Genomic DNA, 56,242 nt, shown 5'->3' with positions numbered 1-56,242 from the left:
GACGGCCGGGCGCTCGACGACGATCTCGCCCTTGAGGACGGACGCCGTCCACAGCAGCGACTGCTCCAGGAAGTCCGCGCCCTCGAACAGGGCGTCGGCGATGCCCAGTTCGTAGACCTGAGCACCCCTCAGCTGCTTGTTCTGGCTGAGGCTGTTCTCGATGATGACCGAGACGGCCTTGTCGGCGCCGATCAGGTTCGGCAGCAGGGTGCAGCCGCCCCAGCCGGGGACCAGGCCGAGGAAGACCTCGGGGAGCGAGAAGGCGGGCAGGGCCGCGGACACCGTGCGGTACTTGCAGTGCAGACCGACCTCGACGCCGCCGCCCATCGCGGCGCCGTTGTAGTAGGCGAAGGTCGGGACCGCGAGGCCGCCGAGGCGCTTGAAGACCTCGTGGCCGCCCTTGCCGATGGCGAGCGCGTGGTCGTACTCCTTGAGGATCTCCACGCCCTTGAGGTCGGCGCCGACCGCGAAGATGAACGGCTTGCCGGTGATGCCGACACCGACGATCTCGCCGGCCGCGGCCTCCTTCTCGACCTGGTCGATGGCGGTGTCGAGGTTCGCCAGCGAGGCCGGGCCGAAGGTGGTCGGCTTGGTGTGGTCGAGGCCGTTGTCCAGCGTGATGAGCGCGAAGCGCCCGGCGCCGAACGGCAGGTCGAGGTGGCGTACGTGCGCCGACGTCACGACCTCGTCGGGGAACAGCTCGGAGGCCTGCTTCAGAAGCTCGGCGGTGGTGCTCACTTGTCCCCCTCGAAGTGCGGGTTCTCCCAGATGACCGTCGCGCCCATGCCGAAGCCGACGCACATGGTGGTCAGGCCGTAGCGGACGTTCGGCTGCTCCTCGAACTGGCGGGCCAGCTGCGTCATCAGGCGGACGCCGGAGGAGGCCAGCGGGTGACCGAAGGCGATCGCGCCGCCGTACTGGTTGACGCGCTCGTCGTCGTCCGCGATGCCGTAGTGGTCGAGGAAGGCCAGGACCTGGACGGCGAAGGCCTCGTTGATCTCGAAGAGGTTGATGTCCTCGATCGACAGGCCGGCCTTGGCGAGGGCCTTCTCGGTCGCCGGGATCGGGCCGTAGCCCATGACCTCGGGCTCGACGCCCGCGAAGGCGTAGGAGACCAGGCGCATCTTGACCGGGAGGTCGTTCTCGCGGGCGAAGTCCTCGGAGGCGATGATCGAGGCGGTGGCGCCGTCGTTGAGACCGGCCGCGTTGCCCGCGGTGACCCGGCCGTGGACGCGGAACGGCGTCTTGAGGTTCGCCAGGTTCTCCAGGGTGGTGCCCGGGCGCATCGGCTCGTCGGCGGTGACCAGGCCCCAGCCGGTCTCGCCGGCCTCCGGGTTGGTGCGACGGACGGAGATCGGCACCAGGTCGGCCTGGATCTTGCCGTTGGCGTACGCCTTGGCGGCCTTCTCCTGGGAGCGCACGGCGTACTCGTCGGCGCGCAGCTTGGTGATGTGCGGGTAGCGGTCGTGCAGGTTCTCGGCGGTCATGCCCATGAACAGCGCCGACTCGTCGACCAGCTTCTCGCTGACGAACCGCGGGTTCGGGTCGACGCCCTCGCCCATCGGGTGGCGGCCCATGTGCTCGACACCACCGGCGATGACGGCGTCGTAGGCGCCGAAGGCGATGGAGCCGGCGGTCGTGGTGACGGCCGTGAGCGCACCGGCGCACATGCGGTCGATCGAGTAGCCGGGCACGGACTGCGGCAGGCCCGCGAGGATGCCCGCCGTGCGGCCCAGGGTGAGGCCCTGGTCGCCGATCTGCGTGGTCGCGGCGATGGCGACCTCGTCGATCTTCTTCGGGTCGAGACCGGGGTTGCGGCGCAGCAGCTCCCGGATCGCCTTCACGACGAGGTCGTCGGCGCGGGTCTCGTGGTAGATGCCCTTCGGGCCCGCCTTGCCGAACGGGGTACGGACGCCGTCGACGAAGACGACGTCCCTGACGGTACGAGGCACGATGGCTCTCCTCCAGATGCGGGATCTGCACTGCTGCGGCCGCGCTGAGCGCGCGCTCAGTCCCATGCTACTTATGAGTAACGTAGCTGCACAGTCCTGGGGGCGACAGCGGCGAAGGTCACACCTTCTCCGGTGATCACCCCGATCAGCGTACGGGCCGCGTCCGCGCCGAAGCCGTACACGACATGGCTCATGGCGGACACGGTCGGATGCGTGAGCCGGCACAGCTGCGAGTCGTCCCACGCCGGCAGCGACACGTCGTCCGGCACCCTGAGTCCCATCTCCGCCGCCACCGAGAGACCCGCCACCGGGACCGGGTGGCCCGTGCCCCCGCCTCGCCGGAGTAGTCGGTGGTCACCTGCCAGCTCCAGAACCCGCGCCGCGCCGTCGAACGCGGCCGTCCGCATCGCCGTGTGCCCCAGTGCCGCCGCGCCCCCCACCCCCCAGTCGCTCGACCGCGGCCACCCCCGGGTCGTCCAGCCGGAAGTCGACCAGGATCGCCCCGCCGATCTGCCGCCCCCGCCACCACGTCTCCTGCAGTCCCGCCTCCTCCTCCACGGTCCGCACCAGCCGCAGCAGCAGCGAGCACGACCGCTCGGTCAGCACGCTCTAGATCCCGCCGCCAGCGCGACGGTCCTGAAGCCGATCCGGCGACGCCACACGTCCAGCGCATCGTTGCCCGCGAGGAGCGTCAACTCGACGTCGTACAGCGGCTGTTCGCCGTACCCCCGGGGCCACCAGAGCCGCGCGTCCGGCACCTCGAGCCGTACGGCGCCCGAGGTGCCCGCGACCTCGACTAGTCCCAGCCGAAGGAGCAGGCCCTTCCTTTCTATGCCGTCGCAGGATCTTGGCGTGATCTCGACGTCCCTGTTCCGCTTCAAGGGCCCCTTCGGAGCCCACTGGGAGACGATCTCGGCGGGCGCGATCCTGGTCATCCTCCCCACCCTGGTCGTCTTCCTGTGCCTGCAGCGGTACGTCTACAACGGCTCCACCCGGGGCGCGACCAGGTGAGGAGCCCCCGCCGTGCTAGGCGGACAGCGCGGCGACCAGGACCGGTGTCACCAGCTCGACCTGCCAGGCCCGTGCGCCGTAGCCCGCGAGCGCGGCTCCCACGGCGTCCGCGTCCACCACCTTCGGCGGTTCCCAGCACACCCGCCGCACCGTGTCCGGCGTGATCAGGTTCTCCTGCGGCATGGTGAGGGACTCCGCCAGCGCGGACACCGCGGCCCGCGCCGCCGAGAGCCGCGCGGCCGCCGCGGGATCCTTGTCGGCCCAGGCGCGCGGCGGCGGCGGCCCGGTCACCGGCTGCCCGGGTGCCGGCAGCTGGGTCTCGGCCAGCGCCCTCGCCCGGTCCACCGCCGCCTGCCACTGCTCCAGCTGCCGGCGCCCCATGCGATGCCCGAACCCGTTCAGCGCGGCCAGCGCGTGCACGGTGACCGGCAGCGCGAGCGCCGCCTCCACGATCGCCGCGTCGCTGAGCACCTTCCCCGGCGACACGTCCCGCCGCTGCGCGATCCGGTCCCGCGTCTCCCACAGCTCCCGCACCACGGCCAGCTGCCGACGCCGCCGCACCTTGTGCATCCCGGACGTCCGGCGCCAGGGATCCTTGCGCGGCTCGGCCGGTGGCGCGGCCGCGATCGCCGCGAACTCCTGGCGCGCCCACTCCAGCTTCCCCTGCCGGTCCAGCTCCTTCTCCAGCGCGTCGCGCAGATCGACCAGCAGCTCCACGTCGAGCGCCGCGTACCGCAGCCACGGCTCGGGCAGCGGCCGGGTCGACCAGTCGACCGCGGAGTGTCCCTTCTCGAGGACGAAGCCGAGGACGCTCTCGACCATCGCGCCGAGGCCGACCCTGGGGAACCCGGCGAGCCGACCCGCGAGCTCGGTGTCGAACAGGCGCGTCGGCACCATGCCTATCTCGCGCAGACACGGCAGGTCCTGGGTGGCGGCGTGCAGCACCCACTCGACGTCCGACAGCGCCGCGCCGAGCCCGGACAGATCAGGACAGGCCACGGGGTCGATCAGCGCGGTCCCCGCTCCCTCGCGACGCAGCTGCACCAGATAGGCGCGCTGGCCGTAGCGGTAGCCGGACGCCCGCTCGGCGTCGACGGCCACGGGACCGGATCCGGCCGCGAACGCGGCGATCGTCGCGGCGAGCGACTCGTCGTCGGCGACGACCGGCGGGATGCCCTCGCGCGGCTCCAGCAAAGGGATCGGCGCCCCGGTGTCAGAAGATCCGCCGTCGTCCGGAGGGGCGCCTCCGGTGGTTCGCAGTGAAGTGTCTGCTGCGGTTTCTTGGGCGTCGGTCACCTGTCAAGGGTATCTGTGGATGGATGGCGCCCGCCGACGTAACGTTCCGTCGGCGGCCGCCCGAGGGTCGTAAACCAGTCAGCTCGGGGGACGCCCTGGTTCACGTACGTGAACAAAGAGAGGGGTGGAGGTGCGCCCCCGTGGTCAGTGGATGATGCCGGTGCGCAGCGCCACCGCGACCATCCCGGCGCGGTCGCCCGTGCCGAGCTTGCGGGCGATGCGGGCGAGGTGGCTCTTGACGGTGAGCGCGGACAGGCCCATGGAGACGCCGATCGCCTTGTTCGACTGGCCCTCCGCGACCAGTCGCAGCACCTCGACCTCGCGGCCGGACAGTTCGCGGTAGCCGCCCGGGTGGCTCGGGGCGCCCGGGGGGCGGCGGTGCATACGGGCGGCGGCGGATCCGATGGGCGCGGCACCGGGCCGGGTGGGGAGCCCGAGGTTGGTGCGGGTGCCGGTGACGACGTAGCCCTTGACGCCGCCCGCGAGGGCGTTGCGTACGGCGCCGATGTCATCGGCGGCGGAGAGGGCCAGCCCGTTGGGCCAGCCCGCGGCACGGGTCTCCGAGAGGATGGTCAGGCCCGAACCGTCGGGCAGGTGGACGTCGGCGACGCAGATGTCGCGGGGGTTGCCGATGCGGGGACGAGCCTCGGCGATGGACGAGGCCTCGATGACGTCGCGCACACCGAGCGCCCACAGGTGGCGGGTGACGGTGGAGCGGACGCGCGGGTCGGCCACGACCACCATGGCGGTCGGCTTGTTCGGGCGGTAGGCGACCAGGCTTGCGGGCTGCTCGAGAAGAACTGACACCAGGCCTCCTGGGGTGCGGGACGGCTTTCAAGGTCACAGTCGTCTTCGGCACCAAACCCGCGGTCCTTTAGAGAAAGATCACGATTTAGTGAGAAACAATCAGCTTAATTCGGACATGCTGTCGATCGTTCGGTGAACGAATCGGTTCGTTCGAGGGGTCATTCCTGATTGAAAGTGGCCGTATCGACAAAGTGATGCTGACAAAGACGCGCCGGGTGCTACCGGGATCAGCGTGACTGGGGTCCGCGCCGCTGTGGCAGCGTCACGATCGAGGCGTCGCCCGGCCCGGCCGGCGGCAGACCCCCGACCTGGGCCAGCAGATCGCACCAGGCGCCCAGATGGGCCCCCGTGTCCGGCACCCCGCCCAGGCCCTCGCGGGGCGTCCAGGAGGCGCGGATCTCGATCTGCGAGGCGGCGGGGCGCTCCGCAAGCCCGCCGAAGTAGTGCGAGCTTGCCCGGGTGACGGTGCCGCTCGGTTCGCCGTACGACAGCCCGCGCGCGGTCAGCGCGCCGGTCAGCCAGGACCAGCACACCTCCGGCAGCAGCGGATCCGCCGCCATCTCCGGCTCCAGCTCCGCGCGCACCAGCGTCACCAGCCGGAAGGTGCCCCGCCAGGCGTCGTGCCCGGCCGGGTCGTGCAGCAGCACCAGACGGCCGTCGGCCAGGTCCTGGTCACCGTCGACGACGGTCGCCTCCAGCGCGTAGGCGAAGGGGGCGAGCCGCTGCGGGGCGGGTGTCGGCTCCACCTCGATCTGCGGCCTCAGCCGACTCCCGCGCAGTGCCTGCACCGCGGCCCGGAAGGCCGGCGGAGCCGTCCCGTCCTCATCCCGGTCCCCCTCCTTGGAGTCGTCCATTCCGTCAGCGCCGTCCGACAGTCGTTCCTGAGCCGCAGCCATGCGGGAAGATTAAGGGGAACTCAGGTCCGGTGCGGGCCTAGACACCCGGGATTCGGCGTACGTGGCGGCAACGCCCCTGCGCGACCGGAGCCCCGTCGGCCTCGTGTCAGACTTGCCCCGTGAGCGCGAACGAGAACCCGCAGCCGTCCCCGGCGTACGACTCCGCCTTCCTCAAGGCCTGCCGGCGCGAACCCGTCCCCCACACCCCCGTGTGGTTCATGCGACAGGCCGGGCGCTCGCTCCCGGAGTACCGCAAGGTCCGCGAGGGCGTCCCGATGCTGGAGTCCTGCACGCGCCCGGACCTGATCACGGAGATCACCCTCCAGCCGGTCCGCCGGCACGGCGTCGACGCGGCGATCTACTTCAGCGACATCGTCGTCCCGCTCAAGGCCATCGGTATCGACCTCGACATCAAGCCCGGCGTGGGCCCCGTAGTCGCCCACCCGATCCGCACCCGTGCGGACCTCGCCCAGCTCCGCGAGCTGACCGCCGAGGACGTCTGGTACGTCACCGAGGCGATCGGCCTGCTCACCCGCGAACTCGGGGCGACCCCGCTCATCGGTTTCGCCGGCGCGCCTTTCACCCTCGCGAGCTACCTCGTCGAGGGTGGCCCCTCGCGCACGTACGAGAACGCCAAGGCGATGATGTACGGCGACCCCGAGCTGTGGGCCGACCTGCTCGACCGTCTCGCCGACATCACGACCGCCTTCCTGAAGGTGCAGATCGAGGCCGGCGCCTCGGCCGTCCAGCTCTTCGACTCCTGGGCCGGCGCGCTCGCCCCCGCCGACTACCGGCACTCGGTGATGCCGGCCTCCGCGAAGGTCTTCGACGCCGTCGCCTCGTACGGCGTCCCCCGCATCCACTTCGGCGTCGGCACCGGCGAGCTGCTGCGGCTCATGGGCGAGGCCGGAGCGGACGTCGTCGGCGTCGACTGGCGCGTCCCGCTGGACGAGGCCGCCCGCCGCGTCGGCCCCGGAAAGGCGCTGCAGGGCAACCTCGACCCGACGATCCTGTTCACCACCCGGAAGGCCGTCGAGGAGAAGGCCCGCGAGGTCCTCGACGCGGCCGCGGGCCTTGAGGGCCACGTCTTCAACCTGGGCCACGGCGTCATGCCGTCCACCGACCCCGACGCGCTGACCCGGCTCGTGGAGTACGTCCACACGCAGACCGCGCGCTGACCGCCCCGGCGCTCACCACGTGTGCCGGGGCCGCGCCCGCCTGCCGAACAGCAGGCCGCGCGGTTCCGGTGGCGGGGGCGTGCCCGGCTTGAGCGGCCAGGCCAGCAGCATGCCGGCGATGAAACCCACGACGTGCGCCGCGTACGCCACCGTGCCCGCCGAGGACACGCCCGCGCCGGCCGAGTAGAACGCCTGCAGCACGAACCAGAAGCCCAGCACCAGCCAGGCGGGCAGCCGCAACGGCAGGAAGATCAGGAACGGTACGAGGACCCACACCCTGGCCCTCGGATACAGCACCAGATACGCGCCCAGCACACCCGCGATGGCTCCGGAGGCGCCGATCAGGGGGTCGCCCGAGTCGGAGTTCACCAGGGCGAAGCCGTAGCCCGCCGCATAGCCGCAGACGACGTAGAACAGCGCGAAGCGAATGTGGCCCATGCGGTCCTCGACGTTGTTGCCGAAGATCAGCAGGAACAGCATGTTGCCCAGCAGGTGCAGCCAGCTGCCGTGCAGGAACATCGCCGTGAACACGGACAGCGGGGGCGACTTGGCGTAGCCCGGCGGAGCCACCACGCAGCCCGGACCGTGCGTGCCGACGCCGACGTCACCCGTCGGGACAAGCCTCGGCAGCTGATGATGGATCAGCTCCCTGGGCACCGCCGCGTAGTGGTCCAGGAACGCCTGCAGATGACACGTCTGCGACAGGTCGCTGCCGCCCGCCACGGAGCCGGCGATGCCGGGCGTGGACAGGAACACGTAGACGTTCGCGGCGATCAGCGCGTACGTCACCCAAGGGGTGCGGCGCACCGGGTTGACGTCATGAACGGGGATGACCACAGGGAATTAGTGCCCCCGATGAGCGGCGCGAATCGGTGAACGTCCGCACGCGCGTGTGCGTATGACTCGGCAACCGCCCGCGGCGCGGGGAAGGCGGGTCGCGGGGACGACGTGAGGAACAGGCGATGAACGACCGAGTTACTCCTCTGATGCACGCTCTCCCCGACGGTGAGGCCGAGATCTCCCTGGTGGTGAGGCTGCCCTGGGAGGACGTGGCCAGGCTGGGCCAGGAGGCGGGGCGGCTCGCCTCCCAGATGCAGCGGCCGGTGACGCTGGACGAGGCGGTGAGCCATCGGCTGCGGACCACGCGGCCGGCGGCGGCGCACGCGAAGCCGGCGGGGGAGCAGCCTGCCATGACGTCCACGGCCTCGGTGTCCTCGCTGCCGGCGCGGCCTCCTGCGGAGCAGGCGCGGCAGGCGATCGAGCGGATCAACGGGAGCGCGTGAGGGATCAGGACCGGCGTTGCTGCACTGCCTTTGATGCCTTGCGGGCAGCCACCAGCACCGGGTCCCAGACGGGGCTGAAGGGTGGGGCGTAGCCCAGGTCCAGGGACGTCATCTGTTCTACCGTCATTCCGGCAGTGAGGGCGACGGCGGCGATGTCGACCCGTTTGGCCGCGCCCTCCCTGCCCACGATCTGTACGCCCAGCAGACGTCCGGTCCGTTGCTCGGCGAGCATCTTGACCGTCATGGGGGAGGCGCCGGGGTAGTAGCCCGCTCGGCTCGTCGATTCGATGGTGACCGTTTCGAATCGCAGGCCCGCCCTGCGCGCGTCCTTCTCGCGCAGGCCCGTGCGGGCGATCTCCAGGTCGCAGACCTTGCTGACCGCGGTGCCGACCACGCCCGGGAAGGTGGCGTAGCCGCCGCCGACGTTGGTGCCGATGACCTGGCCGTGCTTGTTGGCGTGGGTGCCGAGGGCGATGTGGCGTTCCTGGCCGGAGACCAGGTCCAGGACCTCCACGCAGTCGCCGCCGGCCCAGATGTTCTCGTGGCCGCGCACCCGCATCGCGAGGTCGGTGAGGAGGCCGCGGTGGGCGCCGAGGGGGAGGCCGGCCGCCTCGGCGAGGGTCGTCTCCGGGTGCACGCCGATACCCAGGACCACCACGTCCGCCGGGTACTCGGCGTCCTCGGTGGCGACCGCGCGGACCCGGCCGTCCTCGCCGGTGAGGATCTTGGTGACGGCCGCGTCGTTGACCATGGTGATGCCGAGACCCTCCATCGCCTCGTGCACCAGGCGGCCCATGTCCGGGTCGAGGGTCGACATGGGCTCGCTGCCGCGGTTGACGACCGTGACCCGGTAGTCGCGGTTGATGAGGGCCTCGGCCATCTCCACGCCGATGTAGCCCGCGCCGATGACCACCGCGCCACGGCCGCGCGTGCGCGTGAGCGAGTCGAGGAGGGCCTGGCCGTCGTCCAGGGCCTGCACCCCGTGGACGCCGGGGGCGTCGGCGCCCGGCATGTCCGGGCGGATCGGGCGGGCGCCGGTCGCGATCACGAGTTTGTCGTACGACGTCCAGGACTCGGCGCCGGAATCGAGGTCACGCGCGCGTACCCGGCCGGCCGTCACGTCGATCTCCGTGACCTCCGTCCGCACGCGCAGGTCGATGTCCCGCGCGCGGTGCTCCTCGGGGGTGCGGGCGATCAGCTGGTCGCGCCCGGCGACGTCGCCGCCGACCCAGTACGGGATGCCGCACGCCGAGTACGAGGTGAAGTGGCCGCGCTCGAACGCCACGATCTCCAGCTCGTCCGGGCCCCTCAGCCGGCGTGCCTGCGACGCCGCGGACATTCCCGCGGCGTCGCCCCCGATGACGACCAGTCGTTCCCGCGCAGCGCTCATGCTCATGCGAACACGCTACGGGGGCAGGGCATTTCAGTCCCGCTCGCCCTCCTCGCCCGCGCCCGTCGCCGCCGCGGCCGGGCGGCGCGGCAGCCGGGGCCGCAGCAGCCGCAGCCACACCAGGACGAGCAGGGCCGCCGTCGCGGCGAACGGCAGCACCGCGCCGAGGGCCACCGCCAGCCACCGCAGCATCGCCAGGAAGGCGTGCCAGCCGCCCGCCAGCGCGTCCACGAAGCCGGGGTGGTCATGCTTCGCGGCCGCCTTCGCCGGTGTCTGGGACAGGGACAGCGTGATGGAGGCCATGCTCGTACGGTCCTTCAGGGACGCCTGCTGGGCCAGCAGGGACTCCAGGTCGGCCTCCCGGTTGCTCAGCTCGCCCTCCAGCTCGACGACGTCGCTGAGCTTGGTGGCCCGGTCCATCAGCGCGCGGACCCGCGCCACGCTCGCCTGCTGCGACTTCACCCGGCTGTCGACGTCGACGACCTGGTCGGTGACGTCCTCGGCCTTCGCCGTCCGGTCGATCAGCCTGCCCGCGCCCTGAAGGCCGGCGAGCACCTGGTCGTAGCGGTTCACGGGCACGCGCAGCACCACGCGCGTGTGCTCGTGGCCCTCCGTGTCCCGGCTGGTGGTCTCGTCGCCGACGTAGCCGCCGGCGTCCTCGGTGGTGGTACGGGCGTCGGCGAGGGCCTTCGGCACGTCCTTCACCTGCACGGTGAGGGAGGCCGTACGGATGATGCTGCTCCCGGTGAGGCGCGGCGTCCGCGTCGGGCCGGCGCCGCTCGCGTCCTTGGCGCCGCTCGCGGCCCGCGCGCCGCCGGGGGCCACCGCCTTCGCGCCGCTCTGTGCGGCCGCGCCACTGTCGGAGGTGGAACGGCCGGCTTCCTTGGCGGAGCCGCAGCCGGTCAGCGCGAGCGCCGCGGCCAGCAGGAGCCCGGCCAGGGCCGGGACGGGTCGTACGGAACGTCGTGCGTGCATGTGGGCGTACCCCCGGGGTGGTGACGACTGACGGTCCTTCGACGCCGGGAGGGTGCGGGAGGTTTGGACCGGGCGGTTCCGATGAGGTCACGGTCGGGACTCGTGAAGGACACCGGGCCGCGGGCGGGTTGTCAGAGGGGTCTGAGAGGCTGGGGGCATGCGTGAAGTGGAGAGTTCTGCGGGTACCGGCGGCGCCGGTCACGTGATCGTCGTCGGAGCCGGGGTCGCGGGGCTCGCCGCCGCCCACCGGCTGCTACGGCGGGGCGCGCGGGTGACGGTGCTGGAGGCCTCGGACCGCGTCGGCGGCAAGCTGCTGCCCGGCGAGATCGCCGGCGCGCGCGTCGACCTCGGCGCCGAGTCGATGCTCGCCCGCCGGCCGGAAGCGGTCGCCCTGGCCCGCGAGGTGGGCCTCACGGACCGCCTCCAGCCGCCGGCCACCGCGACGGCCTCCCTGTGGACCCGTGGCGCCCTGCGCCCCATGCCCAAGGGCCACGTCATGGGCGTGCCCGGCACCGCGGCCGCCCTCTCCGGCGTCCTGAGCGACGAGGGCCTGGCCCGTGTCGAGCGCGACGCAGACCTGCCGCGCACGGAGGTCGGCGACGACGTCGCGGTGGGGGAGTTCGTCGCGGCCCGCCTCGGCCGTGAGGTCGTCGACCGCCTCGTGGAGCCCCTGCTGGGCGGTGTCTACGCGGGCGACGCGTACCGCATCTCGATGCGCTCGGCCGTCCCGCAGCTCTTCCAGGTCGCGCGGACGCATACCTCGCTGACGGAGGGCGTCCGCGAGATCCAGGCGAGGATGGCGGCCGGCCGGCAGACGGGCCCGGTGTTCATGGGCATCGAGGGCGGCATCGGCACCCTCCCGCTCGCGCTCGCCGATTCGGTGCGCGCGGCGGGCGGCGTCGTCCTGACCGGGACGCCCGTGCGCGAACTGCGCCGCGTGACGACGGACGGCCCCGACGGCGCGGGAGCCGGACCGGAGACCTGGCGGGTCGTCGCCGGGGACCGGGTGCTGCACGGCGACGCCGTCGTCCTCGCGGTTCCCGCACCGGCCGCCGCCGCTCTGCTGCGCGCCGACGCCCCGGCGGCCGCCGCGGAGCTCGCCGCCGTCGAGTACGCCTCGATGGCCCTGGTCACCCTGGCCTACCGCCGCTCCGACACCGCCCTGCCGGAGGGCAGCAGCGGCTTCCTGGTGCCGCCGGTCGACGGCCGCACCATCAAGGCGTCCACCTTCGCCTCCCAGAAATGGGGCTGGGTCGCCGAGGAGAACCCGGACGTCCTCGTCCTACGCACCTCCGTCGGCCGGTACGGCGAGACGGAGATCCTCGAGCGTGACGACGCCGGCCTGGTGGACGTCTCCCGCCACGACCTGAGGGCGGCCACCGGCCTGGACGCCACTCCGCTCGAAACCCGCGTCACCCGCTGGACCGACGGTCTGCCCCAGTACCCCGTCGGCCACCACGCGCGCGTGGCCCGCATCCGCGAGCACGTCGCCAAGCTGCCCGGCCTCGCCGTGTGCGGCGCCCCGTACGACGGCGTGGGCATCCCGGCCTGCATCGCGAGCGCGTACGCGGCGGTGGACCAGATCCACGGCGATCTGAGCGGTGTGCAGGAGCTCACCGCCCACCCGGTGCAGAGCCTGCACGGCGGAGCGGGAGAATAGCCGCATGAGTGACGACGCCCCCACCACCGAGGCAGCCAGGATCCCGAACAAGGGCAAGCTGGCCAAGGACCTCAACGAGGTCATCCGCTACACCCTGTGGTCCGTCTTCAAGCTGAAGGACGTGCTCCCCGAGGACCGCGCGGGCTACGCCGACGAGGTCCAGGAGCTGTTCGACCAGCTCGCCGCCAAGGACGTGACCATCCGCGGCACCTACGACGTCTCCGGCCTGCGCGCGGACGCCGACCTCATGATCTGGTGGCACGCGGAGACCAGCGACCAGCTCCAGGAGGCGTACAACCTCTTCCGCCGCACCAAGCTGGGCCGCGCGCTCACGCCGGTCTGGTCGAACATGGCGCTGCACCGCCCCGCCGAGTTCAACCGCTCGCACATCCCGGCGTTCCTCGCCGACGAGACGCCTCGCAACTACGTCAGCGTCTACCCCTTCGTGCGCTCCTACGACTGGTACCTGCTGCCCGACGAGGACCGCCGCCGCATGCTCGCCGACCACGGCAAGATGGCCCGCGGCTACCCCGACGTCCGCGCCAACACGGTCGCGTCCTTCTCCCTCGGCGACTACGAGTGGATCCTCGCCTTCGAGGCCGACGAACTGCACCGCATCGTCGACCTCATGCGCCACCTGCGCGGCTCCGAAGCCCGTCGGCACGTCCGCGAGGAGGTCCCGTTCTACACCGGCCGCCGCAAGGACGTCGCCGAGCTGATCGCGGGCCTCGCCTGATCAACTGCCGACCTGCCTGGTCGGCTCGGGTGCCGCGTGCGGGGCGCAGGCCGCGTGCCGCACCGGCAGGCGGCCCGCCAGCAGGTAGGCGTCCAGGTAGCCGTTGACGCACGGGTTCGGCCCCTCGGCGATCCCGTGCGACCCCGCGTCCCGCTCGGTCACCAGCACCGCGCCGGACAACCGCCGCTGCAGCTCGAGCGCCCCCTGGTAGGGCGCGGCGGCGTCCCGTTCGGCCGCCAGGATCAGCGTCGGCGGCAGCTCACCGGGCCCCGTCCGCACGTCGAGCGCCCGCTGCCGCGGCGCGGGCCAGTACGCGCAGGGCAGGTTCGTCCAGGCGTTGTCCCAGGTCTCGAACGGCGCCACCCGCGCGAGCCGCGTGTTGTCCCGGTCCCAGACCCGCCAGTTCGTCGGCCAGGGCGTGTCGTTGCACTCGACGGCGGTGTACACCGCGTCGCTGTTCTCCACCTCGGCCGCCGCGTCCCGCACCGGCGCCGCCTGCTCGACCAGCGGCTTCGGATCGCCCCGCAGATACGCGGACAGGGCCTCGGCCCGCTGCGGCCAGTAGTCGTCGTAGTACCCCGCCGTCAGGAACGCCCCCCGCAGCTGCCCCGGCCCCACCTCGCCGCCCGCCGGCTCGGCCGCCAGCCGCGCGCTCGCCCGGTCGTAACTGTGCTGCACCGCCTCCGCCGTGCTCCCCAGCCCGTACACGTCGTCGTGCGCCGCGATCCACTCCCGGAAGTCCGCCCAGCGTCCCTCGAACGCGGCCGACTGGTCGAGGTTGTTGCGGTACCAGACCTGTTCCGGGTCCGGGTTCACCGCGGCGTCGAACACCATCCGCCGCACATGGGTGGGGAACAGGGTGGCGTACAGGGCTCCCACGTAGGTGCCGTACGACGCCCCCATGAACGTCAGCCGGTCCTCCCCGAGCGCGGCCCGCAGGACGTCCAGGTCGCGGGCGTTGTTGAGCGAGTTGTAGTACCGCAGATCGCGGCCGGCCCGCTGGGCGCACCCGCGCGCGTAGCTCTCGGCCCGTGCGATGCGCTCCTTCTTGTACGACTCAGAAGGGTGCGCCGGGGCCGGCGAGGGGCCCTTGAACAGGTGCCGGGGGTCCTGGCAGGACAGCGGCGCCGAACGCCCCACCCCGCGCGGGGAGTAGCCGACGAGGTCGTACGCCGCGCCGAGGCGCTTCCACTGCGGCATCAGACCGACGAGCGGGAAGTACAGACCGTCGGCGCCGGGCCCGCCGGGGTTGTAGACCAGGGCGCCCTGCCGGGGCACCCGGCGCTTGCTGTTGCGCGGGTCCCGGTGCGTGGCCCGCACCCGGCTCACGGTGAGCCTGATCTGCCGGCCGCCGGGGGCCGCGTAGTCGAGCGGCACGGACACCGTGCCGCACTCCAGGCCGCCGGGCATGTCCTGGCCGCCCGAGCACGCCCCGAAGGCGACACCGACGGCCCGGGCCCGCGCGGCGGCCACCGCCGTACCGCGCAGTTGTGCCGCGTCCGGGGTGACGGCGGCACCACCGGCCGGCGCCGCGGCGAGGGCGGTCAGGAGCAAGGACCCGGCGGCCGAGTAGAGGGCGGCTGCTCTCATCGCGTATCCCTTCGGTGCACAGCGGCGACAAAAGGGATGTTTCGTTCGACGGTCGGCGAAGGCAAGCACCGCCGAGCGGGTGTCGTCCCCCGTGCCCCCGGTGCGCCCCCGACGAGCCGTTCACGCCCGAAAGGCAGTCCTAGGGCTGGTCGCGGTGTGCGAAGGCGGCCCGCAGGTCCGGTTCGCCGATCGCGCGGACGCCGCGTACTGCGACGGTGGTCAGGTACGTGCCGTCGTCGCCGTAAGGGGCGCGCCGGGCCAGGGTGCCCAGCAGGCGCTGGCCGGCCGGGGAGGCCCAGCGGGAGTAGGGGTGCGCCTCGACGCGGGCTATGGCCAGGCAGCTCAGGTTCAGCGCGAGCGGCAGCGCGAACCAGAGGGCGACCAGGCCGCGCGGCATGTCCGGGTGCGCGGGGACGAGGAGCCCGGCGGCGCCCAGCGCGAGCACGGCGAGCGCGGCGAGCCGGACCTGACGCACCCCGGCCGCGACGGTGGTGCGGGCGCCGGCCGGCACGGCCAGGCCCGCGCGGACGAGGCGGTCGCCGAGGCTGCCCACCGCGGCCGCGGAGGCCGCGGCGGCGCGGACCGGGGCGATGCGGTTCTGTCCTTCCGGGCCGATGGCCCCGATGACGGACTGCTCCATCTCGTCCCGCCCGCGCGGGTCGACGACCGTCGCCCAGCCGGTGTGGGCGAGCAGCAGCCGGCGCTGCCGGGCCATGGAGACCATGGTCAGATCGGCGACCCGGCGGGGGCCGCCGGAGAGGAACGCGGCCTCGTAGAGCGTCAGCTCACGCTGCACGGGGTCCGGATCGGCGCCCGCCGCGCGTACGGCGGCCAGGCACAGCCGGGTACACGCCGTGCCGGTGACGGCCCAGGCCAGCAGCAGGAGGAGGACCCAGAACATGCCGCGTTTCTATGCCAAAGGGCCTGTCGAACGCCATGCCTTGTTCACAATCCGGACGGAGCGTTGTCGGTATGTGACGTTCCGGATGTCCTGAACAGGTCTACTGCGGCGGCGGGCTGGACTCGGCCGGCGGGAGGCTGTAGGTCGCGGACGGCGACGGGACGACCGGAGTGGCCGGGCTCGGGTTCGTCGTCGGACCGGGCGGGGCGGGGGAGTTGACCAGCGGGGGTGTGCTCGCCATGGCCATGTCCTGGGCGAGCGCGTCCCAGTTCACGAAGCCCGTCGCCTCCAGGGCCTTGATGTGGTCCAGCACCGTCGTGTTGGCGTCGTCGGCGAGGGCGCGCACCAGCGAGTTGCGGGTGGTCGCGCGGACCTGGGCGACCAGGGAGAACACCTTGCCGTGTGCGAGCCGCGTGATGTTCACGAACTGGCGGTCGTAGTCCACGCCCTGGGCCGCGTTCAGGGTCGTGAGCCACTGCCGCTGCTGTGCGGTGGGCTCGTTGGGCAACTGGAGCCCGAGCTTCGCGGCGACGTCCCGGACCCGCTGGTCGAGAAAGGTGTGGCCGTCGACGAGGTGCTGCCCGGCCGTCCGTACCGCCTGGGTGGTGCCCTTCTGTTCCGCCTCCTGCCCGGCGGGCAGCTCCCACAGTCCGGCCAGCCGGACCTTGGTGACGAAGTCGCGGTCGAGGGCGGAGAGGGGGCCGTAACTCGTCGACACCGTCTCGGCGTTGAGCACGGCGACACCGGTTCCGGAGCGGTCGGCGTAGGTCCAGACCGGGAAGATCAGCGCCAACAGGGTCGCCGTCAGACCGGTGATGATGATGCCGGTGCCACTGACGATGCCTCGGCCTTTGACGGGTGGTCGCGGTCGCATGGTGCCTCCTGACTGCGGCACCGCACGCTGGTCGGTTTCGGGTGCGGGATTGGCATGTTACTGCGTGGTGTTGTGCGTCTCCCGCGAGAAGGCAAGGGGGCGAAATAGGGATGTTATGGGGCGTAAGGGAAGTGAACGGGAGGGAAATTCGGTGGCAAATACGAACGAACCGGGTCTGGGGCGTGTGCCCGGTGGCCCTTGTGTTAGCCCCGGCACACTCGACCGCTCAGCGGTGCAGCAGCACCCTCCGGGCCGCCCGGGCCATCCGCTCCGCCGGCCGTGACCGGGGCGCCGGCCCCGACCGCTCGAGCCACCACGCCCGCAGCTCCCGCCGCACCCGTCCCTCCGGGAGCCGCCCCGACAGCAGCAGGTGCTCGGCGAAGTCCAGCGCGTCCCGGCGGTAGCCGCCGGTCATCGGATGCCCGGTCGCGTAGGCGAGGAACGCGGTCCGGTACGTCGCCCCGAGAAGCTCCGGCAGCCGGGGCGCGACCTTTCCCACGACGTCGGCCCGCTTCCCGGCGAGCGCCCGCGCCTGCACCCCGAGCCGCGCCCGGTCGAAGCCCTCGGGCACGGGTGTCCCGGCGACGAGCGCGGACAGCAGGGCGGCCTCGGCGAGGCCGAGCCGCACGCGGGCGGCGTCCGGGTGAGCGGCGGACGCCGGAGCCGGACCGGGCGGCTCGGGGGAGGTGGCGCCGCCCATGGGCTCCTCGGTGATCGCCGCTGTCACCGCCCCAGCGCCCGCCGATGTCACCGCCACCTCCTCCGACCCCGCCCATACCGGCTCCGACCCCGCCCGTCCTTTCTCCACGGCCGCCCCGATGGCGGCCAGCTCCCCCTCCAGCACTCCCGGCTCCGGGAAGTTCTCGTCCCGCTCCAGGAGGACTCCCGGCAGGGACACCCGGGAGGCCAGGTCGGTCAGGATGTCCAGGACCGCCGGGGGCACCGGGTGGGCGTGGCTGTCGTGCCAGACGCCGTCCCGTTCGAAGCCGCCCGCGACATGGACGTACGCCACGGCCTCCAGCGGAAGCCCGGCGAGCGCCTCGGCCGGGTCCTCGCCCCGGTTGACGTGGTTGGTGTGGAGGTTGGCCACGTCGATCAGCAGCCGCACACCGGTGCGGTCCACGAGGTCGTACAGGAACTGCCCCTCGGTCATCTCCTCGCCCGGCCAGGAGATCAGCGCGGCGATGTTCTCCACCGCGAGCGGCACCGGCAGCGCGTCCTGCGCGATCCGGACGTTCTCGCACAGCACGTCCAGGGCGTCCCGGGTGCGCGGTACGGGCAGCAGGTGGCCGGCCTCCAGCAGGGGCGAGGCGGTGAGCGGACCGCCCGCCCGTACGAACGCGATGTGCTCCGTGACCAGCGGCGATCCCAGTGCCTCGGCCCGCTCGGCGAGTGCGGCGAGCCGACCCTCGTCGGGTCGGTCCGCGCCGCCCAGGCCCAGCGAGACACCGTGCGGGACCACCGTCACCCCACGGGCCCGCAGCCGCAGCAGCGACTCGGGAAGGTGCCCCGGACACACGTTCTCGGCCACGACCTCGACCCACTCGATGCCCGGCATCCGCTCCACGGCGCCGGCGATCTCCGGCCGCCACCCGATGCCCCTGCCCAGTCGCTCCATGATGATCCCCTCCCTGCCCACGCCGTGCGGAACGTGACGGGGGTATGGCCCCGGCACCAGGGCCCGAACCGCGCCCCACCCACCTTCAGAGCAACATTTGAGGTTCCGCCCGCCCCGCCCCGTTCGAACGCCCCGCTCACCGCAGCACACCCGCCGAGTCCACCGGGTCCGGCCGCCCGGTGTTGACGGTGCCCGGCTCGCCCGGCGACGGACGCGAGGTCACCCCCACGTCCCCGCTCGGCCCGGCAGCGGGCGCCGAGGACGCCACCTGACCGGGCACGGGGGCGGGCGGGCCGGTCGGGCTCGCCGTGGTCCCGGCCACCGCGTCGTTGGCGATCGCGTCGAAGTCGACCTTGCCGGTCTTCTCCAGGACCGTGATGTGGTCGAGCACGGTCTGGTTGGCGTCCGAGGCAAGCTGCCGTACGAGCGTGTTGCGGGTCGTGTTCCGGACCGTGCCGATCGCCGGGAAGATCTTGCCGTGCGCGGACCGCAGCAGGTTCACGAACTTGTACTCGTACTCCGCGCCGCTCGCCGCCGACATCTCCCGCAGCCAGCCCTGCTGCTGCTCGTTGGGCTGGTTCGGCAGCTCCACGCCCAGCTGGGCGGCGACGATCCGCACCCGCTTGTCGAGGTCGGTGTGACCGACGATGAGGTGGTCGCCCGCCTCCTTGACGGCCTGGCTCGGCGCGCGCTGCAGGGCCTGCTGCCCGGCGGGCAGCTCCCACAGCCCGGCCAGCCGCACGCGCACTATCAGGTCGCGGTCGGAAGCGGTCAGCGGGCCCCACTGGGTGTTCACGGTCCCCGCCGCCACGTTCGCCTGGCCGGTGCCCGACCGGTCGGCGTAGGTCCACACCGGGAACGCGAGCGCGCCCACGGTGGCGACGAGAGCCGCGACGATGAAGGCAGTCCCGTTGATCCGCATACCCTGCACAGCCCCTCCCGGGTGACACCGACTCGATGCCAGGAGTTACGGGAGGGGCGGCCGCGTTGTTCAAGCGCCGGCCAACAAACTAAACGGACGGCAAAGTGGCGCGCCCGCTCGCTGTCACCGCAGCGCGGGGTGGTCGGCGACCACGGTGCACGAGCCGGGCGCGATCTCCGTGAACCCCGCGTCCCGCACCAACGGCAGCCCACTGCCGGTGAGCCGGTCCCAGCGCACCGGATCGGCGGTCCGCACGGCGAGCGGGAACCCCGCGTCCCGCCAGGCCGCCCGCTCCTCGTCCGACAGTTCCCACCAGGCGAGTTGAGCGCCGTGCCCCGCCTGCGCCATGGCCTTGCCGGCGGACATGTCGAGCTCCGGGTTCAGCCACAGCACGGGCTGCGACGCGTCGGCCGGCACCGGCGGCTCCGGGTCCTCCAGTTCGGTGCCGGACACCTGCAACCTCGCCAGGTCCTTGGGCCACCCGTCGAGCGGGACCGGCGGGAAGACCCGCACCTCGGCCGACTTGCCGGTCACGGTGATCCCGGCCAGCGCCTCGGCCCGCCGCCACTCGGCCCCCCGGGCCCGCCGTACGACTTTCCGGATCCGGGCGTCCTGCCACTCCCGCATGACCTGGGCCCACTCACCGTCACCGAGGGAGCGCTCGTCGCCGAGCATGACGAGCACGGCCCGGGCGGCCGTCTCCAGAGCGTCCGTACGGGCGGGCGGCGCGGCCTTCTCCACCCGCACGACGAGGGGCAGCACGAACTGCGGAGCCTCGTCGCGGGCGGTGCGCTCGGAGCGAAAGGGGCTGTCACCGGGTGGTGTTGAATCAGGGCTCACACCGGGCAACTCTAAGGGGAGCGAGGAAAAGACCTCATGCAGCTGCACAACGTCGGCCGCCGCTACGGTCTGCGCGGCCCCTGGATCCTGCGGGACATCGACCTCGCGTTGGCCCCCGGCACCCTCACCCGGGTGGAAGGCAGCAACGGCACCGGCAAGTCCACCTTGCTGCGCGTCCTCGCCGGCATCGACGCCCCCACGGAGGGCAGGGTCACCGGCCGCCCACGGACCGCGTACGTCCCCGAGCGCTTCCCGGCGGCCCTTCCGTTCACCGCCGTCGGCTACCTCACCCACCTGGGCACCGTCCACGGCCTGTCCCGGAGCGCGGCGACCGCGGCGGCCGGCCGGTGGCTGGAGCGTTTCGGCGCGGCCGACCTCGCCCGCACGCCGATGGCCGAGCTGTCCAAGGGCGGCAGCCAGAAGGTCGCGGTCGCCCAGGCCCTCCTCGCCGAGCCGGAGTTGCTCGTCCTCGACGAGGCCTGGACCGGCCTGGACGGTGCGGCCCGGGCGGAACTGGAGCGAGTGGTGGCCGAGCGCACCGAGGCCGGTGGCGCGGTCGTCTTCGTCGACCACGACCCGAGCCGCCTGGCGGGGGCACCCGACGCCACGTACACGGTCCACGAGGGGCGCCTCGATCGCCGTACGGAGGAGCACGGGCCACCCGCAGGCCCGCGGGTCGTCGTGGAGGTGCACGGGCCGCCGCCCGCGCATCCGCTGGCCACCGTCACCGAACTCGGGCCGGACCACCACCGGCTCACCGTCCCGGCCTCGCACTCGGACGTCGTCCTGCGGGCCCTGCTGACGGCCCGACCGCCCCGGCACGTGGTGAGCGTGCGCACCCTCGACGAGGACACCCCCGGATGACCGCCCTCCTGCGCTACCAGACCGCCCTCCTCGTGCGCTCCCAGCGCTGGCTGCCGCCGGTCATCCTCTACGCGGCGTTCCTGGCCGTCGGCGTGCAGAGCGGCCAGCCGATCCTCGACTCCCTCGGCTACACCGCCGCCGCGCTGCTGCCGGTCGCCGCCTGGCTGGTGCGGGTGTGCGTCACCGTCGAACCGCCCGCGGCACGCGCATGCGTGGCCGCCGCGTCCGGACCAGGGAAGGCCCAACTGGCCCGTCTGCTGGTGGCCCTTCTCGCCGCGGCGTCGATCGGTGCCGTCGCGGTCGTCGTCGTGACCCTGATCAGTGACCCGGCGAGCACCGAGCACCACACGCGCGTGGCCCGGCTCCCGGCCGCCGCGGCCGGACTGCTCGCCGCCCTGGCCTGCGCCCTGCTCGGCGCGGCGGCCGGCGCGCTCACCAACTGGCCGGTGCTGCGCTCGTCCGGCCGGGCGGTCCCGGCGATGCTGCTCGCGGCGCTGCTGTCGGCGGTGGCGACGGGCTCGCCGGCCCAGGCGGCGGTCGGCGGCCTGGTCGCGGGCTCGCGCTCGGGCACGGTACCCCTGCCCCTGCTGCCCCTGGCCGGTGCGTTCGCCCTCGCGGCGGCGGCGACCGCCGTGACCTGCGTCCTCACTTCCCGCCGCTCACCCTGAACAGGCGGTGCGCTGGGCCTCCTGCCATTCGCACCGGGGGCACAGCGTGATCCCCTTGTACGACTCCGGGTACTCCGTCGGCTCCCGGCACAGCACACTCCCCCACTCTCAACTTCGTCCGAGCGGGGGGACCCCCATCGCATACGGCGGACCCTCCGCCCTCGGCGGCCTGGTGGCGTCGGCGATCGTGCAGTACTCGTCGCTCATGACTCCAGCGTAGGTCGCTCCGGCGTCACCCGGACGGGCGGTCAGATGTCCCGCCGCTCCAGCGGCCTCGTCGCCGGGCCCTGGACCACCTTGCCGTCCGTGTCGAAGCGGGAGCCGTGGCAGGGGCACTCCCAGGCGCGTTCGGCGGAGTTGAAGGCGACCAGGCAGCCCAGGTGGGTGCAGCGCGGGGAGACGGCGTGCAGAGTGCCGTCGTCGTCGCGGTAGACGGCGACCCGGTCGTGACCGGCGCGGACCACGGCGCCCTCGCCGGGCGGCAGGGACTCCAGCGGCGGCGCCGGACGCAACCGGTCGCCCACGAAGTGCCGGGCCACCTCGGCCTGCGTCTTGAGGAACGCCGGCGCCTCACGCACCGCCGTGCGCAACCGGCGCGGGTCGTACAGCTCGCTCCACGCGCACGGCTGCCCGAGGATCTGTGCGGTGAGCAGCCGGCCCGCCATGATGCCGCCGCTCAGCCCCCAGCCGCCGAACCCGGTGGCGACGTAGGTGTGCCGGGCGCCGGGGTGCAGCGGACCGACCATCGCCACCGTGTCGGTGGGGTCGTTGTCCTGGGTGGCCCAGGAATAGGTGAGGTCGGCGTCCGGGAAGTGGTCCTCGGCCCAGGCGGCCAGGTGCTCGAAGCGGACCCGGGTGTCGCCGGTGCCCGGGGTGAAGTGCTCGCCGGTGACCACCAGGAGGCGCCGCCCGTCCTCGTCGTACGGCGCCGTCCGCACCGACCGGGTGCCCTCGTCCGGCGTGATGTACATGCCGTCGGGGTCCCGGTCGGCCGGGAGGGGCCCGGCGACGACCAGTTCGCGGCGCGGGGAGAGGCGGGTGAACAGCAGGGCCCGGTCGAAGATCGGGTAGTGCGTGGCGACGACCACGTCCCGGGCGTTCACCGTCGCGCCGGACGCGGTCGCCAGCCGGCACGGCTCGCCCTCGTCGAGACCGGTGACCGTCGTGCGCTCATGGATCCGTCCGCCCCGGCGCACCAGGTCGTCGGCGAGCGCCAGCAGGTACTTGCGGGGATGGAACTGCGCCTGCCCGGTCACCTTCACCGCTCCCGCCACCGGGAACGGCAGGCCGGTTTCGGTCGTGAAGGACGCCGGCAGCCCCGCCTCCCGGGCGGCCGCCGCCTCGGCCCGCAGTTCGTCCACACGCCCCGCGTCGCAGACGTAGGTGTAGGCGCTGCGGCGCTCCCACTCGCAGTCCACGCCCAGTTCGTCCGCGACCTCGGCGGCGTGCTCGATCGCCTCGCTCTGCGAGCGCGCGTACAGCCGGGCGCCCTCGGGACCCCGGGTGCGCCGCAGCTTGTCGTAGACGAGGGTGTGCAGGGTGGTGAGTTTCGCGGTGGTGTGGCCGGTCACGCCCGCCGCGACCCGGTCGGCCTCCAGCACCGCGACCGAGCGGCCGGCCCGCGCCAGTTCCCACGCCGTGCTCAGCCCGGCGATCCCGGCGCCGATCACGGCGACGTCGACCGTGATGTCCTCGGTGAGGGTCGGGTGCTCGGGGCCGGGGGCCGTCCGGAGCCAGTACGAGGCGTGCTGGTCGTCGTTCATGGTGGCCGGGTACCCCGCCGGGACCTGCTCAGTGTTCCAGGAGTCGTTTGCGGCACTCGGCCACGTCGAAGTCGGGCTCGGGGTACCGCGGATCCAGCGCCCGGAGGTGCTCGAGGAGCAGCCGGGCCACCGCCCAGTCGCGGTACCACTTGCGGTCGGCCGGGATCACGTACCAGGGGGCGTGCGGGGCGGAGCAGCGGTGCAGGGCGATCTCGTACGCCTCCTGGTACGCGGGCCACAGCGCGCGGTCGTCGATGTCGCCGGGGCTGAACTTCCAGCGCTTGTCGGGACGGTCCAGGCGCCGCAGCAGGCGGCGGCGCTGCTCGTCGAAGGAGATGTGCAGGAAGCACTTGACGACGGTGACGCGGTCGTCGGTCAGGCGCTGCTCGAAGCGGTTGATCTCGTCGTAGCGGCGCTCGATCTCGTCGCGCGGGGCGAGCGCGCGGACCCGGGGGACGAGGACGTCCTCGTAGTGCGAGCGGTCGAAGGCGCCGATCTCGCCGGGCCGGGGCAGCTCCTTCTCGACGCGCCACAGGAAGTGGTGCTCGCGCTCCTCGGGCGTGGGCGCCTTGAAGCCCACGGTCCGGCAGCCGGCCGGGTTGAAAAGCCCGACGACGTGCCTGACGGTGCCGCCCTTGCCGCTGGTGTCCATGCCCTGCAGCACCAGCAGCACCCGGCGGCGGTCCCCCGTGGTGCCGGCCGCCCACAGGCGTTCCTGGAGTTCGGCCAGCCGCTTGCCCATGCGGGCGGTGTCCGCGCGGCCCGCCGCCTTGTCCTGCGGGCCCGCGGGGCCGGTCCGGGTGGCGTACTCGGTCAGATCCGGATGCTCGCCGCCGGGGACCCGCAGCAGCTTCCGCAGGTCCATCACGTCCTGCTGTCTCTTTCCGGCCTTGGCCACGGGAGTCTCCGTTCCGGGTCAGCGGCCGTAACGGCCGGTCAGGGTGCCCGCGGCCAGGGTGTGGCCCCTCAGCGCGTGCGCCAGGTCGTCGGGCGAGGCGGCGGAGGACAGGGCGCGGTCCACGGCGTACGCCGAGAAGACGTAGTGGTGGGGGCTGTGGCCCCGGGGTGGGCAGGGGCCGCCGTAGCCGGGCTTTCCGAAGCCGTTGCGGCCCTGGATCGCGCCGTGCGGGGCTCGGCCGACGGGCCAGTCGGTCTCCTTCGGGGACGCGTTCCACAGCAGCCAGTGGACGAAGGTGCCGTGCGGGGCGTCGGGATCCTCGACCAGGAGGGCCACGGTGGCGGTGGCGGAGGGGAGGCCGGAGAGGGTGAGCGGGGGTGAGACGTTCTCTCCGTCGCAGGTGAAGCGGCGGGGGATCGTGCCGCCGTCGGGAAAGGCGGGGCTCGACAGGGTGATGCGGCGGGCGGCACCGGGGTCGGGCGCGGACGAGGCCCCGCCGTCGTGTCCGCAGCCGGCGGCGAGCGCCACAGCCGCCAGTGCGGTGACGACGACGAGCCTGCGCTGCATGCAGGGAACGCTAGCGGCGTGCGGCGGCCCCTGCCAGCCGTGCGTCACGTCCCGAGTTGGTGGTCCTGCGGATGCTCCTGGGCCTTCTCCAGGAAGCGGAGCAGTTCGACGGGGAAGGGGAGCACCAGGGTGGAGTTCTTCTCCGCCGCCACCGCCACGATCGTCTGCAGCAGGCGCAGTTGGAGCGCGGCCGGGGTGTCCTCCATCTGCTGGGCGGCCTCGGCCAGCTTCTTGGAGGCCTGGAGTTCGGCGTCGGCGTTGATGATGCGGGCCCGGCGCTCACGGTCGGCCTCGGCCTGGCGGGCCATGGACCGCTTCATCGTGTCCGGCAGCGAGACGTCCTTGATCTCCACGCGGTCGATCTGCACGCCCCAGCCGATGGCCGGGCTGTCGATCATCAGCTCCAGGCCCTGGTTGAGCTTCTCGCGGTTGGAGAGCAGGTCGTCGAGGTCGCTCTTGCCGATGATCGACCGCAGTGACGTCTGCGCCATCTGCGACACGGCGAACTTGTAGTCCTCGACGTTGACGAGCGCGGCCGCCGGGTCGACGACCTTGAAGTAGACGACGGCGTCCACCCGCACCGTCACGTTGTCGCGGGTGATGCCCTCCTGGGCCGGGATGGGCAGCGTGACGATCTGCATGTTGACCTTGCTGAGCCGGTCCACGAAGGGAACGATCATCGTGAACCCGGGCCCGCGTACGTCACCGCCGAGCCGCCCGAGCCGGAAGAGCACCCCGCGTTCGTACTGCTTGACGACACGCGCCGCGGCCGCCAGGTAGACCACTCCGGCGGATCCGACCGCCACGGCCGCCGCCACCAGCTCAGGGAGCATCACGACCTCCTCAGTGAGGTCCTTTTGTCTGCTCCTGCAACGATATGCCCGGTGGCTGGTCCCCGGCCATGACGGACCGGTGACCAGCCACCGGGGTGCCTACGCGGTGGTCACCCGCACCGGCTCGGTGCCGACCGCGGTGTGCCGCTCGGCCCAGTTCTCCAGCGCCGTACGGCAGGCGTGGTCCAGGTGGTGCAGACCGGAGAGGTCCAGCTCCACCGGGCGGTCCTGGGGCAGCGCCTCCAGGCTGTCGAGGATCTTGGGCAGCCTGAGGAAGGTCGCGTTGCCCATGAGGTGGACCTGGATGGGGCCGGCGCCCTTGTCGACGATCTCGGTCTTCAGGTGCGAGGCCTCCCAGGCGGTCTTGGCCACGGACAGGGCCAGCCCGATGAGCACGCCCTCGAACATGTTCACCGCGACGATCGACACGGCCGTGACCACGAGGATCAGCGCCTCGCCCCGGTGGCCGCGCCACAGCGTCGAGATCTGGCGGAACGGGATCAGCTTCCAGCCCGCGTGCACCAGGATGCCGGCCAGCGCCGGGATCGGGACCAGAGCCAGGGCGGACGGCAGCGCGGCGGCGAACAGCAACAGCCAGACGCCGTGCATCACCCGCGAGGCCTTGGTGCGCGCGCCGGCGTTGACGTTGGCGGAGCTGCGCACGATCACCGCCGTCATCGGCAGCGCGCCGAGCAGGCCGCACACCGTGTTGCCGACGCCCTGGGCGACCATCTCCTTGTCGTACTCGGTGCGCGGACCGTCGTGCAGCCGGTCCACGGCCGCCGCGCTGAACAGGCTCTCGGCGGAGGCGATCAGCGCGAACGCGACGATCGTGCCCCAGATCGCAGGGCTGGCCAGCTCACCGAAGGCGTCCGTCCCCGGCACCTGGACGACGCCGAACAGGCCCTCCACGGTGACGGTGGCGACCGGCAGGCCCAGGGCGAGGGTGGCGACCGTGGCCAGGACCACCGCCGCGAGGGCGCCCGGCACGGACCGCACCGCCTTCGGCACCCGCTTCCACAGCACGATCACGGCGATGGTGCCCGCGCCGATCGCGAGCGAGGCCAGGGCCGTGCTGCTGCCGAGCGCGTCGACGACGGCCCCCGGCAGACCCGCGATCTTGCCGAGGCCGGTGCCCGGTGCCTTCAGGCCCGCCGCCGCGTAGATCTGCCCGGCGATGATCACCAGTCCGATGCCGCAGAGCATGCCCTCGACGACGGAGACGGATATCGCCCGGAACCAGCGGCCTATCTTGAGGAAGCCCATGGCGAGCTGCAGCAGACCGGCCACCAGCACGATCACACCGAGCGTGCCCACGCCGAACTCGCTGACCGCCTCGAAGACCAGCACGGTCAGACCCGCGGCCGGCCCCGAGACCTGGAGGCTGCTGCCCGGCAGGAACCCGGTGACGAGGCCGCCCACGATGCCGGTGACCAGGCCCAGCTCCGCCGGGACGCCGGAGGCGACCGCCACACCGACACACAGCGGCACGGCGACCAGGAAGACGACTATGGAGGCGAGGAAGTCCTGCCTCAGACAGGGGTACTTGGAGGTCAGGGTCGTCATCGCGGCGCTCACAGGGCCTTGAAGACGTCGGTGGCCGGATCGTGCGCCCGCACGGCGCCGGTGTGGACCTCGTAGAACCAGGCGTGCAACGACAGCTGGTCGTCCTTCAGCTTCTTCTCGATGTACGGGTACGAGCGCAGCCGCAGCAGCTGCGTCAGGACGTGGCTCTGCACGCCCTCGGCCACGGTCGGGTCCTCGACGGTCCCGGACGGACGCGGGGTGGCGCTCGCGAGCCAGTCGCGCACGGCCGGTACGGCGTCCAGGTCGTCGCCGCGCACCAGCGCGCCGACGGCGCCGCAGTGCGAGTGCCCGCAGACCACGATGTCGCGCACGCCGAGGACCTCCACCGCGTACTCGATGGTGCACGCCTCGCTGGTGGGGTGCTCGGAGGTGTAGGGCGGGACGATGTTGCCCGCGGTGCGCAGCTCGAAGAGCTCGCCCGGGCGGGCGCCGGTGATCAGGGCCGGAACGACCCTGGAGTCGGAGCAGGTGATGAACAGCACCTGCGGGGACTGGCCTTCTGCGAGTTTGGCGAACTCCTCAGGGCGCGAGCCGAACGAACGGGCGTTGTCGATGAGGGGCTGCATGATGTGGTGACTCCTCCTGGCGCGCCGTGGGGGGCGCGTCGGTGTGGGCAGGACAGGATGGGGGGAACTGCGCTGTTCTGCTCGGCTCCCTCAGCAGCGGAAGACCTGAAGTGCCGCCGGGGAGCGGGATGTCGAGTGTCTCGACAGGTGAACGGCGCCGGGCGCGACCGGTTCATGGACGGACGCCGGGTCCTCGGCCAGCAGTTGGCGCTCGGGTTCCTCGGGCGCGCATCCGGTGTTCACATGACGGTCGCGGGTGCGCAGGGGACCGGTCGGGTCCCCGGACGGACCGCAGCGGCCGGGCGTGGCGGACTCGTCACGCAGTACCTTGCCGGAGAGTTGGGTTCCGGACAGGCCCTTGGCCACGGCGTGACGAGCGGTGTGCGCGGCTGCGAAGGGTGCGGTCGGAGTGAAGAACTGGAGGGCGAGCAGGGCCGCCGCGAGGAGGGCCAGGGCGGCCCTGGCCGTCGTACCTCGGAACATGCGCCCCCCTCCGTGCCCTTCGTGCCTCTTGCGTCGACCAAAGGGTGGTCAACGACTGGTCAAGAGACACCGTAACCCGAGGATGCCGTTTGCAGGGTTAACTCTACGTTTCGAGCCGAAGAGAGCCTGAATAGCGTCGGTGGGTTGGCGTGATCCAGTGCCCCGGCACTAATGGCCGGCGACGAGGGACTTGCCGTCCCGGGCCAGTGCGGTGAGCCGCGAGATCGCGCGGAAGTACTTCTTGCGGTAGCCGCCGTTCAGCATCTCCTCGCTGAACAGCCGGTCGAAGGGCAGGCCCGAGGCCACGACCGGCACCTCACGGTCGTAGAGCCGGTCCGCGAGGACCACCAGGCGCAGCGCCGTCGCCTGGTCGGGCACGGGCTGCACATCGGTGAGGCAGACCGCCCGCAGACCGTCGGTGAGCGCGCCGTAGCGGCTCGGGTGGACCGTGGCGAGGTGCGCGAGCAGGTGCGGGAAGTCGTCGAGCGAGGCGCCCTCGGTGGCGTACGCCGCCTTGGTCACCTGCTCGTCCGCGTACGGCGCCGGTGCCTCGGGCAGGCCGCGGTGGCGGTAGTCCTCGCCGTCGATGCGCAGGGCGCGGAAGTGGGCGGACAGACCCTGGATCTCGCGCAGGAAGTCGGCGGCGGCGAAGCGGCCCTCGCCGAGCTTGCCGGGCAGCGTGTTGGAGGTGGCGGCGAGCGCCACGCCGGCCTCGACCAGACGGCCGAGCAGGGTCGAGACCAGGACGGTGTCGCCGGGGTCGTCCAGTTCGAACTCGTCGATGCACAGCAGCCGGTGGCCCGAGAGGGTCTTCACCGTCTGCTGGAAGCCGAGGGCGCCGACCAGGTTGGTCAGTTCCACGAAGGTGCCGAAGGCCTTGAGCGCGGGCTCCGCCGGGGTGGCGTGCCAGAGGGAGGCGAGCAGGTGGGTCTTGCCGACGCCGTAGCCGCCGTCGAGGTACACCCCGCGCGGGCCGGCCGGGGTCTTCGGCGCCTTGGCCCTGCCGAGCCCGAACAGGCCGCGCTTGCCGCCGCCGACCGCGTGCGCCCCGCCGAGACCGCCCGCGAAGCCCTCCAGGATCCGTACGGCCTCGGTCTGGCTGGGCTGGTTCGGGTCCGGTATGTAGGTGTCGAAGCGCACCGAGTCGAAACGCGGGGGCGGCACCATCTCGGCCACCAGGCGCTCCGCGGGGACGTGCGGCGCACGCGCGCACAGGGACACCGGGGACGCGTCGGCGATCGGGCTGAGGCCGGGAGCGGAAGGGGAGGACGACACGGTTACCCATGCTAAGCGTCGTGGAACACTGCACGACATGCGACGCCTGTTCCCTGTGACCGACCAGACAGAGCCGACGACCTCCGGCGCGGGGCCCGCCGGGCCGGACGACCGTGACTGGAGCCTCGCCGAACTCGCCGCCGCCTACGCCTATCCCGAGTCGGCCTCCGGTGGGCAGCGCGTGCCCTTCCTGCGGGCCAACATGGTCTCCACGCTGGACGGGGCCGCGCAGCACGACGGGAGGTCGCAGCCGATCTCCAACGCCACCGACATGCGGATCTTCGGCACACTGCGAGCGCTGGCGGACGTCGTGGTCGTCGGTGCGGAAACGGTACGTCAGGAGGGGTACCGCCCGGCCCGCGTGCGAGCGGAGTTCGAGCCGGTGCGGGAGGCGGCCGGGCAGGCGCCGGTGCCGGCGATCGCGGTCGTCACCGCCGGTCTGGACCTGGACTTCTCCCTGCCGCTGTTCACCTCGCCGGTGGTGCCGACCCTGATCCTCACCGGTGCCGCGGCCGCTCCCGACCGGGTGCTGGCCGCCGAGAAGGCGGGCGCGCGGGTGGTGATCGCCGGGGACGGGGTCGGCGTGGAGCCCGCCCGTGCCGTACGGGCCCTCGGTGAGCTCGGTCACACACGGCTGCTGACCGAGGGTGGGCCGCGGCTGCTGGGGCAGTTGGTCGCCGCGGGGGTGCTGGACGAACTGTGCCTGACCGTGGCCCCGATGCTCACCGCGGGGGACGCCCAGCGGATCGCCGGGGGGCCCTCGGTCGCGGTTCCGCATCGGTTCGCTCTGGTGTCCCTGCTCGAGGAGGAGGGGTTTCTGTTCAGCCGCTACCAGCGGAGCTGACATTCGATCATCGGTACCGCCGGTCCCGAAATCGGCGGAATGTGCCGTTCCGCTTGCCGTGCGGTGGGCACACTGAATCTCGCAGTCCCCGTGAGATCACGGGGCAGGATGGTTTCCGCAGAAGGGGCGCCCGGTGTTCACAAGCGTATTGATGATCGAGAAGGCCCTGACGTCCGCAGACGTGGAGTTCGTCACCGGCTTGCACGGCGACGAGGAGGTCGCCTTCCACGTGCTGCTCCAGCCCCGCGGCGACCAGGCGGACCGCCTGCTGCGGGCCATCGACGACGTCGCGCTCGGCGAACTGGACGAGGCGGCGCGCGAGGGGGCGACCCCCGAGGGGGAGGAGGCGAAGAGTTTCGGGGAACGCGCGCTGGAGGTGTCGTTGCAGGCCCTGCAGGCGTCGGGCAGCGCGGCGGAGGGCCGTCTGATCGAGGACCATCCCCTGGACGCCCTCAAGGCGCTGGTCGGCGAGATCGACGCCGACGAGGTCATCGTGCTGACCGACCCCCACTACGTGGAGGAGTTCTTCCACCGGGACTGGGCGTCCCGGGCCCGCCACAAGGTGGGCGTACCGGTACTGAAACTGTTCTCCCACAGCAAGGCGTAGCCGCTGCCGCCTACCGCTGCCGCTGGGCTGAGCCGGTCGCCGCGCCGGGTGCGCAGACGCACCGCAGCCCCACGGTGACGCGGGGCCCGCGCCGCCGGCTGGCGCCCGCTGGAAGCCCCCGCTGCCCGGATGGGTTCGTGCCGTGACGGGTCGCGCTCGCGCGGCGCAGGCGCGTGCCGCCACGGGTTCCGCGCCGCTGGATGACGCCCGCTGGGCGCCCCCTGGCCCGTGAGCGCTGCCCGGACGGGGTTGTGCTGTGGCGGATGGTGCCCGTGTGGCGTGGCAGTCGCATGCTGCCACCCCGCGCCGCCCCTCCCTGTGCCGCTTCACCCCGCTGGGCCGCCGTCACTCCGGAGCGCGTCGCCCCGGGCCCTCGCCGCGCCCGGGCTGTCTCGCCCTGGCCGGGGTGCTTCGTGCCCGGAGGGGCGGACCGCGCTGCCGCGCTGTATCGGTCGAGCGCGCCGCGCCGGGTTCGGAGCGTGTCGCCCCGGGCCCTTGACTGGCCCGGGCTGTCTCGCCCTGGCCGGGGTGCCTCGTGCCCGGAGGGGCGGACCGCGCTTCCGCGCTGTATCGGCCGAGCGCGTCGCGCCGAGCAGTGGCGCCCCCTGGCGCGCTCCCAGCGACCTCGCTGGTGCCGTGCCGGGTGCCCCTTGAGGGGGCTGGGGGTGTGGACGGCATAGGGTGGGTGCGTTCCGTCGTAGGACGTTTGATCATCGCAGCTTGGGAGACATACGCATGGCACCCGGTACCCTTCCTCCCGCCATGGACCGGCCGCACTTCATCGGTATCGGCGGCGCCGGGATGTCGGGCATCGCGAAGATCCTCGCGCAGCGCGGGGCCAAGGTGGCGGGCAGTGACGCGAAGGAGTCCGCGACCGCCGAGGCGCTGCGGGCCCTGGGTGTCACGGTGCACATCGGGCACGCGGCGGAGCACCTCGCCGACGACGCCAGCTGTGTGGTCGTCTCCTCGGCGATCCGCGCCGACAACCCCGAGCTGGCCCGCGCCGCCGAGCTGGGCGTCCCGGTCGTCCACCGCTCCGACGCCCTCGCCGCCCTGATGGACGGCCTGCGGCCGATCGCCGTCGCCGGTACCCACGGCAAGACGACCACCACATCCATGCTGGCCGTCTCCCTGTCCGAGCTGGGCCTGAACCCGTCGTACGCGATCGGCGGCGACCTGGACGCGCCCGGCTCCAACGCGCTGCACGGCGAGGGCGAGATCTTCGTCGCCGAGGCCGACGAATCGGACCGCAGCTTCCACAAGTACGCGCCCGAGGTGGCGATCGTGCTGAACGTGGAGCTGGACCACCACGCCAACTACGCCTCCATCGACGAGATCTACGAGTCCTTCGAGACCTTCGCCGGGAAGATCGTGCCAGGCGGGACCCTGGTGATCTCCGCCGATCACGAGGGGGCCGGGGAGCTGACCCGGCGACTGGCCGGTTCGGTCCGGACGGTGACGTACGGCGAGGCCGAGGACGCCGACGTGCGGGTCGTCTCCGTCGTCGCGCAGGGGCTCAAGAGCGAGGTCACCGTCGAGATGGGCGGCTCGCCGCTCACCTTCACCGTCTCCGTGCCCGGCAGGCACTACGCGCACAACGCCGTCGCCGCCCTCGCCGCCGGTGTCGCGCTGGGCGTCCCCGCCGGCGAGCTGGCGCCCGCGCTGGCCGCGTACACCGGCGTCAAGCGGCGGCTGCAGCTCAAGGGCGAGGCCGCCGGGGTACAGGTGATCGACTCCTACGCCCACCACCCGACGGAGATGACGGCCGACCTGGAGGCGATGCGGGCCGCGGCGGGCGAGGCCCGGATCCTGGTGGTCTTCCAGCCGCACCTGTTCTCCCGGACGCAGGAGCTCGGCAAGGAGATGGGGCAGTCGCTGGCGCTCGCGGACGCGTCCGTCGTGCTCGACATCTACCCGGCCCGTGAGGACCCGATCCCCGGGGTCACGAGCGAGTTGATCATCGAGGCCGCGCGGGCCGCGGGCGCGGACGTGACGGCGGTGCGCGACAAGGACGCGGTGCCGGACGTGGTGGCGGGAATGGCGAGGGCCGGTGATCTCGTTCTCACCATGGGTGCGGGCGACGTCACCGACCTCGGACCGCGCATCCTGGACCGTCTCGCGAAGTAAGGGGCTGAGCTTCATGGCGTACGACGTCGACAAGCCGGACGAGCAGTGGCGCGCTGAGCTGACGCCGGCCGAGTACGCGGTGCTGCGGCAGGCCGCCACGGAGCCGGCGTTCACCGGTGAGTACACCGACACCAAGACCACTGGCGTGTACTCCTGCCGCGCCTGCGGTGCCGAACTGTTCACCTCCACCACCAAGTTCGAGTCCCACTGCGGCTGGCCGTCCTTCTACGACCCGAAGGACACCGACGCGGTGGAGCTGATCGAGGACCGCTCGCACGGCATGGTCCGCACCGAGGTGCGGTGCGCCCGGTGCGGTTCGCACCTCGGGCACGTTTTCGAGGGTGAGGGCTATCCGACCCCGACCGACCAGCGGTACTGCATCAACAGCATCTCGCTGCGGCTGACGCCCGCCGAGGGCTGACACGCGGGAGCGCTCTTCGCCGGCCCGGCCGTGCCGGGTCGGCCGAGTGCCCGACGTTCTCTTTCACGGTCCGGCTGCCGCGAGGACCGTCTCCGTGCCGAGGCTGCTGCCGGAGTCCCCGTACAGGGACAGACCGCCGTCGGACCAGCGCACGAGGTAGTCGTCGGACCGGGTGTCGGTGCTCGTGAAGTCGCCCGCCAGAGTGACCCTGGCGTGGGTCCACCGCGGGCTCGCCGCCTGCAGCCGCACCTCGCCGTGGAAGCCGCCTTGGTCTGCGTCCGGGTACAGGGTCAGGGAGCCGTCGGACCAACGGACCACGAGATCCGACTCGTCGGTCCCGGTGAAGTCGGCGGACGCGAGGGAAGCGGCATGCGTCCAAATGGAGTTGGGTGCCTCCAGCCGGACGGTGCCGTGCGGGCCGGTGGAGTCGATGTTCCGGTAGAGCGTGATCTCACCGTCGGACCAGCGCACGATCAGGTCGTCGGGCCAGCGGTCGTCGGTGGTGTAGCGGCCGGCGGTCATGGCGACCTCGTGCTGCCACAGGGTGCCGGACCTGACGATCCTGATCTGGCGGTGCAGACCGTTCGCGTCGACGTCGGGGAAGAGGGTGAGGCTGCCGTCGGTCCAACGCACCAGCAGGTCGTAGGTGTTGGCTCCGGCGAAGTCCCCGGCGGTGAGTGAGACGGCCTTCTTCCAGGTGCTGTTGGGCGCGACGAGCTGGATCTCCTGGTCGAACCGCCCGTTGCCCGCACCCCGGTACAGGGTCAGCTCGCCGTCCGACCAGCGCGCGATCAGGTCGCTCTTGTCCGGGTCGGGTGACGGCGTGGGCGTGAAGTAGCCGGAGGTCATGAGGGTGGCGTGGGCGAGCGTCGAAGCGCCGGGAAGCACGTTGGGACGCGCGGGGGCGATGCCGGCGACCGCGGCGTCGTACAGGTTCTGGATGCTCGAGTCGAAGACGGGGCTGTAGGAGACGTCGGCGGTCGGTCCGCCCGTGTCCCAGCCGCCGATGTCACCGACCACGTCACCGGTGCCGCTGTTCGGATCGAAGTTCGCCAGGAACGGGCCGCCGCTCGTGCCGCCCCGGAAGTCGTCGCAGGCGATCTGCAGGTACGAGCCGGGGGTGCCGTCCGTCGGGGTGTACAGCGTGGTCTGGTTGTCGCACATCAGCGGCTGCGAGTCGGCGCCCGGGTAGCCGATGAGCCGGACGCTGGGGAAGACGGCGCCGCGCCCCGTGGCCAGCGTGTTGCCGCCCACCACGTCCTGCACCTGCTTGCCGTCGCTGCGCGCGCCGACCTGGACGAACGCCGTGTCCCACGGTGCCCCCCGGACACGCCCCCGGTCGTAGTAACGGCCGTCGATCCAGACCCGGCTACGACCCTCGGAGTCGGTGGCGACGGGAAAGACCCCGTACGGCTGGGGGGTGGCGGCGGTCCACTGGGGGACGAAGGCGAACGAGCCGCCGCCGGCGCGGGCGTCCATGCAGTGCCCGGCGGTGAGCACGATGTCGTGGTGCGGGCTGTTGATCACGCTGGCGGTGCAGAAATAGGCACCGCTGCCGGTCTGCATGTACATCCGGCCGATCATCGGCAGCCCGCCGAAGTGCGAGCTGCTGGGCCCCGTTCGGCCCGTGCCCTCCGCGCTTGGGGTGGAGGTCCCGGCTGCCTTGCCGGCCGTGGGTGACCTGCCGTCCGGGAACGGTTTCGCTGCCAGCATGCGGCGCGCGGTCCAGAACTTGCCGGCCGCGGACGCCGTCCAACGGGGCACGCCGGGTGGGCGGGGCGGCGCCGTGACCGGTATCGCGGACGCCGACACCCCTGCGGCACCCGTGGCGCCTGCCGTGCCGGCCCCGGCGACGAGTGTCCCGCACAGCGCGAGGAGCGCCGTGACGGCGGCGATGAGGAAGGCGCGGCGTCGACCGGCACGGTGCAGCTGTGATGTGCGCAATGTCCCCTGCCATTCCCCCGCTTGGCGTGCTCAGCACGCAACGGCCGTGACCGGCAAAGCGTATGGGACGCATGTGCGGTGATGGAACAACGAGGCGATCGACGACATGGTGAACGCTTACGGAACGTCGGCTACGCAGTCGGTGGCGGAACCACCACCGCAGGACGCCTCACCCGGCGACCTCTTCGGGCAGCAGGCCGGTGCCGTCCCACACGAAACGGGCGGTGGTCACGGCGTCGTCGTCCCCGTCGGTGATCAGCTGGTGGACGGCGATCCCGTCGAGCTCACGGTACGTGCACCACTCGTGGTCGGAGGTGAGCAGCAGGTCCAGGTCGAGGGAGCACAGCAGGGCGAAGACCTGACCCCGGTTGGTGGCGTCCACACCGACGAACACCTCGTCCAGCAGGATCAACCGGGGCGCCTCGGGCACCGCGTGGTAGTGCGCGGCGACCGTCGCGAACAGGGGCAGATGCAGCGCGATGGCCTTCTCGCCGCCCGAGAGCGCGCCGTGCAGCTGCTTCGTCAGCAGCTGCCAGCCCTTGCCGTTCCCTCGGTCGAGCCGCACCACGAACCGGTGCCAGGCCGTGTAGTCGAGGACCCGCGCGAGCTGCTCCTCCCAACTGCCCGCCGTCCGGCTGGCCCTGGCCTCCTCGACGCGCTCCCGGAAGAACCGGTGCAGCGCCTCCTGCTCGGCGTCACTGAGCCCGGCCGGGTCCCTCAGCACCAGGTCGCGGGCGGCCCGGGTGCCGGGCGGCAGCGCGGGGTCGACCTGCCACGCCAGCTGTACGGCGACCCGGGAGGCGGTGCGGACCCGTTCCAGGCGGGCGTTCATGGCGTCGACCAGCTCGTTCGCCCCACGGATGCGCGAGGCCAGACGGCGCCGGACGTTCCCGGTCAGGATCCGGTCGAACAGGCCCCGCTCCCCGGCGGTGAGGTCCGCCCGCCCCCGGTCGCGCTCCTGCGTCAGCGCCGCCAGGAGATCCGACGCGCCCAGCGGGGTGCCGTCCACGGACGCGGTGAGGACGTGCAGGTCCCCCCGCGCCTCCAGACGCACGTCGACCCGCTCACCCAGGGTCACGGCGGTGGCGTACCGGGTCTCCGCCAGGAGCTCCAGGGCGTCCGCGATGTCCTTCGGGGAGTGCGGTACGGCAGGGAAGCGGTCTGCGATCGCCCGCGCCGCCTGCACGGCCGCCACCGCTGCGTCGGGCGCCGGTGGGCCTTCCTCGAACCCGGCGTCGGCGCCCAGACCGAGCGCGAGACAGTGCCGCAGCCGCTCGGCGGCCGTGTCGCGGACGGTGATCGCGAGGTCCCGCTGCTCGAACGCGACCGCCCGCTGGCTCTCCAACGAGCCGATGATCGTGGCCAGTTCGAGGAGGGTCTGGCTCAGCTGCCGCCCGGTGCGCTCGAGCCGTCCGGCCTCGGTGCGCAGCTCCTCGATACGGCCGAGGACGTCTTCGTACGGCGCGCCCGCGGCGCGCTCCGCCTCCGCCACCGCGGCCGTCAGGGAGCCCGCCTCGGCCTCAGACTCGCGGCACTCGGCCATCCGTTCCTCGGCGCCGCGCCCCGCCCGCCCGGCGCGCCGGGCGGCCTCGGCGGCGGCCCCGCTCAGGGCGGCCAGCCGCACCGAGGCCAGCAGCCACCGTCCCGCCGCCTCGCGCAGCGTCTCGGTGTCCTCGACCAGCCCGTCCAGCGCATTCCCATCGGCGGGCAGGCCATGCTTCGTGGCGAGCGCGTCGAGGCCCTCGCGGGCCCGGGCGACCTCGCGCTCCCGGTCCGCGAGCACCCCTGCGGCCGTGCGTACGGCGTCCTCGCGGGCGGCGGCCTCCGCCTCGGCCCGGTCCAGGGCGCGGCGGGCGGCGCTCACCGGACCGTGGTCGGGGCGGCCCTGCCGCTCCACGTCCAGGGTGCGACGCCGGTCCGCGAGCAGTGCGAGCTCGTCGGCACAGGACCCGATCGCCGCGTCCAACTCCCCTATGCGGGCGAGGAGTTCGTCACCACGGCGGAGGCGGGCGCGCTCCCGGGCCGCGGCTCCGATGTGGGCCGGTTCCGGCTTGGCCCAGCTGCCGGTCGCGGCGGCGAGCCGCCAGGTGCCGTCCGCGCCGATGGCGGCCGCCGGACCGTCCGGGAGCGTCTCGCCGTAAGCGATCGAGGACAGCAACCGCTCGATGCGCGCTGCCAGCACGGGGGCGTCGGCCTCCGGTCGCAGGACCTCCGTCAGGTTCCGGCCGGCCACCGACGCCGGGGCCCACTCCGCCTCCGCGAACGTGTCGTGCCCGACGGCCACCAGCCCGCCGAACGGTCCGACCCAGGCGTCGAGCAGCCCCGACGCCTCCAACGCGGCCTCGACGGCGGCCTGTTGGGCGTCCGGCACGGTGTCGTGGAACGCGACCAGCCGCCACAGCGGCGCCCCGGGCAGCGCGGCACGATCAGCGGTACGGGTCCGCGCCGGTTCGGGCACCGGCTCGCCGATCTCCTCCGACCGGGCGGCCCGCTCGGCCGTTTCCGTGCGCTCCGCGGTGAGGTTCTGGTGGCGTTGCCAGGCCAAGGTCTCGGCAGCGGTCAGCTCGTGCTCCACGGCCCGTGCCACGGCCTCCGTCACCGCGAGGGTCCCGGCCTCGGAGGCGGCCTGCCGTGTCAGTTCGTGTGTGGCGGACTCGTCGAAGCGCAGTCCGGTGCAGTCGCGCGCCCACTGTTCGAGCCGTACGGCCTGGGACTCGACCGCCGCCGCGTACGCCCCCGCCGCCTCCTCGCGGCGTGCGCCCGCCTCGGCCAGCGCCGTCCGCGTCGCCTCCAGGCTTTCCTCGGCCGCCGCCCGGGCCCGCACGGCGGCTCGATGGGCGTCGAGGGCGCCGCGCACCTCGGCGATCTGCCCGAGCCGGGCGCGCACCGCGCCGGAGACCAGCTGACGGGCGCGGTCGTCCTCGCCGTCCGCGAGCGCCGCCGCCGTCTGCGCCCACACCGCCGCCAGCCCGGCCGCCTGAGCGGCCCGCCCGGTCTCCTCCTCGGCGGCCCGGGTCCGGTCCTGCTGCGCGGCGGCCTCCTGCTGCGCCGCGGCCGCCAGCCCCGCCTCCTCCTCGGCCTCGGCCCGCGCCGCTTCGGCCGCGAGGCGCCGCTCCTCGACGGTGGCCTCGACCTGGCCGATTCGCCGGCGCAGCCGGTCCAGTTCCCGGCCCTGGCGGTACTCATCCGAGGCGGTCAGCACCTCGATCCGGGACACCAGTTCCCCGGCCAGCGCCTCCGCCTCGGCCAACTGCCCCTCGACCTGGTCCCGTTCGACCAGGGCGCGCTCGAAGGCGGCGTCGGTCTCCCGGGCGGCGCGCGTGCGGTCGTCCAACTCGACGGTGGCGGACGCCAGGTCGGCGGCGCGGGCGCGCAGCACGCGCTGCGCGTACGTGCGGCCGCGCTCGGCGAGCCGCCCGGCGGCCTCCACCCGCTCGTCCAGGCGGGTCAGTTCCTCGCGTCCGCGGTCCAACCGCTCGAAACCGTCGGCCAGTTCGGAGATCTCGTCACCGTCCAGCGGGGGCAGGGCGCGGGAGAGCAGGGTGGACAGCAGGGACGGGTCCAGCCGCTCTGACAGTTTCGGGGTGCGCAGTTGCAGCAGCGCCGTGATCAGCGCCTCGTACCGCTGCTCGGACATCCCCGGGAACAGGGTCTGCCGCACCGCCTCCCGGTAGTCGGCGGCCGTGTCGTGCACCTCGCCCCGGTCGGCCAGCGCCTCCTTGAGCCCGGCCACCGAAAGCGGCTGGCCCGCCTCGCCGACCAGCTTCGGCCCGTCGGCCGTGCCGATGCGGTCCCGCAGGGTGAAGAAGTCGACGCCCACCGAAGTGGTGCGGGCGGTGGCCTGGAGCCGGGCCCCGATGGTGAACCAGCGGGGGCCGTCGGACGCGTCGGTGCGGAACTCCAGCCACACGTAGCCGACCCGGGTGACGCCGGTCGCGCCCTCACCCATGAGGTTCCAGTGCATGGTGCGCTCGGTGCCACCGAACGTGGACAGCCTGCTGGGCTTCAGGCTCGCGTCGAACAGGAAGGGCAGCAGCACCTCCAGCGCCTTCGACTTGCCCGTGCCGTTGGGGCCGCGCAGCAGCAGGCGGCCCCGGTGGAAGGCGAACACCTCGTCGTAGTACCGCCACACGTTGAGCACACCGGCCCGCGACGGGCGCCAGCGTCGCGTGCCCCGGCGGCGCGGACCGGGGACCCCGGCCGGCTCGGTCACCGTCATGCCTGGTCCTCTCCGTCACGCCCGTCGATGCCCGCCAGCCGGTAGCGCGCCGCCGCGGGCCGGGCGGCGACCCGGTCCCCGGTGCGGCGCGCGAGGCCGAAGCGGACGAGCACCCCCACCGCGTCCTCGGCCAGCCGCGCCGCGCCGTCCTCGGAGTGATACGCCCTGCCCCAGGCGGGGAAACGGGCCAGCAGGCCCTGCGCGGCGGCGGTCAGCCGTGCGCTGGAGCACCCCTCGGCGCTCCCCGTGAGCTCGTCGAGCAGCAGCAGGGCGGCGACCTTGGCGGGAGAGGAGTCGTCCGGGAACCTCTCCTGCGTGGCCACCGCCTCCGGATCGGCCAGCAGCCAGCCCTCGGCGCGTTCCTCCAGCACGAAGCCCGCCTGCTCGGCGGCGCGCCGCAGCACCTGACGCCCTGTCGGCGAGGACAGGTAGCGCGACTGGTCCTCGGTCAGCTCGTCCCGGTGGACCACCGGATCGTCGAAGAGCCGGCGCAGCACGGTGTGCCGCAGCCACAGCGTGCGCTGCGCCGCCGAGGGCTCCTCCTGCCCACCGCCGTAGCGCCGCTCCGTGGTCAGCGCGGTCAGCACCCCCCCGAAGCGGCCCGCCACTTCGCCGGGGGCGGTGCCGGCGGCGGAGAGCCGTGACGGGCTGACCGGCGCCGCGATCAGCCGCGACAGCACTTCGGGCCGCACCTCGTACAGCACCTTCGCGTCGGCCGACTCCGGGTACGCCTCCGTCGCCCCGTCGAGCACCGTGACCGCGCCGTACGACTCCAGCAGGCGCAGCACGTCGACGAAGGCCACCCGGTCATCGCGCCGTGCGGGGTCGAAGGCGGGCAGCGCCTCGCCCTCGGCCGACGCCCGCGCCACCCGGTCGGCCAGCAGCCCCACGGTCGTCACCGGCAACGCCAGCAGTTCGGCGCAGGTGACGCAGAGCAGCACGTAGCGGCGCCGGTCAAGCGGTGCGCGGCCCGGGCCCGGCCGGTGGGCCGGACGGTCCCCGGTGCCGTACGCGCGGATCTTGGAGAGCCGGGCGCGGCCCCGGCGGGGCTCGACGACCAGCGGCCAGCCGAGGGTGTGGTCGAACCACCGGGTCAGCGGCTCGCGGCGACGGCGCACCAGGTCGAAGGCGTCCGGGTCGTCCTGCTCGGTGAGCAGCGGACGGGCCAGCAGGACGCGGATGCCCCGGGCCACCTCCTCGCGCTCGGCGACGACCAGTTGGTTGGCGAGATTGCTCATCCGGCCATGCGTTTCTGCTGTTCGTTCTCGTGTGGGTGGTGCGCCGCGCCGCCCGCCGGACGGATCTCGAGCACGTAGTCCGGGGCGGTCAGCCGCCCGTGCGAGGTGCGCAGCAGTGCCCGACCGGGCCCGTCCGGCGCGCGCAGCAGCACCTCCACCCGGCCGTCCGCGGTGACCGCGCGCCGCACCCCGTCGCTGCCGGGGCGCACCGCGAGCGCGCGGCCCAGCAGGTCGAGGAGCCGTTCGAACACCCGGTGGTCCAGCCGCCCGACGTGCGACAGCCGCACCGGCGCCGTCGTCCTGAGCAGATCCCAGGCCGCCTCCAACTCGGCCCGCTCCGCCCGGGCCCGTTCGGCGCGGGCGCTCTTCAGCGCGGCGACGTCCCGTACCCGACCCGGGCGGGTGAACCGTTCCGTGCGCCCGCTGGAGCGCAGCAGCGCCGACACCTCGACCGGCGGGGCCTGGCCCCAGCCCGCCGACGCCGGCACGACCTCCGGGTCGGGGTGGACGAGGTGCGCGTGGCGGGCGGGGCCGAGTCCGAACGCCGTCGCCCACAGCCGGTGCAGGTCCTCCTCGGACGGGGCGAGGGCGAACCAGCGGGCCAGCTCCCGGAAGTCCGCGGCGGCGCCCGACGACCCGGGCCGGGCCTGGTCGATCCCCTCCCGCGCCTCCAACAGCGTCACGATCGCCCGCTGTGCCACCTCGCGCAGCCGCTCCACCCGGGGCGGCGCACCGTCCGTGGGCAGGAACCAGGCACGCAGCACCTCCCAGCGGGACCGCCGCTCCCGCAGCCAGAAGGGGGCCGGGTCACCAGCCGTGAGCGGGGACAGCTCGGCGCCGGCGAGCGCCCGGGCGTGCAGCGGATCCACGCCCCGTTCCTCGACCCGGGCCAGCGCGACCGCGACGGCGTCGGCGCTTTGGTCGAGGTGGCTGAGGAACTCCTGCAGATACGCCACGGTCGCCGCCTTGCCCTCGCGGAAGGCGGCCGGGTCCGTGCCGGAGGCGTGCAGCAGGCGCTGCACCTCGCCGTGGAACGCCCGGGTGTCGGAGCGCAGGGCGTCCAGATGCCCTTCCAGCTCCCGCAGCGTGGTGCAGATCCGGCGGTCGCCGGAGGCGGGGTCCTCCGACAGCGCGGCCAGGGTGTGCAGCCGGTCGGCGATCGCGTCCAGGACCGCGGTCCGCGGGGCACCGGACGGGGCGGTGAGCGCGGTGAGCGCGTGCCGCACCCCGGCGAGGGCGGCCTCGCCGAGCCGGGTCAGGGAGTACCGCAGACTCCGCCGTTCGTACTCCTCGGCCGTCCGGGGCTCGCCCGCGTGGTCCTGTACGGCGTCCAGCAGCCGCCACGCGCGCAGTTGCCCGAGGGCCCCCGCCAGCTCCTCGTCCGCGAGCGCGGCGAAATCCCCCGCACCGTGCAGCCGTTCACGCACCTCGTCCAGGGACAGCGCGGTCACCAGCAGCTCGTGCGCCTCGCCGAACGCGTGCAGGATCGCGCTGAACAGCGGCGCCCGCTCGTCCGTCGTGAACCGGAACATGTCGGCCGGAACCCGCACTGCCTGATCCACCCGACCTCGCCGCTTCCTGTCCTGGTCATGTCCTGACCAGAGTACGGTGAGGCGGCCGGTGCCCGAGCGGCTCCCCGCGCGCCTTCCCCCGCCCCGGCCCCTTGCGATACTGGTCCCATGCCGCCGACACCCCCCTCACGGCCGCAGAGCCCCGTGCCCCCGCAGCCCGTCACCCCGGACGCGCCGGAGGCGATAGCCCGCCCCCTGCTCACCCAGTCCTGGCTCGAACTGACCTTCGTGCACTGGGCGGTGGACCCGGGGGACGTGGCCGGGCTCCTGCCGCCCGGGACCGTCCCGGACACCTTCGGCGGGGTCACCTACGTGGGGCTCGTGGCGTTCCGGATGCACCGGGTCGGCTGGCTCCGGCTTCCCGGGGTGCCGTATCTGGGGACCTTTCCCGAGACCAACGTCCGGCTCTACTCGGTGGACGGGCACGGGCGGCGGGGCGTGGTCTTCCGCTCGCTGGACGCGTCCCGGCTGCTGCCGGTGGCCGTCGGGCGGCTCGGGTTCCGGATGCCGTACGCGTGGTCGCGGATGGCGGTCCGCGCCGACGGGGACACCGTCACGTACACCAGCTCCCGGCGGCTGCCCGGTCCGCGGGGCGCCGGTAGCCGTATCGCCGTGCGGGTGGGCGAACGGATCGAGGAACCGACCGGGCTGGAGCACTTCCTGACCGCCCGCTGGGGCATGCACGGCACGTTCTTCGGCCGGTCGACGTACCTGCCCAACGCGCACCCGCGCTGGGCCCTGCACCGGGCCGAGCTGCTGGAGTGCGAGGAGGACCTGGTGGCCGCGGCGGGGCTGGCCGCGCCGGTGGGTGAGCCGGTGAGCGTGCTCTACTCGCCCGGCGTCCCGGCCCGCTTCGGCCGCCCCGCCCGCCCGGCGGGCATTCCGACCCCGTGAACGGGCTGGCGTCACAGCACCTTTCGCTGCACCAGCGCCGACAGCACCAGCGCGCCCGGCAGCAGGGGCAGCCACACCGTCAGGACGCGGTAGCCGATGAGGGTGGCTGCGGCCAGCTCCAGCGGGGTTCCGAACACCGAGAGGGTGTACACCATCGCGGCGTCCACGGGCCCGATGCCGCCCGGTGCGGGCACCGCGCCGACCGCGCTGCTGGCGGCGAGGAACGCGAAGGCGACCTGCGCCCAGGTCAGCGTGAGGCCCAGCGAGGCGCCGACCGCGTGGATCACGCTGGCCTGGAGCAGCGGCGCGGCGGCCGCCCCGCCCCACAGGGCGAGGACCCGGGCGGGCCGGGTGTGCAGCACGCGGACGTCCGTGAGCGCGGCGCGGACGCCGTCGAGCAGGGGGCGGCGCAGGCGTCGTACCGTCGCCAGGAGTACGGCGGCGAAGACGAGGGCGAGCGTCGAGCCGCCCGCTATCAGCGCCGACGTCCGCTCGTCCGGGACGAGGCCGCCGAGCCCCGCCGGCCCCGGCAACGCGAGCAGGAAGACCAGGAGCACCGCCGTCTTCGCGATCGGCCGGACGAGCGAGTACAGGGCCAGGGAGGCCGCCGCGCGGGCCGGCGGGATCCCGCGGCGCAGCAGGAAGCGCAGGGTGACCGCGTGCGCGCCGAGGCTCGCCGGCAGGACGTGGTTGGCGGCGCCGGCCGCGAACTGCGACGCGATCAGCAGCCCGGTCGGCAGCCGCTCCGGCAGCGCGCCCTGCCGGACGCAGGCCGCGGACAGCCAGCACAGGCAGGTCAGGACGAACGCGACCGTCAGCCACCCCGGGTCGGCGGAACCGAGCCGGGCGGTCCCGTTCCGCAGCGTCCGCCAGTCGACCGCCGCCCAGACCCCGATCAGGAGCAGCGGCAGGAGCACGAGGGCGCGGCGGGCGAGCGTGGCGAGACGGGGAGCGGACCCGGCTGCGGGACCGGTGGCGCGCGGGAGCGCGGAGGGGAGCGGTGTTCCGGGCGTGGCGTCGAGCGGGAGCACGGCGGAACCGTTCCCGCCCGGCATGACGCCGTGGTGTCCGGGAGCGGAAGGGCCGGGGGCGGGCGGACGACGGTGCGGCCGCAGCCGGTTTTCGGTCGGGCCGGCGATGCGAACGTTGTCCTGGCCGCCGACCTGCGGTGACGTCCCGGAGGCCAGTGGTCGTTGGTGAATCAATCATCCAACGAAGGGTTGACTTCCGGCTGAGCGAGTCAGAAGAATCCCAGAGGTGACCCCTCCGCACGTCTTCGAGACCCGCCCCCCGTCTCCCGTCTCCTCGGACCTGGACGAGGCCGTCCACCGCTGTCTCGTCGCCGGCTTCGAGGGCACCACGACCTTCCCAGACACCCTGAAGCGGCTGATCGACCGGGGCCTCGGCGGGGTCATCCTGTTCACCCGCAACGTACGCGACGCCGAGCAGGTCCGCGAGCTCACCGACGCGCTGCGCGCCATCCGCCCCGACCTGCTGGTGGCGATCGACAACGAGGGCGGCGGCATCGGCCACCTCGTCGGCGCCGGCGCCCCCGAGGTCCCCGGCTCCTACGCCCTCGGCGTCGTCGACGACCCGAACCTCACCGCCCGCTGCGCCGACGCCCTCGCCGGACACCTCGCCACCCTCGGCATCACCGCCTCCTACGCCCCGGTCGCCGACCTGCAGCACCATCCGCTCAACCCGATCGTGCGCACCCGCTCCTTCGGTGCCGACCCCGGCCTCGCCGCCCGCCACCTGCATGCCTGGATCACCGCGACCGAGGCCCGGGGCATCGCCTCCTGCGCCAAGCACTTCCCCGGCCACGGCGGCACCGAGACCGACAGCCACCACGACGTGGCCGTCGACTCCCGGCCCCGCGACGAGCTGAGCGTCGACCTCGAACCGTTCCGCGCGGCCGTCGCGGCCGGGGTGCCGATGCTGATGAGCGCGCACGTCGTCTTCCCGGCGCTGGACGAAAACCGCCCCGCCACCCTCAGCCGCCGCATCCTGGGCGACATCCTCCGCCTCGACCTCGGCTTCGAGGGCGTCCTGGTCAGCGACGCCCTGGAGATGAAGGCGATCGCGGGCCGTTACGGTGAGGCGGCCGGCGCGCGGATCGCGCTCGCCGCGGGCGCGGACCAGGTCATCGTCGCCGTACCCGACCTGGAGGTCACCCTGGCCTGCCGGGACGAGGTGCTCGAGGCGCTGCACTCGGGGCGGCTGTCCGAGGAGCGCGTCTGGGAGGCCGCGGGGCGGGTCGGGCGGCTCGCCGAGCGGTACGCGACCCCGACGCTCGGGCCGGTCGCCGCCTGGGACGCCGGGGCCGGCCTGGAGGCGGCCCGCCGCGCCGTGCGCAGCCGGCCCGTGCCGGCGCCGGTGCGCGGCGCCCATGTCGTCGACCTGTTCCCGCCGCCCCACCCCGCGCTCAACTGGGGCGGCGAGGACCTGCTCACCGAGGTGCGCGCCGTCGACCCCGGTGCCTGCGGTACGGCGGTCAGCGGTGAGCCCGCCGACCCGGCCGCCCTCGCCGACGGCGTCCTGCGCGTCGCGGCCGGTTCGCCGCTGGTCGTGGCCACGTGCGACGCCGGGTTGCACCCCTGGCAGGCGGAGCTGCGCGACACCCTGCTGGCCCGGCGTCCGGACGCGGTCCGCGTGGACACCGGGCTGCCCGAGGGCGGCGACGTCCACTCCTACGGGCGCGGACGGGTCAACCTGCGGGCGGCGGCGGAGGTGCTGGCGGCGGAGTGCTGACGCCGCACGGTCACGGCCGTACGGTCTTCTCGATCCCGCGTGCGGCCAGGTGCCCGGCGTCCTCCGCCCGTTCGGCCAGTACCACCGCGGGGCGCCCGCCCTGTCGGCGCAGGCGCATCCAGGCCTCGAAGTACTCCCCGCCCGGGCCGGAGACGGAACGGGTGGCGGGCGTGCAGTCCAGTACCAGGGCCGTGGCGCGGGGCTGGGGGACCGGAGGTCGCGCGCGCAGGCCGGCGACGGTCTCCGCCAGTGCCTCGGCGATCGGTTTCGGGTGGCCCGCCGAATCGAACAGGCCCAGGGTGTACTCCAGTTCCGGGTAGTCGGCCAGCGAACGGTCCACGTCGTGGGAGCACCACCAGGTCACGCCCCACAGGTCCGCGCACTCGGCCGCGTTGAGGACGGTGGCGCGCGCGAAGTGCGGGGCGTCGGCGGCCGGGATGTGCGGCTCCGGGGCGCCCGTCTCCTGGACCCAGACCGGGCGGGCGGGGTCGTCGGCGTACGCCTTGGCCAGCTCCGTGCCGTACTCGGCGAGGTGCAGCACCTCGAAGGAACCGGAGCCGTAGCGGCCGGCGCAGTTCGCCGAGAACACCCACGGGTGCACGGTCGTCACATCGCCCTTGCGGGCCGAGGCCTGCGGCGTGAACGGGTGGTCGTCGCCGTACCAGGCGGCGTCGTAGGCGGAGTGCGTGGCGAGGTGGCCCGGGCGCAGGCCCTGGCGGGCGGCCGTGAGCAGGGTGTCGAGGTAGTGGTCGACCTCGTCCACGCTCACGGGGTTGTGCTCGACCAGGTTGTTGAGCTCGTTGCCGAGCTGGAGTCCGATCAGGTTGGGGCGGTCGGCGAGAGCGCGGCCGAGGGTCCTCAGCAGTTCGGCCTGGGCCTCGACGGCCTCCGGGTCGGTGAAGACGTTGCGGTGGTGCCAGCTGCGGGTCCACTCCGGGTAGAAGTCGAAGCTCGACAGGTGCCCCTGCACGCCGTCCACCATGACGTCCAGGCCCGCCTCACCCGCCAGGTCGACGAGCCGGACCAACTGGTCGACGGCCGCCGCGCGGATGAGCGTGCGGTTGGGCTGGAGCAGCGGCCAGAGGTGGAAGACGCGGATGTGGTCGAGGCCCAGGCCGGCTATCTGGGCTAGGTCCTCGCGGGCGTGGTCCGGGTCGAAGTCGTACCAGGAGTGGAACCAGCCGCGGCGGGGCGTGTAGTTGACGCCGAAGCGGAGCGTAGGGATGGGATCCTCCTCGGGTCGGAACGGGGCTTGTCCTTGCTGAATGTATCAACCACCATGGTCGGTAATGAATAGCGATTTGAACCAAGCTTCCGGCGGGCCCGGTGCCGCGCTCGTGGTCGGCCTCGACGCCGGCGGGACGAGGACGCGGGCCGTGCTCGCCGACGCGCGGGACGGGCGCGTACTCGGTGAGGGCGCCGGGGGACCGGGGAACGCCCTCACCGTGCCGCCGGCGCTGCTCACCGCGCATCTCGCGGAGGCCGTCGCCCAGGCGGTACCGGCGAGTGCGCGGGGCCGGGTCGTCGCCGTGGCCGGCGGTTTCGCGGGGGCGACGGGGGCCGACGAGGACGATCCCGGGCGCCGCAACGCGCTGACCGCCCTCCAGGCCGCGCTCCGTACGGTGGGCGTCACCACGTCCGCCATCGCCGTCAGCAGTGACATCGAGGCCGCGTTCGCCTCCGCCCCCGGCGCCCCGGCCGACGGGCTCGCCCTGGTCGCCGGAACCGGCGCGGTCGCGATGCGCATCACCGACCGCCACGCCACCGCCACGGTCGACGGCGACGGCTGGCTGCTGGGCGACGAGGGCAGCGGCTTCTGGATCGGCCGGGAGGCGGTACGGGCCGCCCTGCGCATGGCCGACGGCCGGGGCGCGGCGACGGCACTGGCGGACCTGGTGGGACGGGCACTCGGGTTGCCCGCGGAAGTTCTTCCCGGCGACCTCGACGACCCGCGCGCACCGGACGCCGGCAGGTGGCCCCGCGCCCACCGCGAGGCCTACCGCATGCACCTGCTGCCCGCCGTCATGGCCGAACCCCCCATCCGGCTCGCCCGGCTCGCCCCCCTGGCCGTCGAGGCGGCCCAGGAGAAGGACCCGGTGGCGGAAGCGATCCTCGAGGAGGCCGCGGACCAACTGGCGCACACGGTCAGGGCGTTGTACCCCCGCCGGGGGGAACGGGTCGTCGCCACCGGCGGTCTCCTCGGCCCGGACGGCCCCCTGACCGCACCGCTCACCGCCCGCCTCCACGCCCTCGGCCTCACCCTCGACTGGGTCCCCGACGGCTGCCGCGGCGCCGTGGCCCTCGCCCGCCTCCTGGTCTGACCCGCCCCCGGAAAGGACCGGCCGCATGCCGACCCCGGACCCCGCGGCCACCCGCGCGGAGCCCCCAAGCCAGCGCACCGCCTCCGACCACCCCCTCTACCGCGACCCCACCGCCCCCCTCGACGCCCGCGTCCAGGACCTCCTCGCCCGGATGACCCTCCGCGAGAAGGTCGGGCAGCTGAACCAGCGGATGTACGGCTGGAACGCCTACCGCCGCACCCCCTCCGGCGCGTTCGAGCTCACCGAGGTGCTCTACGCCGAGACCGACCGTTTCGAGGGGCTCGGGGCCCTGTACGGGCTGATGCGGGCCGATGCCTGGTCCGGCGTGGACCACGGGACGGGGCCGGGCGCCCAGGACAGCGCCGCCCTCGCCGAACTGGTGCAGCGGCACGTCGTCGAGCGCAGCCGGCTCGGGATCCCCGCCCTGTTCGTGGAGGAGGTCCCGCACGGTCACATGGCCCTCGACGGCACCGTCCTCCCCGTCAACCTGGCCGTCGGCGCCACCTGGGACCCCGACCTGTACGAGCGCGCCGCCGCCCACGCCGCCGCCGAACTGCGGGCCCGCGGCGGCCACGTGGCTCTCGTCTCCGCGCTCGACATCTCCCGCGACCCCCGCTGGGGCCGTACCGAGGAGTGCTTCGGCGAGGACCCCCACCTCGCCGCCCGCCTCACCCGGGCCCTGGTGCACGGCATGCAGGGCCGGCCCGCCGCGTACTTCGCCGCCGACAAGGCCCCCGTCGTCCTCAAGCACTTCGCCGGCCAGGGGGCCACCGTCGGCGGCCGCAACTCCGCCGAGTCGGAACTGGGCTCGCGCGAACTGCGTGAGATCCACCTCCCCGCCGCCCGCGCGGGCGTCCGCGCCGGCGCCGCCGCCGTCATGGCCGCCTACAACGAGGTCGACGGCATGCCCTGCTCCGGCAACCGCGCCCTCCTCACCGAACTCCTCAGGGACAGCTGGGGGTTCGAGGGGCTGGTCATGGCGGACGGTCTCGCCGTCGACCGGCTCGCCCGCATCACCGGCGACAAGGTCTCGGCCGGTGCCCTCGCCCTCAGCTCCGGTGTCGACCTGAGCCTTTGGGACGAGGGGTTCACACATCTGGAGGAGGCGGTCGACCGGGGACTGGTGAAGGAGTCCGTCCTCGACGCCGCCGTCGCCCGGGTCCTGGCGCTCAAGTTCCGCCTGGGACTCTTCGAGACGCCGTACGCCACTCCGCCCGCGCCCGGTGGCGGCAGGGAGATCAGTCTGGGACTCGCCCGGGCCGCCGTCACCCTGCTGCGCAACGACGGGACGCTCCCCGCCGGCGAGAAGGTGTCCCGCATCGCCGTCGTCGGCCCCCAGGCGGCCACCGCGGCCCACCAGTCGGGCGACTACACCGCTCCCCAGCGTTCCGGTGTCAGCGTGCTGGAAGGGCTGCGCCGACTGGCGCCGCCCGGCGTCGACATCCGCCACGCCGCCGGCTGCGCCCTCACCGGCGGCGACCTCACGGGCATCCCCGAGGCGGTCGCCGCGGCCGCCGCGTCCGACCTGGCGGTGCTGGTACTGGGCGGCAGCAGCGCCCGTACACCCGACACGGGATTCGACGCCAACGGCGCCGCACGCACCGTCGTCTCCGAGATGACCTGCGGTGAGGGCGTCGACCTGGCCGGACTGCGGCTCGGCGCCGCCCAGTACGCCCTGCTCGACGCGGTCGTGGCGACCGGTACGCCCACCGCGGTCGTGCTGGTGCAGGGCCGCCCTCATCTCGTCCCCGACACGGCCGGCGCGCTGCTCACCGCCTGGTATCCCGGACCGTGGGGCGGCGAGGCCGTCGCCGAGGTGCTGCTCGGACTCGCGCACCCCGCAGGACGCCTGCCGGTCTCCGTCCCGCGCTCCGTCGCCCACCTCCCCGTGTACTACAACCACAAGGACAGCGAGTACGGCGGCTACGTCGACGAGAGCGCCGAGCCACACTTCGCCTTCGGACACGGGCTGTCGTACACGACCTTCGCCTACGGGCCGCCGAGCGCGGACGGGAGGACGGTGACGGTCGACGTCACCAACACCGGTGAACGCCACGGGCGTACGGTCGTCCAGGTCTATCTGCGGCGGCTGATCACGTCCGGGTGGCCGCGCACGCTCGAACTGTGCGCGTTCGAGGGCGTCGACCTGGCCCCCGGCGAGCGCCGGACCCTCACCCTGCGGCTCGACGCGGACCTCACCGGCACCAGCTCGGTGGAGATCCGCGTCGCCGATTCCTCCCGGTCCGCGCTCGGCGCGGTTCCCGTGGTGCTCGACCTCAGAGCTTCACGGCTCCCGCCGACACACCCCGGTAGAACCACCGCTGGGTGATCACGAACAGCACCAGCACCGGGACGATCGAGATCACCGAGCCGGCCATGACCACCCGCTGGTCGTAGCCGAACGACGAGCTCTGCAGCCGGGACAGGCCCAGCGTCAGCGTCATGTGGCTCTCGGAGCGCAGTACGATCAGCGGCCACAGGAAGTCGTCCCAGGCGCTGATGAAGGTGTTGATCGTGACGACCATGATCGCGCCCCACGCCGACGGGAGGTAGAGGTGGCGGAACCGCTGCCACTCGCCGGCCCCGTCCAGCATCGCCGAGTCCTCGATCTCGCGCGGCACCGCGAGGAACGCGCCGCGCATCAGCAGGACGTTGATGGCGCCGACGAAACCGGGGAGCCAGACGCCCACCAGGTTGTCGACCAGCCCCAGGTCGCGGATGCTCAGGAACAGCGACACCATGATCGACTCGAAGGGGAACATCATGGAGGCGACCAGCACCACCCAGACCGCCTTGCGGCCCTTCCAGCCGGGCTTGGAGAGCATGTAGCCGGCCGTCGTGGAGAACACCAACTGGCTGGCGATCGACAGGATGACGACGATCACGCTGTTGCGGATGTACGTGGCGACCGGGACCTGGGAGAAGACCTCCCGGTAGGCCCGCAGGGTCGGGTGGTGCGGCAGCAGGGAGGCGCCGGTCCCGAAGACGTCCTCGCCGGTGCTCTTCAGGGAGGCCAGGAACTGCCACACCAGCGGGCCCACGGTGAGGCCGAGCACGAGGAGCAACAGCAGGTAGCGCACGACGAGTTCGCGGGGGCGGCCGTAGTCCCGCCAGCGCGGCAGCAGGCGCCGGGGCCGCTTCTGCACGGCGGTCGTCATGCCTCGTCCTCCTTGGTCAGGCGCTGCGCGAGCAGGGTCAGGCCCAGCGTCAGCACGAACAGCGCGACACTGACCGCCGAGCCGTAGCCGGCGTTGCCGGTGATCGGGTCCAGGCCGACGTCCCGGATGTAGAAGGGCAGGGTGCGGTCGGCGCCGCCGGGCCCGCCGGTGGAGCTGCCCAGCATGTAGATCTCGGTGAACACCCGCAGGGAGCCGATGCCGGTGAGCGTGCCGACCAGCATCATGGCGTGCCGCACACCCGGCATGGTGATGTGCCAGAAGCGGCGGACGGCCCCGGCGCCGTCCACGGCGGCCGCCTCGTGCAGCTCCTTGGACACGTTCCCGAGCGCGGCCAGGTAGAAGACCATGTACCAGCCGAGGCCCTTCCACAGGGTCAGGCCCATCGCCGAGAGCAGGATCAGCCAGGAGTCGGACAGGAACGGGATCGCCGACCGGATCAGATGGGCCTTCTGCAGCCAGGTGTTGACCAGCCCGTCGTCCGCGAGCAGCCACTGCCAGCTCAGGCCCACGACCACGCTGGAGGCGAGCACCGGCGTGTAGAAGGCGGAGCGGAAGAAGCCGATGCCGGGCAGGTTCTTCTCCACCAGGACGGCCAGCATCAGCGGCAGCAGCACCATCAGCGGGACGACGATCACCGCGTACAGGACGCTGTTGCGGGTGGCGAGCCAGAAGTCCGAGTCGCCCAGCATCCGGGTGTAGTTGTCCAGTCCGACGAAGCCCGCCGCACCGCCGAGCGGCTTGGCGTTCGTGAACGACAGGATGACGGTGTTGAGGAAGGGGAACACGCCGAAGACGATCGCGCAGGCGATCGCGGGCGCGGTCCACAGCCAGGGCAGCCACCAACGCCGGTACAGCGCCGCCCCGTTGGCGCCCGCCGCGGGGCCGGGCAGCACCGCGCGGGCGACGCGCTTCAGGTGGGACGGGGCCGTGCCCGGCGCGGGGGCGGTGCCCTCCGCGCCGGGCACGGTCACCGGCTTCGCGGTCTGGGTCGCCGCCATCAACCCGCCTGCTTCAGCAGCTCGTTGGCCTTGGCCTGGGCGTCCTTCACCGCCTGTGCGGGGCTCTTCTTGCCCTGCATGGCCAGCTGCACCTGCGCCACGATCGCGTTCTGCACGGCCGGGGAGAGGTTCGTCTGGTAGGCGGTGGCGGTCTTGAGCTGGTCGGCGACGAGCTTACGGGCCTGGGAGAAGGGGTCGGTCCCGGTGACGTTCTGGAAGAACGGGTCGGACAACGAGGCGGTGGTGGTCGGGAAGATCACCACGTTCGGGTCCTTGCACCAGGCCGTCTGGTTCTCGGCGTTGGTGAGGAACTCGGCGAACGCGAGCGCCACCGCCGCGTGCTTGCTGGTCGCGGCGACCGAGATGTACTGCGGGGCGCCGGAGGAGGCGTGGCCCAGCGCGTCGTAGGGCTGCTGGCCGACGGCGGTCCTGGCGTAGACCGAGGGGCTGTTCTGCTTCACGAACCGGACGAAACTCGGGTTCGTCGAGCCGTACGCGACCTTGCCCTGGCTGTAGGGCGTGGACGGGTCGTTGCTGGAGGACAGCGAGTCCTTGGGCATCGCGCCCTCCTGGTACAGCTTGGCCATCCAGGCGACCCACTGGGTGGTGCGCGGGTCGTCGGCGAACACCGCGGTCCTGCCGTCCGCCGAGAGGGTCTTGATGTTCATCTGGTCGAAGTCGGCCGGGATCCGCCACACCGGGTTGGCCATCGTCGCGTAGAACTTGCCCTTGGCCGCCTTGGCGACCTTCTCGTAGTCGGCGAACAGACCGAAGATGCTGGTCGGCGGCTTCGCCGGATCGACGCCTGCCTGCTTCAGCAGATCCGTGTTGTACGTCAGCAGGACACCGCCGGTGTACCAGGGCAGCGCCGTGTGGATCGCGGAGCCCGAGGCGTCCTTGAAGGTGCTGGAGGTCCAGAACGCGGGCACGAAGGGCTTGCCGGCGTTCGGGTCCTTCACGCCCAGGTCGAGCAGGTACCCGGCCTTGGTCAGCGCGGTCACCGTCGGGGCGTTGACGTTGATGACGTCCGGCAAGGTACAGGCCTGCGCGTCGGCGACCGTGCGCTGGGTGAACGTGTTGTCGCCCGGGTCGTCGATCCACTTGACCCTGGCGCCGGGGTGCGCCTTCTCGAAGGAGCTGATCACCCCGTTGAAGAACGGGCCGAAGTCTTTCTTCAAGTTGGTCGTCTGGAAGGTTATCCGGCCCTTGACGTCGCCCGTCAGCTTCCCGGACCCGACGTTGCCCTTGTCGACCTTGCAGCCGCCGGCGGTCGAGTCCCCGCCCGAGGATCCGCCGCCGGACAGGCCGCAGCCGGCCGCGGTCAGCGTCAGGGCGATGATTCCCGCCACGGATGCGGTCAGTCTTCCAGCGCGCATGTCCACCCTCCTGGGACCAGCCGAGGGGCTGGTTCAATCAACCAACTTCGACTCCGATTGATGAAAAGGTGGACCAGAATTCATCGGAGGTCAATGGGTTGCCGTGTTGCGTTTGGGTTCCGGCGGTGATCAGTGATGGTGCTCGTGGTCCGGATGGGACGGATCGCCCGGGTGTTCGTGCCCCGCCGCGTACACCACGTCTGCGCGGGCCTGGTCGAACCAGTCGAAGAAGGCCCGCCGGCCCGCCGCGCGCCGCAGGTCGCGTTCGATGCCGTCGTGGACCTGCTCGAAGGGCAGGAAGTCGGTGGGTGCGGCACGTCCGAAGGGGTCGACACCGCGGCGCAGGGCGTCCGGGGTGAGGAAGCGGTCGCGGTTGCGGTCGTAGTAGTCCCGCACGGCGGCCTCCGGCACGTGCTGCTCGGCTTCCAGCTCCGTCAGGAGCAGGCGGGCGGCGGGGGAGTGGGCCAGGGCTGCGGCGACGATGCTGCCTACGTCTTCGACGGTGAGCAGGTAGGTCGGGGACACCTCGTCCGGTATCGGGAGGTTGCGTTGCTCACAGGCGCGGCGGGCCAGTTCGTCTGCGACGACCACCTGTGTTGCCCAGCGCCTTCGCTGCCGCTGAGCCTGGGCCGACTGCGCCGCGGATGGTGCCGCCTCGGGTCGCGTGGCGTCTGCTCCGCCGTCGTGGCTTGTCGCGCCCCGCGGCGGAGCCGCATATCGATACAGCCCCGCGCCTCTAAATGGCGTTGCTGTGACCGTTCTCAGAAAGGTGTCCACGCGTGATTTCGGTACCGGTTCGCCGTGTACGAGGGCCGCGGGTTCCGTCATGGCGTCACCTCCAGGGGAATTGCCTCCGTGTAGGTGACTCGGCCGTGGCAGGCGGTTTTGGCCAGGAGCCAGTAGGAGCCCGGAGGGATTGCCTCGGCGTTCACGTCGATGAAGGCCTCCAGGTGGGCGTTCGCGGGGATCGTGAAGCCCTGGGAGGCCGGGGTGACGCCCGGCCAGGTGCCCCAGGAGGAGACGGCCCACAGGGTGCCGTTCACCGGCCCTCTGGTGGTATTGCGGAGGGCCAGCGGGACGCGGGCACGTTCGCCTTGGGGGAGGGAGATCTGCTGGACTCCCAGCTCGGCGGTCAGGGTGGGGCCGGGTGGGGTGCCGGGGACGTCGAGGGCGGCCACGTCCTCGTACGTCTGGCCCTCGTACGCCAGTCGGGCCGTCAGCCAGTGGCGGCCGGGTACGGCGTCGGGCGGGGGCGTCACCGTGAACTCGGTCAGTGTGTAGCCGCCGGGGGCGAGGGCGTACGGGAGTTCGGCGGGCTCGGCGGACCAGCCGGGTGGGACGCCGACCGTCACGGTGCCGGAGACGGGCGCGTCGGTCAGTTCCGAGGCGACGCGGACCGTCGCGGTGAGCGGGCGGCCGTCGGCGGCCGTGAGGGCGGCCGGGGAGAGGTAGACGGTGACCGGCATGTTGCCGCGGGGTGCGGGGCCGCAGTTGTGCAGCCAGTAGCGGGTGGGGACCGGCTGGGCCGGTTCGTGGGCGGCGATCCCGGGGTCGTAGGGCGGTCTGGCGTCCGCGGGGGGTGTGGCCAGGACGGTCGCCACCTCGAAGCCGGTCAGGCCGGTGCCGAGCGCTCCCTCGCCGTCCGGCGCGAGGGCCTCGCCGGGTGTCTCCAGCACGTCCGCCCGGGCGCCCCGCAGCCACTCCCTGGGCCCGCGCACGCGTGCCCGTACCGGGCGCCCGTTCACCTCGTGCATGCGGACGACGACCCCGCGCGCGGGGTCGACCGGTGCCACGCTGCCCCGGGCGAGCGGCGAACCGGCCGGCTTGAGGGCGTCGAGCAGCACCTCGCCTGCCGGTTCGAGCGTCAGCAGGGTCGACTCGCGCGGCAGCGGGGAGTCCGGGGCCGTTGGCGTCCGGCGTACGCGTGCGGTCAGGGGGTGGTTGAACTCGTGGCCCACGCGGGGCAGTTGCAGCTCCCGCCAGTCGCCCTCGCCCGCGACGACCGCGTACTCGAAGGTGTGGGACCAGCGCTGGAGCTGGAAGCCCGAGCCGTCGGGGGCCGTACGGCGGGGCGGATCGACCCAGACGCCGGACGGCCAGCCGGTGCAGGAGCGCATCAGGGACATGTAGAGGTCACCGGAGGAGGTGACCACGCAGCCGGGCGTGCCCCGGTTCAGCACGGCGAAGCCGCGCCCGTCCCAGGCGTCGCCCGGCGGCAGCGCCTCGCCGCCGCCGGCCGCCGTGGCTGCCACCACCGCGTCGGTAAGATCGGCGATCAGCGCGTCCACCGCCTTGGCGTCCCCGTCGGCGTCGGCGCCC

Annotated in this window: 46 protein-coding genes and 5 pseudogenes (2 of these 51 running past the window's edge); 15 read left to right on the top strand and 36 right to left on the bottom strand. The window is 73.1% G+C overall.

The annotated features are described in order from the left end of the window. From ACIRVK_RS05685 to ACIRVK_RS05670, 4 genes and pseudogenes are all read right to left on the bottom strand, one after another. Positions 1–738 carry the beginning of a 3-hydroxyacyl-CoA dehydrogenase NAD-binding domain-containing protein gene (locus ACIRVK_RS05685; protein WP_404244122.1) on the bottom strand. It extends 1,392 nt beyond the left edge of the window, so 738 of the gene's 2,130 nt are visible here — the first part of the coding sequence; its start codon is at positions 736–738; the stop codon falls past the left edge of the window. Continuing rightward, a complete protein-coding gene (locus tag ACIRVK_RS05680; protein WP_404244121.1) occupies positions 735–1,952 on the bottom strand; it encodes a thiolase family protein in 1,218 nt (405 codons plus the stop codon). Before ACIRVK_RS05680 ends, ACIRVK_RS05685 begins: the two co-directional genes overlap by 4 nt. Before the next feature lie 71 nt (positions 1,953–2,023). Continuing rightward, positions 2,024–2,561 (bottom strand): annotated as a pseudogene (locus ACIRVK_RS05675) (substrate-binding domain-containing protein); the annotation flags it as partial. Between the two features lie 14 nt (positions 2,562–2,575). Then, positions 2,576–2,743, bottom strand: a pseudogene (locus ACIRVK_RS05670) (hypothetical protein); the annotation flags it as partial. Between the two features lie 28 nt (positions 2,744–2,771). Here ACIRVK_RS05670 and ACIRVK_RS05665 point away from each other — a divergent pair. Continuing rightward, a pseudogene (locus tag ACIRVK_RS05665) lies at positions 2,772–2,963 on the top strand (carbohydrate ABC transporter permease); the annotation flags it as partial. A 15-nt stretch (positions 2,964–2,978) separates the two neighbouring features. Here the strand turns inward: ACIRVK_RS05665 and ACIRVK_RS05660 are convergent. From ACIRVK_RS05660 to ACIRVK_RS05650, 3 genes are all read right to left on the bottom strand, one after another. Continuing rightward, on the bottom strand, positions 2,979–4,259 hold the full coding sequence (locus tag ACIRVK_RS05660) for an HRDC domain-containing protein (protein ID WP_404244120.1): 1,281 nt from the start codon (positions 4,257–4,259) through the stop codon (positions 2,979–2,981). Positions 4,260–4,403: 144 nt separating this feature from the next. Then, complete coding sequence (locus tag ACIRVK_RS05655) at positions 4,404–5,066, bottom strand: LuxR C-terminal-related transcriptional regulator (RefSeq protein WP_404244119.1); 663 nt, start codon at positions 5,064–5,066, stop codon at positions 4,404–4,406. A gap of 227 nt (positions 5,067–5,293) precedes the next feature. After that, a complete protein-coding gene (locus ACIRVK_RS05650) occupies positions 5,294–5,920 on the bottom strand; it encodes a DUF3000 domain-containing protein (RefSeq protein WP_404244259.1) in 627 nt (208 codons plus the stop codon). A gap of 161 nt (positions 5,921–6,081) precedes the next feature. Between ACIRVK_RS05650 and hemE the strand changes: the two genes are divergently transcribed. After that, positions 6,082–7,140, top strand: coding sequence for a uroporphyrinogen decarboxylase (hemE, locus tag ACIRVK_RS05645; protein ID WP_404244118.1), 1,059 nt, complete (start codon positions 6,082–6,084; stop codon positions 7,138–7,140). Between the two features lie 12 nt (positions 7,141–7,152). On the opposite strand, the gene ACIRVK_RS05640 is transcribed toward hemE, so the two are convergent. Beyond that, positions 7,153–7,977 carry a rhomboid family intramembrane serine protease gene (locus tag ACIRVK_RS05640; protein ID WP_404244117.1) on the bottom strand — a complete coding sequence of 275 codons (825 nt, stop codon included), beginning with the start codon at positions 7,975–7,977 and terminating at the stop codon, positions 7,153–7,155. Between the two features lie 125 nt (positions 7,978–8,102). Between ACIRVK_RS05640 and ACIRVK_RS05635 the strand changes: the two genes are divergently transcribed. Beyond that, positions 8,103–8,423: a hypothetical protein gene (locus tag ACIRVK_RS05635; RefSeq protein ID WP_404244116.1), complete on the top strand. Its 321-nt coding sequence runs from the start codon at positions 8,103–8,105 to the stop codon at positions 8,421–8,423. Between the two features lie 4 nt (positions 8,424–8,427). On the opposite strand, the gene ACIRVK_RS05630 is transcribed toward ACIRVK_RS05635, so the two are convergent. Together ACIRVK_RS05630 and ACIRVK_RS05625 are read right to left on the bottom strand one after the other, a co-directional pair. Next, positions 8,428–9,819 carry an FAD-dependent oxidoreductase gene (locus ACIRVK_RS05630; RefSeq protein WP_404244115.1) on the bottom strand — a complete coding sequence of 464 codons (1,392 nt, stop codon included), beginning with the start codon at positions 9,817–9,819 and terminating at the stop codon, positions 8,428–8,430. Positions 9,820–9,846: 27 nt separating this feature from the next. Further along, a complete protein-coding gene (locus tag ACIRVK_RS05625; RefSeq protein WP_404244114.1) occupies positions 9,847–10,788 on the bottom strand; it encodes a DUF4349 domain-containing protein in 942 nt (313 codons plus the stop codon). A gap of 157 nt (positions 10,789–10,945) precedes the next feature. Here ACIRVK_RS05625 and hemG point away from each other — a divergent pair, with 157 nt between their 5' ends. Next, positions 10,946–12,448 carry a protoporphyrinogen oxidase gene (gene hemG, locus ACIRVK_RS05620; RefSeq protein WP_404244113.1) on the top strand — a complete coding sequence of 501 codons (1,503 nt, stop codon included), beginning with the start codon at positions 10,946–10,948 and terminating at the stop codon, positions 12,446–12,448. A gap of 4 nt (positions 12,449–12,452) precedes the next feature. Further along, the gene (hemQ, locus tag ACIRVK_RS05615; RefSeq protein WP_404244112.1) at positions 12,453–13,184 is read left to right on the top strand and encodes a hydrogen peroxide-dependent heme synthase; all 732 of its coding nucleotides are present in this window, start codon (positions 12,453–12,455) and stop codon (positions 13,182–13,184) included. On the opposite strand, the gene ACIRVK_RS05610 is transcribed toward hemQ, so the two are convergent. The 6 genes from ACIRVK_RS05610 to ACIRVK_RS05585 form a co-directional block, all read right to left on the bottom strand. After that, positions 13,185–14,774, bottom strand: coding sequence for an alpha/beta hydrolase (locus ACIRVK_RS05610; protein WP_404244111.1), 1,590 nt, complete (start codon positions 14,772–14,774; stop codon positions 13,185–13,187). 139 nt (positions 14,775–14,913) lie between these two features. After that, positions 14,914–15,675, bottom strand: a complete 762-nt coding sequence (locus tag ACIRVK_RS05605) for a TIGR04222 domain-containing membrane protein (RefSeq protein ID WP_404244110.1) — start codon at positions 15,673–15,675, stop codon at positions 14,914–14,916. 100 nt (positions 15,676–15,775) lie between these two features. Continuing rightward, complete coding sequence (locus ACIRVK_RS05600; protein WP_404244109.1) at positions 15,776–16,549, bottom strand: DUF4142 domain-containing protein; 774 nt, start codon at positions 16,547–16,549, stop codon at positions 15,776–15,778. A 226-nt stretch (positions 16,550–16,775) separates the two neighbouring features. Then, positions 16,776–18,167 (bottom strand): DUF692 domain-containing protein, encoded by a 1,392-nt coding sequence (locus tag ACIRVK_RS05595; RefSeq protein WP_404244108.1) that lies wholly within the window; start codon positions 18,165–18,167, stop codon positions 16,776–16,778. A 136-nt stretch (positions 18,168–18,303) separates the two neighbouring features. Further along, positions 18,304–19,089 (bottom strand): DUF4142 domain-containing protein, encoded by a 786-nt coding sequence (locus tag ACIRVK_RS05590; protein WP_404244107.1) that lies wholly within the window; start codon positions 19,087–19,089, stop codon positions 18,304–18,306. Positions 19,090–19,212: 123 nt separating this feature from the next. After that, complete coding sequence (locus tag ACIRVK_RS05585) at positions 19,213–19,929, bottom strand: peptidyl-tRNA hydrolase (protein WP_404244106.1); 717 nt, start codon at positions 19,927–19,929, stop codon at positions 19,213–19,215. Between the two features lie 36 nt (positions 19,930–19,965). Here ACIRVK_RS05585 and ACIRVK_RS05580 point away from each other — a divergent pair, with 36 nt between their 5' ends. After that, entirely contained in the window at positions 19,966–20,793 is an 828-nt protein-coding gene (locus tag ACIRVK_RS05580; protein WP_404244105.1) for an ATP-binding cassette domain-containing protein, read from the top strand. Next, the gene (locus tag ACIRVK_RS05575; RefSeq protein WP_404244104.1) at positions 20,790–21,461 is read left to right on the top strand and encodes an ABC transporter; all 672 of its coding nucleotides are present in this window, start codon (positions 20,790–20,792) and stop codon (positions 21,459–21,461) included. Before ACIRVK_RS05580 ends, ACIRVK_RS05575 begins: the two co-directional genes overlap by 4 nt. On the opposite strand, the pseudogene ACIRVK_RS05570 reads toward ACIRVK_RS05575, so the two are convergent. The 9 genes and pseudogenes from ACIRVK_RS05570 to zapE all read right to left on the bottom strand — a co-directional run bounded on the left by ACIRVK_RS05570 (position 21,453) and on the right by zapE (position 29,433). Continuing rightward, positions 21,453–21,668: pseudogene (locus ACIRVK_RS05570) on the bottom strand (hypothetical protein). The gene ACIRVK_RS05575 and the pseudogene ACIRVK_RS05570 overlap by 9 nt on opposite strands. A gap of 41 nt (positions 21,669–21,709) precedes the next feature. Next, positions 21,710–23,224, bottom strand: a complete 1,515-nt coding sequence (locus tag ACIRVK_RS05565; protein ID WP_404244103.1) for an FAD-dependent oxidoreductase — start codon at positions 23,222–23,224, stop codon at positions 21,710–21,712. 28 nt (positions 23,225–23,252) lie between these two features. Continuing rightward, positions 23,253–24,089, bottom strand: coding sequence for a PPK2 family polyphosphate kinase (locus tag ACIRVK_RS05560; RefSeq protein ID WP_404244258.1), 837 nt, complete (start codon positions 24,087–24,089; stop codon positions 23,253–23,255). A gap of 51 nt (positions 24,090–24,140) precedes the next feature. Continuing rightward, positions 24,141–24,689, bottom strand: a complete 549-nt coding sequence (locus ACIRVK_RS05555; protein ID WP_404244102.1) for a YbhB/YbcL family Raf kinase inhibitor-like protein — start codon at positions 24,687–24,689, stop codon at positions 24,141–24,143. 44 nt (positions 24,690–24,733) lie between these two features. After that, a complete protein-coding gene (locus tag ACIRVK_RS05550) occupies positions 24,734–25,522 on the bottom strand; it encodes a slipin family protein (protein ID WP_404244101.1) in 789 nt (262 codons plus the stop codon). 99 nt (positions 25,523–25,621) lie between these two features. Further along, complete coding sequence (locus tag ACIRVK_RS05545; RefSeq protein ID WP_404244100.1) at positions 25,622–27,088, bottom strand: SulP family inorganic anion transporter; 1,467 nt, start codon at positions 27,086–27,088, stop codon at positions 25,622–25,624. A gap of 8 nt (positions 27,089–27,096) precedes the next feature. After that, complete coding sequence (locus ACIRVK_RS05540) at positions 27,097–27,675, bottom strand: carbonic anhydrase (RefSeq protein WP_404244099.1); 579 nt, start codon at positions 27,673–27,675, stop codon at positions 27,097–27,099. Positions 27,676–27,765: 90 nt separating this feature from the next. Continuing rightward, the gene (locus ACIRVK_RS05535; RefSeq protein WP_404244098.1) at positions 27,766–28,158 is read right to left on the bottom strand and encodes a hypothetical protein; all 393 of its coding nucleotides are present in this window, start codon (positions 28,156–28,158) and stop codon (positions 27,766–27,768) included. A 168-nt stretch (positions 28,159–28,326) separates the two neighbouring features. After that, positions 28,327–29,433: a cell division protein ZapE gene (zapE, locus tag ACIRVK_RS05530; RefSeq protein WP_404244096.1), complete on the bottom strand. Its 1,107-nt coding sequence runs from the start codon at positions 29,431–29,433 to the stop codon at positions 28,327–28,329. Between the two features lie 37 nt (positions 29,434–29,470). Between zapE and ACIRVK_RS05525 the strand changes: the two genes are divergently transcribed. The 4 genes from ACIRVK_RS05525 (at position 29,471) to msrB (ending at position 33,432) form a co-directional block, all read left to right on the top strand. Continuing rightward, positions 29,471–30,277, top strand: coding sequence for a pyrimidine reductase family protein (locus ACIRVK_RS05525; RefSeq protein WP_404244095.1), 807 nt, complete (start codon positions 29,471–29,473; stop codon positions 30,275–30,277). A 151-nt stretch (positions 30,278–30,428) separates the two neighbouring features. Beyond that, complete coding sequence (locus ACIRVK_RS05520) at positions 30,429–30,884, top strand: indole-3-glycerol phosphate synthase (RefSeq protein ID WP_404244094.1); 456 nt, start codon at positions 30,429–30,431, stop codon at positions 30,882–30,884. A 735-nt stretch (positions 30,885–31,619) separates the two neighbouring features. Beyond that, complete coding sequence (murC, locus tag ACIRVK_RS05515; protein WP_404244093.1) at positions 31,620–33,011, top strand: UDP-N-acetylmuramate--L-alanine ligase; 1,392 nt, start codon at positions 31,620–31,622, stop codon at positions 33,009–33,011. A gap of 13 nt (positions 33,012–33,024) precedes the next feature. Further along, the gene (gene msrB, locus ACIRVK_RS05510; RefSeq protein WP_404244092.1) at positions 33,025–33,432 is read left to right on the top strand and encodes a peptide-methionine (R)-S-oxide reductase MsrB; all 408 of its coding nucleotides are present in this window, start codon (positions 33,025–33,027) and stop codon (positions 33,430–33,432) included. Positions 33,433–33,495: 63 nt separating this feature from the next. On the opposite strand, the gene ACIRVK_RS05505 is transcribed toward msrB, so the two are convergent. The 4 genes from ACIRVK_RS05505 to ACIRVK_RS05490 all read right to left on the bottom strand — a co-directional run bounded on the left by ACIRVK_RS05505 (position 33,496) and on the right by ACIRVK_RS05490 (position 42,395). Continuing rightward, on the bottom strand, positions 33,496–35,376 hold the full coding sequence (locus ACIRVK_RS05505; protein WP_404244091.1) for a trypsin-like serine peptidase: 1,881 nt from the start codon (positions 35,374–35,376) through the stop codon (positions 33,496–33,498). Between the two features lie 169 nt (positions 35,377–35,545). Then, positions 35,546–39,595 (bottom strand): TIGR02680 family protein, encoded by a 4,050-nt coding sequence (locus ACIRVK_RS05500; RefSeq protein WP_404244090.1) that lies wholly within the window; start codon positions 39,593–39,595, stop codon positions 35,546–35,548. Further along, positions 39,592–40,833, bottom strand: coding sequence for a TIGR02678 family protein (locus tag ACIRVK_RS05495; RefSeq protein ID WP_404244089.1), 1,242 nt, complete (start codon positions 40,831–40,833; stop codon positions 39,592–39,594). Before ACIRVK_RS05495 ends, ACIRVK_RS05500 begins: the two co-directional genes overlap by 4 nt. After that, on the bottom strand, positions 40,830–42,395 hold the full coding sequence (locus ACIRVK_RS05490; RefSeq protein WP_404244088.1) for a TIGR02677 family protein: 1,566 nt from the start codon (positions 42,393–42,395) through the stop codon (positions 40,830–40,832). The genes ACIRVK_RS05495 and ACIRVK_RS05490 overlap by 4 nt, the downstream gene beginning before the upstream one ends. Positions 42,396–42,512: 117 nt before the next feature. Between ACIRVK_RS05490 and ACIRVK_RS05485 the strand changes: the two genes are divergently transcribed. Then, entirely contained in the window at positions 42,513–43,298 is a 786-nt protein-coding gene (locus ACIRVK_RS05485; protein ID WP_404244087.1) for a YqjF family protein, read from the top strand. Positions 43,299–43,309: 11 nt separating this feature from the next. On the opposite strand, the gene ACIRVK_RS05480 is transcribed toward ACIRVK_RS05485, so the two are convergent. After that, on the bottom strand, positions 43,310–44,353 hold the full coding sequence (locus ACIRVK_RS05480) for a YbhN family protein (RefSeq protein WP_404244086.1): 1,044 nt from the start codon (positions 44,351–44,353) through the stop codon (positions 43,310–43,312). A gap of 202 nt (positions 44,354–44,555) precedes the next feature. On the opposite strand from ACIRVK_RS05480, the gene ACIRVK_RS05475 reads away from it, so the two are divergent. Beyond that, positions 44,556–46,049, top strand: a complete 1,494-nt coding sequence (locus ACIRVK_RS05475; RefSeq protein ID WP_404244085.1) for a glycoside hydrolase family 3 N-terminal domain-containing protein — start codon at positions 44,556–44,558, stop codon at positions 46,047–46,049. A 10-nt stretch (positions 46,050–46,059) separates the two neighbouring features. On the opposite strand, the pseudogene ACIRVK_RS05470 reads toward ACIRVK_RS05475, so the two are convergent. After that, positions 46,060–47,330 (bottom strand): annotated as a pseudogene (locus ACIRVK_RS05470) (glycosyl hydrolase). An 8-nt stretch (positions 47,331–47,338) separates the two neighbouring features. On the opposite strand from ACIRVK_RS05470, the gene ACIRVK_RS05465 reads away from it, so the two are divergent. Both ACIRVK_RS05465 and ACIRVK_RS05460 read left to right on the top strand, forming a co-directional pair. Further along, a complete protein-coding gene (locus ACIRVK_RS05465) occupies positions 47,339–48,370 on the top strand; it encodes an N-acetylglucosamine kinase (RefSeq protein ID WP_404244084.1) in 1,032 nt (343 codons plus the stop codon). A 25-nt stretch (positions 48,371–48,395) separates the two neighbouring features. Continuing rightward, on the top strand, positions 48,396–50,699 hold the full coding sequence (locus tag ACIRVK_RS05460) for a glycoside hydrolase family 3 N-terminal domain-containing protein (protein WP_404244083.1): 2,304 nt from the start codon (positions 48,396–48,398) through the stop codon (positions 50,697–50,699). Here the strand turns inward: ACIRVK_RS05460 and ACIRVK_RS05455 are convergent. From ACIRVK_RS05455 to ACIRVK_RS05435, 5 genes are all read right to left on the bottom strand, one after another. After that, positions 50,647–51,528: a carbohydrate ABC transporter permease gene (locus ACIRVK_RS05455; protein WP_404244082.1), complete on the bottom strand. Its 882-nt coding sequence runs from the start codon at positions 51,526–51,528 to the stop codon at positions 50,647–50,649. The two genes, ACIRVK_RS05460 and ACIRVK_RS05455, sit on opposite strands and share 53 nt — an antisense overlap. Further along, a complete protein-coding gene (locus ACIRVK_RS05450) occupies positions 51,525–52,547 on the bottom strand; it encodes a carbohydrate ABC transporter permease (protein WP_404244081.1) in 1,023 nt (340 codons plus the stop codon). The genes ACIRVK_RS05455 and ACIRVK_RS05450 overlap by 4 nt, the downstream gene beginning before the upstream one ends. Further along, positions 52,547–53,923 carry an extracellular solute-binding protein gene (locus ACIRVK_RS05445; protein ID WP_404244080.1) on the bottom strand — a complete coding sequence of 459 codons (1,377 nt, stop codon included), beginning with the start codon at positions 53,921–53,923 and terminating at the stop codon, positions 52,547–52,549. Before ACIRVK_RS05445 ends, ACIRVK_RS05450 begins: the two co-directional genes overlap by 1 nt. Before the next feature lie 129 nt (positions 53,924–54,052). After that, the gene (locus ACIRVK_RS05440; RefSeq protein WP_404244079.1) at positions 54,053–54,751 is read right to left on the bottom strand and encodes a peptidyl-prolyl cis-trans isomerase; all 699 of its coding nucleotides are present in this window, start codon (positions 54,749–54,751) and stop codon (positions 54,053–54,055) included. Beyond that, on the bottom strand, positions 54,748–56,242 hold the 3' portion of the coding sequence (locus tag ACIRVK_RS05435; RefSeq protein WP_404244078.1) for an NEW3 domain-containing protein. Its footprint extends 2,732 nt past the window's final position; the window shows 1,495 of its 4,227 coding nt (coding positions 2,733–4,227); the start codon falls outside the window, past its right edge; the stop codon is at positions 54,748–54,750. The genes ACIRVK_RS05440 and ACIRVK_RS05435 overlap by 4 nt, the downstream gene beginning before the upstream one ends.

The organism is Streptomyces sp. NPDC101152, assembly GCF_044768275.1.
Taxonomy (GTDB): domain Bacteria; phylum Actinomycetota; class Actinomycetes; order Streptomycetales; family Streptomycetaceae; genus Streptomyces.
The sequence above is the reverse complement of the archived record's forward strand: the minus strand, read 5'-3'. Positions and strand labels throughout refer to the sequence as shown.

Excerpts from the sequence above, each read along its gene's own strand:
- ACIRVK_RS05630 (WP_404244115.1), bottom strand. The coding sequence starts at position 9,819 with ATGAGCATGAGCGCTGCGCGGGAACGACTGGTCGTCATCGGGGGCGAC.
- ACIRVK_RS05635 (WP_404244116.1), top strand. The coding sequence starts at position 8,103 with ATGAACGACCGAGTTACTCCTCTGATGCACGCTCTCCCCGACGGTGAG.
- ACIRVK_RS05445 (WP_404244080.1), bottom strand. The coding sequence starts at position 53,923 with ATGCGCGCTGGAAGACTGACCGCATCCGTGGCGGGAATCATCGCCCTG.
- hemG (WP_404244113.1), top strand. The coding sequence starts at position 10,946 with ATGCGTGAAGTGGAGAGTTCTGCGGGTACCGGCGGCGCCGGTCACGTG.
- ACIRVK_RS05590 (WP_404244107.1), bottom strand. The coding sequence starts at position 19,089 with ATGCGGATCAACGGGACTGCCTTCATCGTCGCGGCTCTCGTCGCCACC.
- ACIRVK_RS05555 (WP_404244102.1), bottom strand. The coding sequence starts at position 24,689 with ATGCAGCGCAGGCTCGTCGTCGTCACCGCACTGGCGGCTGTGGCGCTC.
- ACIRVK_RS05600 (WP_404244109.1), bottom strand. The coding sequence starts at position 16,549 with ATGCGACCGCGACCACCCGTCAAAGGCCGAGGCATCGTCAGTGGCACC.
- ACIRVK_RS05485 (WP_404244087.1), top strand. The coding sequence starts at position 42,513 with ATGCCGCCGACACCCCCCTCACGGCCGCAGAGCCCCGTGCCCCCGCAG.
- ACIRVK_RS05480 (WP_404244086.1), bottom strand. The coding sequence starts at position 44,353 with ATGCCGGGCGGGAACGGTTCCGCCGTGCTCCCGCTCGACGCCACGCCC.
- ACIRVK_RS05580 (WP_404244105.1), top strand. The coding sequence starts at position 19,966 with ATGCAGCTGCACAACGTCGGCCGCCGCTACGGTCTGCGCGGCCCCTGG.
- ACIRVK_RS05605 (WP_404244110.1), bottom strand. The coding sequence starts at position 15,675 with ATGTTCTGGGTCCTCCTCCTGCTGCTGGCCTGGGCCGTCACCGGCACG.
- ACIRVK_RS05610 (WP_404244111.1), bottom strand. The coding sequence starts at position 14,774 with ATGAGAGCAGCCGCCCTCTACTCGGCCGCCGGGTCCTTGCTCCTGACC.
- ACIRVK_RS05500 (WP_404244090.1), bottom strand. The coding sequence starts at position 39,595 with ATGACGGTGACCGAGCCGGCCGGGGTCCCCGGTCCGCGCCGCCGGGGC.
- msrB (WP_404244092.1), top strand. The coding sequence starts at position 33,025 with ATGGCGTACGACGTCGACAAGCCGGACGAGCAGTGGCGCGCTGAGCTG.
- ACIRVK_RS05450 (WP_404244081.1), bottom strand. The coding sequence starts at position 52,547 with ATGGCGGCGACCCAGACCGCGAAGCCGGTGACCGTGCCCGGCGCGGAG.
- ACIRVK_RS05440 (WP_404244079.1), bottom strand. The coding sequence starts at position 54,751 with ATGACGGAACCCGCGGCCCTCGTACACGGCGAACCGGTACCGAAATCA.
- ACIRVK_RS05575 (WP_404244104.1), top strand. The coding sequence starts at position 20,790 with ATGACCGCCCTCCTGCGCTACCAGACCGCCCTCCTCGTGCGCTCCCAG.
- ACIRVK_RS05560 (WP_404244258.1), bottom strand. The coding sequence starts at position 24,089 with ATGGACCTGCGGAAGCTGCTGCGGGTCCCCGGCGGCGAGCATCCGGAT.
- ACIRVK_RS05495 (WP_404244089.1), bottom strand. The coding sequence starts at position 40,833 with ATGAGCAATCTCGCCAACCAACTGGTCGTCGCCGAGCGCGAGGAGGTG.
- ACIRVK_RS05565 (WP_404244103.1), bottom strand. The coding sequence starts at position 23,224 with ATGAACGACGACCAGCACGCCTCGTACTGGCTCCGGACGGCCCCCGGC.
- hemQ (WP_404244112.1), top strand. The coding sequence starts at position 12,453 with ATGAGTGACGACGCCCCCACCACCGAGGCAGCCAGGATCCCGAACAAG.
- ACIRVK_RS05545 (WP_404244100.1), bottom strand. The coding sequence starts at position 27,088 with ATGACGACCCTGACCTCCAAGTACCCCTGTCTGAGGCAGGACTTCCTC.
- ACIRVK_RS05520 (WP_404244094.1), top strand. The coding sequence starts at position 30,429 with ATGATCGAGAAGGCCCTGACGTCCGCAGACGTGGAGTTCGTCACCGGC.
- ACIRVK_RS05455 (WP_404244082.1), bottom strand. The coding sequence starts at position 51,528 with ATGACGACCGCCGTGCAGAAGCGGCCCCGGCGCCTGCTGCCGCGCTGG.
- ACIRVK_RS05625 (WP_404244114.1), bottom strand. The coding sequence starts at position 10,788 with ATGCACGCACGACGTTCCGTACGACCCGTCCCGGCCCTGGCCGGGCTC.
- ACIRVK_RS05525 (WP_404244095.1), top strand. The coding sequence starts at position 29,471 with ATGCGACGCCTGTTCCCTGTGACCGACCAGACAGAGCCGACGACCTCC.
- murC (WP_404244093.1), top strand. The coding sequence starts at position 31,620 with ATGGCACCCGGTACCCTTCCTCCCGCCATGGACCGGCCGCACTTCATC.
- ACIRVK_RS05460 (WP_404244083.1), top strand. The coding sequence starts at position 48,396 with ATGCCGACCCCGGACCCCGCGGCCACCCGCGCGGAGCCCCCAAGCCAG.
- ACIRVK_RS05550 (WP_404244101.1), bottom strand. The coding sequence starts at position 25,522 with ATGCTCCCTGAGCTGGTGGCGGCGGCCGTGGCGGTCGGATCCGCCGGA.
- ACIRVK_RS05540 (WP_404244099.1), bottom strand. The coding sequence starts at position 27,675 with ATGCAGCCCCTCATCGACAACGCCCGTTCGTTCGGCTCGCGCCCTGAG.
- ACIRVK_RS05650 (WP_404244259.1), bottom strand. The coding sequence starts at position 5,920 with ATGGACGACTCCAAGGAGGGGGACCGGGATGAGGACGGGACGGCTCCG.
- ACIRVK_RS05595 (WP_404244108.1), bottom strand. The coding sequence starts at position 18,167 with ATGGAGCGACTGGGCAGGGGCATCGGGTGGCGGCCGGAGATCGCCGGC.
- ACIRVK_RS05465 (WP_404244084.1), top strand. The coding sequence starts at position 47,339 with ATGAATAGCGATTTGAACCAAGCTTCCGGCGGGCCCGGTGCCGCGCTC.
- ACIRVK_RS05535 (WP_404244098.1), bottom strand. The coding sequence starts at position 28,158 with ATGTTCCGAGGTACGACGGCCAGGGCCGCCCTGGCCCTCCTCGCGGCG.